This is a genomic window from Streptomyces sp. NPDC006687, from assembly GCF_040636215.1.
GTDB lineage: Bacteria > Actinomycetota > Actinomycetes > Streptomycetales > Streptomycetaceae > Streptomyces.
In genome coordinates, this window is record NZ_JBEYJJ010000016.1 from 1 (window position 1) to 57,671 (window position 57,671).

44 protein-coding genes and 1 other RNA gene (1 of these 45 running past the window's edge) are annotated in these 57,671 nt (G+C 73.6%); 24 read left to right on the forward strand and 21 right to left on the reverse strand.

Going from position 1 to position 57,671, the window contains the following annotated elements; translation table 11 throughout:
* Nucleotides 1-118: 118 nt before the first annotated feature.
* The 6 genes from ABZ716_RS19870 to ABZ716_RS19895 all read right to left on the reverse strand — a co-directional run bounded on the left by ABZ716_RS19870 (nt 119) and on the right by ABZ716_RS19895 (nt 6,460).
* Entirely contained in the window at nt 119-544 is a 426-nt protein-coding gene (locus ABZ716_RS19870; RefSeq protein WP_358960472.1) for a Uma2 family endonuclease, read from the reverse strand.
* Nucleotides 545-584: 40 nt separating this feature from the next.
* A complete protein-coding gene (locus tag ABZ716_RS19875) occupies nt 585-1,895 on the reverse strand; it encodes a DUF58 domain-containing protein (RefSeq protein WP_358960474.1) in 1,311 nt (436 codons plus the stop codon).
* On the reverse strand, nt 1,895-2,857 hold the full coding sequence (locus tag ABZ716_RS19880) for a MoxR family ATPase (RefSeq protein WP_358960477.1): 963 nt from the start codon (nt 2,855-2,857) through the stop codon (nt 1,895-1,897). Before ABZ716_RS19880 ends, ABZ716_RS19875 begins: the two co-directional genes overlap by 1 nt.
* Nucleotides 2,854-4,167 (reverse strand): DUF4350 domain-containing protein, encoded by a 1,314-nt coding sequence (locus tag ABZ716_RS19885; RefSeq protein ID WP_358960479.1) that lies wholly within the window; start codon nt 4,165-4,167, stop codon nt 2,854-2,856. Before ABZ716_RS19885 ends, ABZ716_RS19880 begins: the two co-directional genes overlap by 4 nt.
* A 311-nt stretch (nt 4,168-4,478) precedes the next feature.
* Nucleotides 4,479-5,141, reverse strand: a complete 663-nt coding sequence (locus tag ABZ716_RS19890; RefSeq protein WP_358960481.1) for a DUF4129 domain-containing protein — start codon at nt 5,139-5,141, stop codon at nt 4,479-4,481.
* An 8-nt stretch (nt 5,142-5,149) separates the two neighbouring features.
* Nucleotides 5,150-6,460, reverse strand: coding sequence for a hypothetical protein (locus ABZ716_RS19895; RefSeq protein ID WP_358960483.1), 1,311 nt, complete (start codon nt 6,458-6,460; stop codon nt 5,150-5,152).
* 240 nt (nt 6,461-6,700) lie between these two features.
* On the opposite strand from ABZ716_RS19895, the gene mtrA reads away from it, so the two are divergent.
* From mtrA to ABZ716_RS19925, 6 genes are all read left to right on the forward strand, one after another.
* The gene (gene mtrA / locus ABZ716_RS19900) at nt 6,701-7,390 is read left to right on the forward strand and encodes a two-component system response regulator MtrA (RefSeq protein WP_358960486.1); all 690 of its coding nucleotides are present in this window, start codon (nt 6,701-6,703) and stop codon (nt 7,388-7,390) included.
* 43 nt (nt 7,391-7,433) lie between these two features.
* Nucleotides 7,434-9,362: an MtrAB system histidine kinase MtrB gene (gene mtrB, locus ABZ716_RS19905; protein ID WP_358810236.1), complete on the forward strand. Its 1,929-nt coding sequence runs from the start codon at nt 7,434-7,436 to the stop codon at nt 9,360-9,362.
* Nucleotides 9,349-11,247 carry an LpqB family beta-propeller domain-containing protein gene (locus ABZ716_RS19910; protein WP_358810203.1) on the forward strand — a complete coding sequence of 633 codons (1,899 nt, stop codon included), beginning with the start codon at nt 9,349-9,351 and terminating at the stop codon, nt 11,245-11,247. The genes mtrB and ABZ716_RS19910 overlap by 14 nt, the downstream gene beginning before the upstream one ends.
* Before the next feature lie 119 nt (nt 11,248-11,366).
* Complete coding sequence (locus ABZ716_RS19915; RefSeq protein ID WP_358960488.1) at nt 11,367-12,059, forward strand: phosphoribosyltransferase family protein; 693 nt, start codon at nt 11,367-11,369, stop codon at nt 12,057-12,059.
* A gap of 397 nt (nt 12,060-12,456) precedes the next feature.
* Nucleotides 12,457-13,155, forward strand: a complete 699-nt coding sequence (gene raiA / locus ABZ716_RS19920; RefSeq protein ID WP_358810201.1) for a ribosome-associated translation inhibitor RaiA — start codon at nt 12,457-12,459, stop codon at nt 13,153-13,155.
* A 185-nt stretch (nt 13,156-13,340) separates the two neighbouring features.
* Nucleotides 13,341-14,090: a response regulator transcription factor gene (locus ABZ716_RS19925; protein ID WP_351887006.1), complete on the forward strand. Its 750-nt coding sequence runs from the start codon at nt 13,341-13,343 to the stop codon at nt 14,088-14,090.
* Nucleotides 14,091-14,099: 9 nt separating this feature from the next.
* Here ABZ716_RS19925 and ABZ716_RS19930 read toward each other — a convergent pair whose 3' ends face one another.
* Together ABZ716_RS19930 and ABZ716_RS19935 are read right to left on the reverse strand one after the other, a co-directional pair.
* Nucleotides 14,100-15,266: a crosslink repair DNA glycosylase YcaQ family protein gene (locus ABZ716_RS19930; protein ID WP_358960490.1), complete on the reverse strand. Its 1,167-nt coding sequence runs from the start codon at nt 15,264-15,266 to the stop codon at nt 14,100-14,102.
* Nucleotides 15,267-15,275: 9 nt separating this feature from the next.
* Nucleotides 15,276-15,863: a GNAT family N-acetyltransferase gene (locus ABZ716_RS19935; protein ID WP_358960494.1), complete on the reverse strand. Its 588-nt coding sequence runs from the start codon at nt 15,861-15,863 to the stop codon at nt 15,276-15,278.
* 226 nt (nt 15,864-16,089) lie between these two features.
* Between ABZ716_RS19935 and secA the strand changes: the two genes are divergently transcribed.
* The 5 genes from secA (at nt 16,090) to ABZ716_RS19960 (ending at nt 26,756) form a co-directional block, all read left to right on the forward strand.
* Complete coding sequence (gene secA / locus ABZ716_RS19940) at nt 16,090-18,888, forward strand: preprotein translocase subunit SecA (RefSeq protein WP_351887015.1); 2,799 nt, start codon at nt 16,090-16,092, stop codon at nt 18,886-18,888.
* A 949-nt stretch (nt 18,889-19,837) separates the two neighbouring features.
* Nucleotides 19,838-20,173, forward strand: coding sequence for an Rv3235 family protein (locus tag ABZ716_RS19945; protein WP_358960497.1), 336 nt, complete (start codon nt 19,838-19,840; stop codon nt 20,171-20,173).
* Nucleotides 20,174-20,205: 32 nt separating this feature from the next.
* Nucleotides 20,206-20,706, forward strand: a complete 501-nt coding sequence (locus ABZ716_RS19950; protein WP_358960499.1) for a hypothetical protein — start codon at nt 20,206-20,208, stop codon at nt 20,704-20,706.
* Complete coding sequence (locus ABZ716_RS19955; protein WP_358810194.1) at nt 20,703-21,389, forward strand: HAD family hydrolase; 687 nt, start codon at nt 20,703-20,705, stop codon at nt 21,387-21,389. Before ABZ716_RS19950 ends, ABZ716_RS19955 begins: the two co-directional genes overlap by 4 nt.
* Before the next feature lie 384 nt (nt 21,390-21,773).
* The gene (locus tag ABZ716_RS19960; RefSeq protein WP_358960501.1) at nt 21,774-26,756 is read left to right on the forward strand and encodes an NAD-glutamate dehydrogenase; all 4,983 of its coding nucleotides are present in this window, start codon (nt 21,774-21,776) and stop codon (nt 26,754-26,756) included.
* Nucleotides 26,757-26,835: 79 nt separating this feature from the next.
* Here the strand turns inward: ABZ716_RS19960 and ABZ716_RS19965 are convergent, their stop codons facing one another.
* The gene (locus ABZ716_RS19965) at nt 26,836-27,645 is read right to left on the reverse strand and encodes an ABC transporter ATP-binding protein (RefSeq protein WP_358810192.1); all 810 of its coding nucleotides are present in this window, start codon (nt 27,643-27,645) and stop codon (nt 26,836-26,838) included.
* A complete protein-coding gene (locus ABZ716_RS19970; protein WP_358810191.1) occupies nt 27,638-28,543 on the reverse strand; it encodes an ABC transporter permease in 906 nt (301 codons plus the stop codon). Before ABZ716_RS19970 ends, ABZ716_RS19965 begins: the two co-directional genes overlap by 8 nt.
* 196 nt (nt 28,544-28,739) lie before the next feature.
* Between ABZ716_RS19970 and ABZ716_RS19975 the strand changes: the two genes are divergently transcribed.
* The 3 genes from ABZ716_RS19975 to ABZ716_RS19985 all read left to right on the forward strand — a co-directional run bounded on the left by ABZ716_RS19975 (nt 28,740) and on the right by ABZ716_RS19985 (nt 31,742).
* On the forward strand, nt 28,740-29,372 hold the full coding sequence (locus ABZ716_RS19975) for a TetR/AcrR family transcriptional regulator (RefSeq protein WP_358810190.1): 633 nt from the start codon (nt 28,740-28,742) through the stop codon (nt 29,370-29,372).
* 113 nt (nt 29,373-29,485) lie between these two features.
* Nucleotides 29,486-30,694: an FAD-dependent oxidoreductase gene (locus ABZ716_RS19980; protein WP_358960503.1), complete on the forward strand. Its 1,209-nt coding sequence runs from the start codon at nt 29,486-29,488 to the stop codon at nt 30,692-30,694.
* Nucleotides 30,695-30,803: 109 nt separating this feature from the next.
* Nucleotides 30,804-31,742, forward strand: coding sequence for an RNA polymerase sigma-70 factor (locus ABZ716_RS19985; RefSeq protein ID WP_358960506.1), 939 nt, complete (start codon nt 30,804-30,806; stop codon nt 31,740-31,742).
* Between the two features lie 10 nt (nt 31,743-31,752).
* Here the strand turns inward: ABZ716_RS19985 and ABZ716_RS19990 are convergent, their stop codons facing one another.
* The 5 genes from ABZ716_RS19990 to ABZ716_RS20010 all read right to left on the reverse strand — a co-directional run bounded on the left by ABZ716_RS19990 (nt 31,753) and on the right by ABZ716_RS20010 (nt 41,011).
* Nucleotides 31,753-34,047, reverse strand: coding sequence for a bifunctional glycosyltransferase family 2 protein/CDP-glycerol:glycerophosphate glycerophosphotransferase (locus tag ABZ716_RS19990; protein ID WP_358960509.1), 2,295 nt, complete (start codon nt 34,045-34,047; stop codon nt 31,753-31,755).
* Between the two features lie 105 nt (nt 34,048-34,152).
* Entirely contained in the window at nt 34,153-35,010 is an 858-nt protein-coding gene (locus tag ABZ716_RS19995) for a carbohydrate ABC transporter permease (protein ID WP_358960511.1), read from the reverse strand.
* A complete protein-coding gene (locus ABZ716_RS20000; protein WP_358960610.1) occupies nt 35,007-36,305 on the reverse strand; it encodes a sugar ABC transporter permease in 1,299 nt (432 codons plus the stop codon). The genes ABZ716_RS19995 and ABZ716_RS20000 overlap by 4 nt, the downstream gene beginning before the upstream one ends.
* Nucleotides 36,306-36,331: 26 nt before the next feature.
* Nucleotides 36,332-37,657 (reverse strand): ABC transporter substrate-binding protein, encoded by a 1,326-nt coding sequence (locus ABZ716_RS20005; RefSeq protein ID WP_358960613.1) that lies wholly within the window; start codon nt 37,655-37,657, stop codon nt 36,332-36,334.
* 246 nt (nt 37,658-37,903) lie between these two features.
* Entirely contained in the window at nt 37,904-41,011 is a 3,108-nt protein-coding gene (locus tag ABZ716_RS20010; RefSeq protein ID WP_358960513.1) for an FHA domain-containing protein, read from the reverse strand.
* 468 nt (nt 41,012-41,479) lie between these two features.
* Here ABZ716_RS20010 and ABZ716_RS20015 point away from each other — a divergent pair, with 468 nt between their 5' ends.
* Together ABZ716_RS20015 and ABZ716_RS20020 are read left to right on the forward strand one after the other, a co-directional pair.
* The gene (locus ABZ716_RS20015; protein WP_358960515.1) at nt 41,480-43,234 is read left to right on the forward strand and encodes a serine/threonine-protein kinase; all 1,755 of its coding nucleotides are present in this window, start codon (nt 41,480-41,482) and stop codon (nt 43,232-43,234) included.
* Between the two features lie 201 nt (nt 43,235-43,435).
* On the forward strand, nt 43,436-44,710 hold the full coding sequence (locus ABZ716_RS20020; protein WP_358960518.1) for a serine/threonine-protein kinase: 1,275 nt from the start codon (nt 43,436-43,438) through the stop codon (nt 44,708-44,710).
* On the opposite strand, the gene ABZ716_RS20025 is transcribed toward ABZ716_RS20020, so the two are convergent.
* Complete coding sequence (locus ABZ716_RS20025; protein WP_358810182.1) at nt 44,707-45,765, reverse strand: 2-oxoglutarate and iron-dependent oxygenase domain-containing protein; 1,059 nt, start codon at nt 45,763-45,765, stop codon at nt 44,707-44,709. The two genes, ABZ716_RS20020 and ABZ716_RS20025, sit on opposite strands and share 4 nt — an antisense overlap.
* 320 nt (nt 45,766-46,085) lie before the next feature.
* On the opposite strand from ABZ716_RS20025, the gene prfB reads away from it, so the two are divergent.
* Nucleotides 46,086-47,198, forward strand: a complete 1,113-nt coding sequence (gene prfB, locus ABZ716_RS20030) for a peptide chain release factor 2 (protein ID WP_351887062.1) — start codon at nt 46,086-46,088, stop codon at nt 47,196-47,198.
* A gap of 97 nt (nt 47,199-47,295) precedes the next feature.
* Here prfB and ABZ716_RS20035 read toward each other — a convergent pair whose 3' ends face one another.
* On the reverse strand, nt 47,296-47,484 hold the full coding sequence (locus tag ABZ716_RS20035) for a hypothetical protein (protein ID WP_344155544.1): 189 nt from the start codon (nt 47,482-47,484) through the stop codon (nt 47,296-47,298).
* Between the two features lie 228 nt (nt 47,485-47,712).
* Between ABZ716_RS20035 and ftsE the strand changes: the two genes are divergently transcribed.
* The 5 genes from ftsE to ssrA all read left to right on the forward strand — a co-directional run bounded on the left by ftsE (nt 47,713) and on the right by ssrA (nt 51,636).
* The gene (ftsE, locus tag ABZ716_RS20040) at nt 47,713-48,402 is read left to right on the forward strand and encodes a cell division ATP-binding protein FtsE (protein ID WP_351887067.1); all 690 of its coding nucleotides are present in this window, start codon (nt 47,713-47,715) and stop codon (nt 48,400-48,402) included.
* 18 nt (nt 48,403-48,420) lie between these two features.
* Nucleotides 48,421-49,407: a permease-like cell division protein FtsX gene (ftsX, locus tag ABZ716_RS20045; protein ID WP_358810181.1), complete on the forward strand. Its 987-nt coding sequence runs from the start codon at nt 48,421-48,423 to the stop codon at nt 49,405-49,407.
* A gap of 67 nt (nt 49,408-49,474) precedes the next feature.
* A complete protein-coding gene (locus ABZ716_RS20050; RefSeq protein ID WP_358960521.1) occupies nt 49,475-50,644 on the forward strand; it encodes a S41 family peptidase in 1,170 nt (389 codons plus the stop codon).
* 18 nt (nt 50,645-50,662) lie between these two features.
* Nucleotides 50,663-51,148: an SsrA-binding protein SmpB gene (gene smpB, locus ABZ716_RS20055; protein WP_358810179.1), complete on the forward strand. Its 486-nt coding sequence runs from the start codon at nt 50,663-50,665 to the stop codon at nt 51,146-51,148.
* 99 nt (nt 51,149-51,247) lie between these two features.
* Nucleotides 51,248-51,636: a transfer-messenger RNA gene (ssrA, locus tag ABZ716_RS20060) on the forward strand.
* 63 nt (nt 51,637-51,699) lie between these two features.
* On the opposite strand, the gene ABZ716_RS20065 is transcribed toward ssrA, so the two are convergent.
* Together ABZ716_RS20065 and ABZ716_RS20070 are read right to left on the reverse strand one after the other, a co-directional pair.
* Complete coding sequence (locus ABZ716_RS20065) at nt 51,700-52,914, reverse strand: glycosyltransferase (RefSeq protein ID WP_358960524.1); 1,215 nt, start codon at nt 52,912-52,914, stop codon at nt 51,700-51,702.
* Nucleotides 52,911-53,711 carry a MerR family transcriptional regulator gene (locus ABZ716_RS20070; RefSeq protein WP_358810177.1) on the reverse strand — a complete coding sequence of 267 codons (801 nt, stop codon included), beginning with the start codon at nt 53,709-53,711 and terminating at the stop codon, nt 52,911-52,913. Before ABZ716_RS20070 ends, ABZ716_RS20065 begins: the two co-directional genes overlap by 4 nt.
* A 97-nt stretch (nt 53,712-53,808) precedes the next feature.
* Between ABZ716_RS20070 and ABZ716_RS20075 the strand changes: the two genes are divergently transcribed.
* A complete protein-coding gene (locus ABZ716_RS20075; RefSeq protein ID WP_358960526.1) occupies nt 53,809-54,345 on the forward strand; it encodes a GNAT family protein in 537 nt (178 codons plus the stop codon).
* 61 nt (nt 54,346-54,406) lie between these two features.
* On the opposite strand, the gene ABZ716_RS20080 is transcribed toward ABZ716_RS20075, so the two are convergent.
* Together ABZ716_RS20080 and ABZ716_RS20085 are read right to left on the reverse strand one after the other, a co-directional pair.
* Nucleotides 54,407-55,939 (reverse strand): SH3 domain-containing protein, encoded by a 1,533-nt coding sequence (locus tag ABZ716_RS20080; RefSeq protein WP_358960528.1) that lies wholly within the window; start codon nt 55,937-55,939, stop codon nt 54,407-54,409.
* Between the two features lie 120 nt (nt 55,940-56,059).
* The gene (locus ABZ716_RS20085) at nt 56,060-57,364 is read right to left on the reverse strand and encodes an MFS transporter (protein ID WP_358960530.1); all 1,305 of its coding nucleotides are present in this window, start codon (nt 57,362-57,364) and stop codon (nt 56,060-56,062) included.
* An 84-nt stretch (nt 57,365-57,448) separates the two neighbouring features.
* Here ABZ716_RS20085 and ABZ716_RS20090 point away from each other — a divergent pair, with 84 nt between their 5' ends.
* A protein-coding gene (locus tag ABZ716_RS20090) for a LysR family transcriptional regulator (protein WP_358960533.1) crosses the window boundary here: on the forward strand, nt 57,449-57,671 show its beginning. The gene runs 746 nt beyond the window's last position; the window shows 223 of its 969 coding nt (coding positions 1-223); the start codon lies at nt 57,449-57,451; the stop codon falls past the right edge of the window.

The following is a 57,671-nucleotide window of genomic DNA, read 5'->3' on the forward strand; positions in this document are numbered from 1 at the left end:
GGTACTGCAGGGGGGACCCTGTGGGAGAGTAGGACGCCGCCGAACAATCATTGTGGGAAAGCCCCGCACCTTCTGGTGCGGGGCTTTTCTGCGTTTACGGGCCGGCCCGCCCTGCCGCTCACCAGTCGGCGGGATAGCTCTGCAGGCTGCTCGTATGGAGCTTGTCGCGGATGTCGTTCAGGGAATTCGTACGGGAGACGACCTCCACCACCATCAGGACGTCGCGGGAGTTGACGACCTTCGCGGTGTCGTCGGTGTCCTCCTCCGCGATGACCATGAGGTCGGGGACCTTCGTCAGTCCGGTCACCGGGTCGCCCATGTTCGTGTCGTTGAGGGCCATCACCTCGGGTGTCTGTGCCTCGATCTGACGGCGCAGCCGGACGACGTTCAGCCCGTGGGGGGCTGTGGGGCTCATCATCGTGAGGAAGATCTGACCGTCGGTGGTCTGCACCTTCCACCGGTCCTCCTGGTGCTCCGCCAGCTCCGCGAGCTGCTCCGCGAAGTCGTGCAGGCGGCGCATCTGCTCGGGTGTGAGGTCCGCCATGGTGTCCTCCTGGTGGGTGCCGGAACCACCGTATCGAGGGTCAGAGGCGGCCGGTGGCCTTGAGGGTGAGGTAGGTGTCCGCCAGGGCCGGGGGGAGGGTCTCCGGGGTGGCGTCCACTACGTGGACGCCGTGGCGGGTGAGTTGGTCCGCCGTGCGGCGGCGTTGGGACTGGGTCTGGGTTGCGGCGGCGGCCTCGTAGACGGCGTCGGCCGTGCCCCGGGAGGCGGCCATCGACGCGATGCGGGGGTCGGCGACCGAGGCCAGGATGACCGTGTGGCGCTGGGTGAGGCGGGGGAGGAGGGGGAGCAGGCCCTCTTCCACGGGGGCCGCGTCCAGGCTCGTCAGGAGGACCACCAGGGACCGGCGCGGGGCGCTGCGGAGGATGGTGGAGACCAGGGAGCGGGAGTCCGTCTCGATCAGTTCGGGTTCCAGGCCGGCCATGGCGTTGACGAAGGACGGGAGGACGTCCGCCGCTGCGCGGCCCTGGACCAGGGCGCGGGTGCGGCGGTCGTGGGCCAGGAGGTCGACGCGGTCGCCGGCGCGGGTGGCGAGGGCGGCGAGGAGGAGGGCCGCGTCCAGGGCGGAGTCCAGGCGGGGGGCGTCGCCGACGCGGCCGGCCGAGGTGCGGCCGGTGTCGAGGCAGATCAGGATGTGCCGGTCGCGTTCGGGGCGCCAGGTGCGGACGGCGACCTTGCGCTGGCGGGCGGTGGCGCGCCAGTCGATGGAGCGGGTGTCGTCGCCGGGGACGTAGTCGCGGAGGCTGTCGAACTCGGTGCCTTCGCCGCGGGTCAGGACGCTGGTGCGGCCGTCGAGTTCCCGTAGGCGGGCCAGGCGGGACGGGAGGTGCTTGCGGCTGGTGAACGGCGGGAGGACGCGGACCGTCCAGGGGACGGTGTGCGAGCCCTGGCGGGCGAGGAGGCCGAGGGGCCCGTACGAGCGGATCGTGACGCGGGCCGCGCGGCGGTCGCCGCGCCGGGTGGGGCGCAGGCGGGTGGTGAGGCGGCGGCGTTCGCCGGCGGGGACGGTGACCTCGTGGCGGGAGGCGGCGGTTTCGGTGCCGGGGGTCCAGCTGCTGGGGGGCCAGGCGTCGCGGACGCGGGCGCGTAGGCGCCGGGTGCCGGGGTTGGTGAGGGTCAGGTGCACGTCGGCGGTCTCGCCGAGGCGGACCGTGGTGTCGCCGGAGCGGGCCAGGCGCAGGGTGCGGACGGGCGCCGCGAGGGCGTAGTCGACGGCGCAGGCCAGGCCGAGGGTGCCGTTGACGGCGAGGAGGCCGGTCCAGCTCGGTTCGAGGAGGCCGACGGGGAGGCTGCCGAGGGCCGCCAGGAGGGCGGCGCGTCCGGTGAGGGCCATCAGCGGGGGACGGGGACGTGGGTGAGGATCGCGGAGATGACGGAGTCGGCGGTGACGCCCTCCATCTCGGCTTCCGGGCGGAGCTGGACCCGGTGGCGCAGGGTGGGCAGGGCGAGGGCCTTGACGTCGTCGGGGGTGACGTAGTCGCGGCCGGTGAGCCAGGCCCAGGCGCGGGAGGTGGCCAGCAGGGCGGTGGCGCCGCGCGGGGAGACGCCGAGGGTGAGGGAGGGCGATTCGCGGGTGGCGCGGCAGAGGTCGACGACGTAGCCGGTGATCTCGGGGGAGACGGCGACGTGCGTGATGGCCTCGCGGGCGGCTTCGAGTTCCTTCGCGCCGGCGACGGGGCGGATGCCGGCGGCGTGCAGGTCGCGGGGGTCGAAGCCGGAGGCGTGCCGGGCCAGGACGCCGATCTCCTCCTCGCGGGAGGGGAGGGGCACGTTGAGCTTGAGGAGGAAGCGGTCCAGCTGGGCTTCGGGGAGCGGGTACGTGCCCTCGTACTCGACGGGGTTCATGGTCGCGGCGACGAGGAAGGGCTCGGGGAGCTTGCGGGGGGTCCCGTCGACGGTGACCTGGCGCTCCTCCATGGCCTCCAGGAGGGAGGACTGGGTCTTGGGGGGCGTGCGGTTGATCTCGTCGGCGAGGAGGAGGTTGGTGAAGACGGGGCCGTCCTGGAAGGAGAACTCGGCGGTGCGGGCGTCGTAGACGAGGGAGCCCGTCACATCGCTGGGCATCAGGTCGGGGGTGAACTGGACGCGCTTGGTGTCGAGTTCGAGGGAGGCGGCGAGGGCGCGGACGAGGAGGGTCTTGGCGACGCCGGGGACGCCTTCGAGGAGGACGTGGCCGCGGCACAGGAGTGCGACGACGAGACCGGTGACGGCGGGGTCCTGGCCGACCACGGCCTTGGCGATCTCGGTGCGGAGCGCTTCCAGGGAGGAGCGGGCGCTGTCCGTGGTGGCCGTCATGAGGTGCGGACCTCTCTTTCGAGGGCGTCGAGGTGGTCGGCGAGCGCGACGAGTGCCGCGTCGTCGGCGGGAAGGGGGCCGAAGAGGAGGGTGGCGGCGTCGCGTCCGGTGCCGGGGGGTCGCGGCAGGCGGGCGGAGACGGCGGGGGTCAGGGCTGCCGGGTCGTGGGCCTGGGAGGGCGGTACGCCGACCAGCGCGGCGAGGCGTTCGCGGGCGGCGGCGCGCAGCACGGTGGCGGCGCGGTCGCGGGCGGCGGCCTTGCGGTAGAGGCGGGCGCGGCCCTCGGTGGTCTCGGAGGCGCGGATGACGACGGGCAGGTCCTCGGTGACGAGCGGGCCGAGGCGGCGGGCGCGCCAGAGGGCGGCGGCCGCGGCGGCGGCGAACAGCTGGAGCAGGGCCCAGTACCAGCCGGACGGGACGAGGTCGAGGAGGCTCTTGTGCGCGGCCGGGCCGTCGGCGGGCATGTCGGCGAGCGTGGGCAGGTACCAGACCAGCTGGGGGCGGGAGCCGAGGAGTTGGAGGGCGAGGGAGGCGTTGCCCTCCTCGGCGAGGTGCCGGTTGAGGAGGATGCGTTCGGAGCCGAGGAGGACGGTGTCGCCGCCCCGGGTGGTGCTGGGCAGGACGAGGACGGTGGGGTGGCCGTCGCTGGGGTAGCAGGCGGCGGCGCCGGGGAGGGCGGTGGTGTAGCGGAGGCCGTCGCCGGTGCCGGCGCGTCCGGCGGTGGTGGCGGTGGGCAGGGGGCAGCCGGGGTCGAGGTCGCGCTGGTGGGCGAAGCCGGTGGTGTGGGCGGCGGGGGCCAGGGCGGCGAGGGCCGGGGCGGTGGGGGCGAGGAGGACGGTGCGGCCGCCGGAGAGGTCGATGGCGGAGCGGATGGCGCGGCCTTGGGGTGCGCCGAGGAGGTCGGGGTCGGTGACGAGGAGGGTGGTGCGGGGGCCGGCCGCGGCGGCGGCTTCGTCGGCGTTGGTGACGACGCGGGTGGTGACGCCGCGTTCCTTGAGGAGCTGGGCGAGGGCGCGGCTGCCGTCGCGGTCGGCGGAACGGGGGTCGAGGCGGCCGTGCTGGTCGCCGGCCCGGAGCCCGGCGAGGACGACGGCGGCTGCGAGGAGCACGGCGAGGGCGAGCAGCAGCCCCCGGGCCCGCCGCCAGACCTGGGCGGGCGTGAGCGCGGCGGAGCTCCCGCTCCGGGGGGCGCGGCGGGGCCGGCGTGGCGCGCCGTCGGGCGCGGGGGCGGCGGGGCTGCCGGGGGCCGGGTGGGCGGGGGCGTCCGGAACCGGGGAGCCGGCCGGGCCGGAGGTGGCGGGCAGGCCCATGCCGGGGTCCGGGGCTGGTGTTGGGGTGGCCGGGACGGAGGCCGGGCCGTGCGGGGCCGCGCCGGGGCCTGGTGCCGGGGTGCCCAGGGCGGCTGCGGGGGGCGTGATTCTCCCGGGGGTGGTGCCGGCCGGGGCGGGTGGGGTGCTTGCGGGCCTGCCGGGCGTCGGGCCGGCAGGGCTGGGGGCGGGGGCGTCCGAGGAGTCGGCCGGGCCGGGGGTGGCGGCGGGCCGGTCCGTGCCGGGGTCCGGGGTTGGTGTCGGCAGGGCCGGGGACGGGGAGTCGGTCGGGTCGTCCGGGGGCGGGGCGGGGGTCATGGGGTGGGGTCCGGGAGGGTGGGCCGGGTGTGGGGGAGGGTGAGGTCCAGGGCGCGCAGGCGGGCGTAGGTGTCCGGGTCGGCGGTGCGGCCGCCGTAGGTGACGTCGTCGAAGGCGCGGGCGGCGGCGCGCAGCTCGTCGGCGTGGCCGGGCAGGGAGCGGGCGGCTTCGGCGGCGGCCTCGTCGGCGGTGCGGCCGGGGCGGGGGTCGAGGAGGGTGCGTTCCTCCAGGGAGCGGACGAGGGCCCGCATCCGTTCGCGGACGGCGTCGTTCCAGCGGCCGGCGGCGGCGTGGGCGTCGGCGGCCGCGCGGTGGTCGGCGGCGCTGCGCGGGCCCTCGTCGAAGAGGGTGGCCGTGCTGCGGGCGGTGCGGCGGGGGGTGCCCAGGCGCCACCACAGGGCGGCGACGGCCAGGACGACGACCAGGAGAATGGCGAGCAGCCCGACCGCGCCTCCCGGGGTGGCCCCGGAGGCACGGTCGAAGAACTCGCCCAGCCACTCCCAGAAGCGGTCCAGGGCGCGCTGGAGCAGCCCCGGCTCGTCCTGGTGGTACACCGGCTTGGCCAGCTCGTGTTCGGCCGCCTCGCGGGCGGCCTGGCGTCCGGTGGTCAGCGGTGGTGTGTCGCCGCCGGCGATGGTGATGAGTCCCCCCGTGCTCATGCGGTGCGTCAGCCTCCGGTGGGGCCGGTGGTGGTGTCGTAGCCCTCGACGCCGGCGGCGCGGGCGAGTTCCAGGTCGAGGGCCTCGCGGCGGATGCGCTGGTCGATGTAGAGGAGCGTGGTGACGCCCGTCTGCATCGGGAGGGTGAGGGTGGCGGCGATGACGGAGCCGATGCCGGAGATGATCAGGAAGGACCAGCTCATGGTGGCGGAGCCGTCGAGGAAGCCGTCGAGGCTGCCGCCGACGAGCAGGGCCGCGAAGGCGAACGGCATGACGATGATCATCGAGAGGATGAACCGCATCACCCAGGTCAGCAGGCTGATGCCGCAGATCCGCCACCAGGCCCCCTTGACCAGCTTGGCGGAGCGCCTGAGGGCGGCGGCCGGCGTGCCGCGTTCCAGCATCAGCGCGGGCGGCGCCAGCGAGAAGGTCACGTAGAACCAGGCCAGGAGCACGAGCCCGACGGGTACGCCGAGGGCGGCGAGTGCCGGGCTGCCGAGGAGGATGCCGGGCAGGGCCGGAACGAGGCCGGCGGCGAGCGCGCCCAGCAGGAGCAGCCCGGTGAGGCCGAGCATGCGCCCGGCCAGGGGGCGTACGGCCCGGAGGGTGCTGCCGAGGGTGGAGCCCTGGCCGAGGACGGCGCGGCTGACGGCGGGGGCCAGCAGGGCGGTGACCAGGATCAGCCCGAGGATCTCCAGGTAGTACTGGAAGCCGTAGAGGAGCCCGGCGTCGCCCAGGGTGCGGACGGCCTCCTCGGGGGTGGCGGGCCGGGTGGACGGGCTGGTGAGCGTGTCCATGGTGAGGCGCTGGACGGCCAGCAGCGCGATCTCGGACAGGGCGGCGACGACGAGGCTGACGGAGAGCACGGAGCGCCAGTGGCCGCGCAGGGTGCCGACGGCGCCGTCCAGTATCTCGCCCAGGCCCAGCGGGCGCAGGGGGATCACGCCGGGCTTGGCGGCGGGCGGCGGTCCGCCCCAGCCGCCGCCGGGGTTGCCATAGGCGTACGGGGGGCTGGGCTGGACGGGGTACGCGCCCCAGCCGGTGCCCGGCTGCGGCTGCGGCTGTGCGGGCGGGGTCTGGCCGGCGGCGGGACTGCTTGCCCCCCAGACTCCGTCCGGGGAAGCCCCCGGGCCGGGCGGGGGCTGGGCGGCGGACCACTTGGAGGCGGGGCCCTCGGCGGGCGGCTGCTGACCGGCGCCAGGGCCCTGCGCGGGCCGCTGAGCGGCGTCGGAGCCCTCCGCGGGCGGCTGGTGAGCGGCGTCGGGGCGCGGGCCGTCGGAGGGGGATCCGGGCGCGGCCCAGCCCGGAGAGTCGTTCATCGTCGCTCCTTCACGTGCACCTGCCGAGGCGGGCGCGCTGGTCGGCTGTCATCGTGCCATGGCGGAGCCGGGGAATGACCGGCCGTCCCCCCTGCGCCCGCGGTGCGCTCGTCGTCCCTTCGATTGTCACGCGGATCCGAGGCAGACTGTGGGTCCTGAACTCCACGCAGGTCCGAGGGGCGATTTCCAGCCCTTTTGGCTGTGGGACAGCTCACCGCCAGGTAACGATTAGCTAATGGGATGATGTCAACCATGAAGGGACGCGTCCTTGTCGTCGACGACGACACCGCGCTGGCCGAGATGCTCGGCATTGTGCTGCGTGGAGAAGGTTTTGAGCCGTCGTTCGTAGCGGACGGTGACAAGGCACTGGCTGCCTTCCGGGAGGCCAAGCCGGACCTCGTGCTGCTCGACCTCATGCTGCCCGGACGGGACGGCATAGAGGTGTGCAGGCTGAGCCGGGCCGAATCGGGCGTGCCTATTGTCATGCTCACCGCCAAGAGCGACACGGTCGACGTGGTGGTGGGCCTGGAGTCCGGCGCCGACGACTACATCGTCAAGCCGTTCAAGCCGAAGGAGCTGGTCGCCCGTATCCGGGCCCGCCTGCGCCGCTCGGAGGAGCCCGCGCCCGAGCAGCTGGCCATCGGTGACCTGGTCATCGACGTGGCCGGGCACTCGGTCAAGCGCGACGGCACCTCCATCGCCCTGACCCCCCTGGAGTTCGACCTGCTGGTCGCCCTCGCGCGCAAGCCGTGGCAGGTCTTCACCCGCGAGGTGCTGCTGGAGCAGGTCTGGGGCTACCGGCACGCGGCGGACACCCGCCTGGTGAACGTGCATGTGCAGCGGCTGCGCTCCAAGGTCGAGAAGGACCCGGAGCGCCCCGAGATCGTCGTGACGGTGCGCGGTGTCGGCTACAAGGCCGGACCCAGCTGAGGTGCCGCCCGGCAAGACCCGGAGCGGCTCCCGCCGGGGAGCCCTGCGGGGCGGCCGGCAGCTCCGTCAGCTGGCCGACGCGGCACCCGGCGGCCCCCTGCTGCGGCTGTGCGTACGCCTCGTACGCCGGCCGCTGCTCCCCGCTGTCCGGATATGGCGGCGCAACATCCAGCTCCGGGTGGTCGCCGCGACCCTCCTGATGTCGCTGGCCGTGGTCCTCGCGCTGGGCTTCGTCGTCATCGCCCAGGTCAGCAAGGGTCTCCTCGACGCCAAGGAGGAGGCCGCGCAGAGCCAGGCCGCCGGCGGGTTCGCCGTCGCGCAGGAGAAGGCCAACACCCCCTCCGCCTCGGACGGGGCCGACGCCGCCGACAACAAGGTCGGCCGTGACGCCAGCACCTGGATGAACTCGCTGGTCAAGCAGCTCGCCAGCGGCGGCCAGACCGCCTTCGAGGTGGCCGCGCTCGGCGCCGGCACCGGCGAGCAGGCCCCGACCAGCCAGGGCGTCAAGGGCGCCCGCGCCTCCGGCAACGTCGACCCGACCGCGAGCGTCCCGCTGGCGCTGCGCAAGGCCGTCAACCACAACACCGGCACCTTCAAGACCTTCTCGCAGATCCGCTACACCGCCGGGACCGGAAAGGCGCCCGAGCCCGCGCTGGTCGTCGGCAAGCGGCTCACCGACATCAACGGCGACCCGTACGACCTGTACTACCTCTTCCCGCTCACCCAGGAGGAGGAGTCCCTCAACCTGGTCAAGAGCACCATCGCCACCGCCGGGCTGTTCGTCGTCGTCCTGCTCAGCGCCATCGCCTGGCTCGTCGTGCGCCAGATCGTCACCCCCGTCCGGATGGCCGCCGGGATCGCCGAACGGCTCTCCGCCGGCCGGCTCCAGGAACGGATGAAGGTCACCGGCGAGGACGACATCGCGCGCCTGGGCGAGGCGTTCAACAAGATGGCCCAGAACCTCCAGAACAAGATCCAGCAGCTGGAGGAGCTGTCCCGGATGCAGCGGCGGTTCGTCTCGGACGTCTCGCACGAGCTGCGCACCCCGCTGACGACCGTCCGGATGGCCGCCGACGTCATCCACGACGCCCGCGTCGACTTCGACCCGGTGACGGCGCGCTCCGCCGAGCTCCTCGCCGGGCAGCTCGACCGGTTCGAGTCGCTCCTGGCCGACCTGCTGGAGATCAGCCGCTTCGACGCGGGAGCCGCCGACCTCCAGGCCGAGCCCATCGACCTGCGGGACGTCGTACGCCGCGTGATCGACGGCGCCGAACCGCTCGCCGAGCACAAGGGGACCCGGATCCGCGTCCTCGGCGACACCCAGCCCGTCATCGCCGAGGCCGACGCCCGGCGCGTCGAGCGGGTGCTGCGCAACCTCGTCGTCAACGCCGTCGAGCACGGCGAGGGCCGCGACGTGGTGATCCGGCTCGCCTCGGCGGGCGGGGCCGTCGCCGTCGCCGTCCGCGACTACGGCGTCGGGCTCAAGCCCGGCGAGGCCACCCGCGTCTTCAACCGCTTCTGGCGGGCCGACCCCGCGCGGGCCCGGACCACCGGCGGCACGGGCCTGGGCCTGTCCATCGCCGTCGAGGACGCCCGGCTGCACGGCGGCTGGCTCCAGGCGTGGGGCGAGCCCGGCGGCGGCTCCCAGTTCCGCCTCACCCTGCCCCGTACCGCCGACGAGCCGCTGCGCGGATCGCCGATCCCGCTGGAGCCCGAGGACTCCCGGGGCAACCGGGCCCGGGCCGTCGCCGAGGCCGCCGGACGCGAGGGCGCCGCCGGCGGGTCCGGCACGCGCCCCGACGGGCGGGCCGAGCGGGCCGACCGCGACCCGATACCGCCCCGGCCGGCGGTCACCACCGCCCTGCCGGTGCCCGCCGACCCCACGGCACTGCCGGGCAACGGCGCCCGCGTCGTGGCCCGGCCCGCAGAACAGGGCCCAGCACAGGAGGAGGGACCCGGTGGAGGACGCTGAGCACCGCGGGCGGCAGGCACGGCGGGTACGGCGGGTTCCGCTTCCGTTCCCGCCTGCGCTTCCGTACCCGCTCGGGCTCCCGTCGAGGGGCGCCCGCTCGCTGCTGGCGTTGGGGGCCGCCGGGCTGCTCCTCGCCGGCTGCGCCTCCATGCCCGACCGCGGCGAGGTCCGCCGGGTGGAGGCGTCCCAGGGCGTCGACTCCCAGGTCCGGGTCTTCGGCGTGCCCCCGGCCGACAAGGCCAGCCCGGCCGAGATCGTCGACGGCTTCCTGGAGGCCATGACCAGCGACGACCCCCAGCTGGCCACCGCCCGCAAGTACCTCACCGAGGACGCCGCCGCGAACTGGAAGCCGTCCTCGGCCGTCACCGTGCTCTCCGCCGGCCTCGACCGCGTACCCGTGCAGGGCGAGAAGGACCCCGAGGGGCCCCGCTGGAAGGTCACCGGCAAGAAACTCGCCACCGTCGACGAACGCAGCGCCTACCAGCCGGAGACCGGCGGCAGCCGCTACGAGGAGTACCTCCAGCTGGTCCAGGTCAACAAGCAGTGGCGGATCGCCACCCCGCCCAGCAGCCTCGTCCTCAGTGAGTCCGACTTCCAGCGCATCTACAAGCCCGTCAACAAGTACTACTTCGCGGGCAGCACCCTCGTCGCCGACCCGGTGTACGTGCGCCAGCGCAGCGATCCCGACACGCGGATGGACCCGACCACCCTCACCGTGCAGTCCCTGCTGGCGGGCCCCTCCAAGTGGCTCGGACCCGTCGCCTCCACCGCGTTCCCCACCGGCACCGAACTGCGCCGGGGCACCAAGTCCCTGGCGTACGACGGCCAGAACACCCTGCGCGTCCCGCTCAACGACGCCGGGCAGAACGTCGCGCAGCCGCAGTGCCAGAAGATGGCCACCCAACTGCTGTACACCGTCCGCGACCTGACGGCCTCCCGGCTGGACCGCGTCGAACTGCTGCACTCGGACGGCAAGTCCACCCTGTGCTGGGTGACCGCCTCGAACGCGGCCAGCATCGCCAACCGGCCGGTGCCGCCGCAGCACCAGTACTACGTGGACAAGGACGGCCGGCTCGTACGGATGGTCCTCAACGCGGGGGCCGACGAGCAGCAGCAGGAGAAGCCCGAGCCGGCGCCCGGCCCGCTGGCCACCGCCGCCGGGTTCAAGGTGGGCTCGGCCGCCGTCACGTACGACGAGAAGCGGGCCGCGGTCGTCTCCGAGGACGGGCACGGGCTGTACGTGGTCACGCTGACCACCGCCGGACCCATGCCGCAGCCGCTGCTGACGAGCCGGACCGGCAAGCTCACCGCGCCCAGCTGGGACGCCCAGGGCGACCTGTGGATCGCCGACCAGGACCCCCAGGCCCAGGGGCTGTGGCGGGTGCCCGGCGGGACCGGCACCCCGCAGAAGGTGGACGTCGCCGGGCTGGACGGGGCCCGGATCAGCGGGCTGAAGGCATCCGCGGACGGGGTGCGCATCGCGCTGCTCACCGAGCGGGACGGCGGCCGCAAGAACCTGTACATCGGGCGGATCGAGCGGCCCGAGGGCAAGGGGGACACCTCGAAGGTGTCGGTGCGCGAGCTGCGCCCGGCCGCTCCGCAGATGACCGAGGTGACGGCGATGAGCTGGGCGCCGCGCGGCCGGCTGCTGGTGGTGGGCCGTGAGAGCGGCGGCGTCGACCAGGCCCGCTACCTGCAGGCCGACGGGTCGATGGTCGCGGCGAGCCTGCCGGGGGCGACCGGGCTGAGCGCGATCGCCGCCTCCGAGGACGAGTCGAAGCCGGTGGTGGCCTCCTCCACCGAGGACGGCATCGTGTGGCTGCCGCCGGGGGCGCAGTGGCGCACGGCGGCGGCGGGCGGCCGGGCGCCGGTGTACCCGGGCTGATCGCCGGCCGGGGTTGCGGTGGCGTGGCTCCGGGGCGGGGGTCCGGTGGCTGCCCTGGCCGGCTCCGGCGGTTTTCCACAGGGGTCGCGCCCTGCCCGGGCAGCGGGCAGGGTGGACGGGTGCGGGGATGGTGGCGGGAGCTGGCCGGGCTGGTCCTGCCCGCCGACTGCGCGGGCTGCGGGGCCGCGCGCTTGCTGCTGTGCGGGGCCTGCCGGGGGGCCCTGGGCGGTGCGGGCGCCGGGCCGGTACGTCCGGCGGCGGGCGGTGCGGGCGGGGCGCTGCCGCCGCTGTACGCGGCGGCCCGGTACGAGGGGCCGGTGCGGGCGGTCGTCCTGGCCCACAAGGAGCGCGGGGCGCTGCCGCTGGCCGGTCCGCTCGGTGTGGCCCTCGCCGCGGCGGTGTCGGCCTCGCGTACGGCGGGGGAGCTGGCGCTGGTCCCCGTACCGTCCGCGCGGCGGACGCTGCGGGCGCGCGGGCACGATCCCGCGCTGAGGCTCGCCCTGGCCGCGTCCCGGCGGCTGCGCGCGGCCGGTGCGCCCGCGCGGGTGGCGCCCGTCCTGCGGCTGCGGCGGCAGGTGGCCGACCAGGCCGGGCTGGGGGCCAGGGAGCGGTGGGAGAACCTGGCCGGGGCCCTGGAGGTACGCCCTGGCGGGATGCGGCTGGCGGCCGGGGCGAGGATCGTGGTGGTGGACGACGTGGTCACCACCGGGGCCACCCTCGCGGAGGCGTCACGGGCGCTGCGCGCGGCGGGGCTGCGGGCGCGGGCGGCGGCCGTGGTGGCGGCCGCGTCCGGTTCGTTCGTCCGGTCCTGATCCTGGAGCGCCGGTGGACAACTCGTACAGAGCGGGAATCCGGGGGATAGATGTGGAACCCCTGGGGAATGCGCATCGTTGCAGGCAGTAAGAGGGATCACCACCTGGATGGAGGTAGTTTCCGGTAGCGGGTGCCGACAACCGGCCAGGAGAGATATGTTCGGTTGTGAGGAACTGGCGATCCTTGGGCCCCGGGTATCGGAGCGCCGGCCGCCCGTTTGGAATCTTCGTGCAGAGGGTGTCTCTCTACTCCCAAATCGGTGGGGTTTGGATCTTGCCGATGGGGGAGGAGGAGGTGAAAGTCGCCAAGTCCGAGGCTCCGGTGTTCACCGGAGCCTGGTGCGAAAGGGAGACGCTTCACCGCTGAAGGTGGAGGTCTCCGGGAACGGAGTTCTGCGTGGACATCGTCGTCAAGGGCCGCAAGACCGAGGTGCCCGAGCGGTTCCGCAAGCACGTGGCCGAGAAGCTGAATCCGGAGCGGATCCAGAAGCTCGACGCCAAGGTGATCAGCTTGGACGTCGAGGTGTCCAAGGAGCACAACCCGCGCCAGGCCGACCGTTCCGACCGCGTGGAGATCACCCTGCATTCGCGGGGCCCGGTGATCCGGGCCGAGGCCGCCGCCGCCGACCCCTACGCGGCGCTCGACCTGGCTCAGGACAAGCTGGAGGCCCGGCTGCGCAAGCAGCACGACAAGCGGTTCACCCGCCGCGGCAGCGGACGGCTTTCGGCGGCGGAGGTCGCCGACAGCGTGCCGGGTGTCGCGACGCTCAACGGCAACGGACAGCCGGTCGGTGAGGAGACCGAGGGCGGAATTCCGACCACGCGGATCGGATCCCTCGAAGTGCAGGGCGAAGGCCCGCTGGTCGTCCGCGAGAAGACCCACCCGGCCCGGCCCATGTCGCTCGACCAGGCGCTGTACGAAATGGAACTGGTCGGACACGACTTCTATCTGTTCGTCGACTCCGAGACCAAGATGCCGAGCGTCGTCTACCGGCGTCACGCCTACGACTACGGCGTCATCCACGTCGACCCCGACGGGGCGTCGAGCTCTGAGGAGGCGGCCATCGGCGGTGCCGGCGGCGCGCTCGGAGGCTGATCATCGATCCGTTGCCCCTGCGGAAGCCGAGGCTTCCGCAGGGGCACCTGTATGACTCGTATGAGCCAAAGGGATTCCGCCAGACCCGCGCCGGACGGTGCGGGCATGGAATCATGGCGGGCAGTCAACCGGCGGCCGCCCCCGCCGGGTTGGCCCAGAGCTCGGTACATGCAGGGGGAGGAACGATGGCGGACAGCTTCGGGCCGGTGCGCGGTGACGACGGAGCCGACTGCCGCGCGGCGCTGGCGGACGCGGCGGACCCGGCTGCGGCCGGTGAGCCCATCCGGGTGCTCGTGGTCGACGACCACGCCCTCTTCCGGCGCGGGCTGGAGATCGTCCTCGCCCAGGAGGAGGACATCCAGGTCGTCGGTGAGGCCGGGGACGGGGCGGAGGCCGTGGACAAGGCCGCCGACCTGCTTCCGGACATCGTGCTGATGGATGTGCGGATGCCGCGGCGCGGCGGGATCGAGGCGTGCACCTCGATCAAGGAGGTCGCCCCCTCCGCGAAGATCATCATGCTGACGATCAGCGACGAGGAGGCCGACCTCTACGACGCGATCAAGGCGGGTGCGACGGGCTACCTGCTGAAGGAGATCTCCACGGACGAGGTCGCCACCGCGATCCGTGCCGTCGCGGACGGGCAGTCGCAGATCAGCCCGTCGATGGCGTCGAAGCTGCTGACCGAGTTCAAGTCGATGATCCAGCGCACCGACGAGCGCCGGCTGGTGCCGGCGCCCCGGCTGACCGACCGGGAACTGGAGGTCCTCAAGCTGGTGGCGACCGGGATGAACAACCGGGACATCGCCAAGCAGCTGTTCATCTCCGAGAACACCGTGAAGAACCACGTCCGCAACATCCTGGAGAAGCTCCAGCTGCACTCGCGGATGGAAGCCGTGGTGTACGCGATGCGCGAGAAGATCCTGGAGATCCGCTGACCGCTCCGGTCAGGGGCGCCGGGCGCCGATCTCCGCCGTGACCGCCGCGGCCTCCCGCTCGTCCCGCGCGTGGTCCACTCGAACGTCCTCGCAGCCCACCCACCGGGCCGCCTCCCACAGGGCTTCGGCCATCGCGCCGGCCGCCTTCGGGGTGGTCAGGGACAGCTGCCGGGCCACGAGCGTGCGGCCCTCCCGGCCCGGGTCGACCCGGCCTTGGAGCCGGCCGCCGGCCAGCAGCGGCATCGCGAAGTAGCCGTGGATCCGCTTCGGCTTGGGGACGTACGCTTCCAGCCGGTGCGTGAAGCCGAAAATCCGCTCGGTGCGGGGGCGGTCCCAGACGAGCGAGTCGAACGGGGACAGCAGGGTGGTGCGGTGCCGCCCGCGCGGCTCGGACGCCAGCGCGTCGGGGTGCGCCCAGGCCGGCTTGCCCCAGCCCTCCACCACCACCGGGACCAGCCCAGAGTCGGCGATCACCGCGTCGAACTGCTCGCCCTTGAGGCGGTGGTAGTCGGCGATGTCCGCGCGTGTGCCCACCCCCAGGGACTGTCCGGCCAGCGCCACCAGGCGGCGCAGGCACTCGCGGTCGTCGAGGTCGTCGTGGAGCAGGGCGTCGGGGACGGCCCGCTCGGCGAGGTCGTAGACCCGCTTCCAGCCGCGCCGCTCGGTGCAGACCACCTCACCGATGTCCAGCAGCCACTCCACCGCGATCTTGGTCTCGGACCACTCGAACCACTCGCCGCCGTTCTTGGCCCCGCCCAGCTCGGAGGAGGTCAGCGGACCGTCGGTGCGCAGGCGGTCCAGGACGGCCCGCGTCGAGCGCTCCTTGTCCTGCAGGACGTGCCAGCGGTGGCCGCGGGCCCGGCGGGCGCGGCGGCGGAAGGCGAAGTGCGGCCACTCCTCGATAGGCAGGATGCAGGCGGCGTGCGACCAGTACTCGAAGGCGTGGCTGCCGGACCAGTACGCCCGCTCCACGGCCTCTCGGCCGACGGCGCCGAGCCGAGCGTAGGGGATCAGCTCGTGCGAGCGGGCCAGGACCGAGATGGTGTCCAGCTGGACGGCGCCGAGGTGCCGCAGCACCCCGCGCACCCCCGCCTTGCGGTCGGGTGCCCCGAGGAATCCCTGGGCGCGCAGCGCGATCCGGCGGGCTTCATCGGCGGAGAGCAAGATGACGGACATGTCGCGAGCCTAGGAGGTCGCACTGACAGCGGGCAGGTACGCCTTCGGGGAGGGCAGGCCGAGGTCGGTGGGGAGGAGGCCGGCGACCCAGCAGTCGTGCAGGGTGCCGCGCAGGTCGAGGGCGGCGCGCAGGACGCCCTCGACGCGGAATCCGGCCTTCTCGGCGACGCGGCGCGAGGGGGCGTTGCCGACGGCGGCCCGCCACTCCAGCCGGCCGGCGCCGACGTCGGTGAACATCCAGCGGGCCACCCGGCCGACGGCCTCGGTCATGTAGCCGCGGCCGCGGTGCTCCGCGGCGGTCCAGTAGCCGATCTCGTACGCCTGCGGGCCGCGCACGTGCACGCCGACCGAGGCGACCAGCGGGCCCCCGCCCTCCGGCCCGAGCCGCACCGCGAAGGTGTACTCGCGGTCCTCGCGCCAGCCGGCGGGGCTGATCTCCTCCACCCAGCTCCGGGCGTGCGCCCGCTCGTACGGGGAGGGGACGACGGTCCAGCGCTGGACGGCGGGGTCCTGGCAGCCGGCGTACACCTCCTCCGCGTCGGCGGGGGCGAAGGGCCGCAGGGACAGCCGGGCGGTCGACAGGGTGACGGGTTCCATGGACGGATTGTGGCCGCGCCGGGTAACCCGGGCGAGGGGTTTTCGCCCGCACCGGCACCCAACGGGTCCCCCGTACGTTCTCATTCCGGGCGCCCGTGCCCTGCGGACACGGCGGACCTCCCGACGCGACCACGTCCTCGCTTACGATGGCCGTTGCGGTGGGGCCCACCTGCCGTGCCCGGCTACGTAAAGTGCCCAGGCCCGACCGGCAAGGAGACCAGCCTCAGTGTCCGTCCTCACCAAGCTCATGCGTGCAGGCGAAGGCAAGATCCTGCGCAAACTGCACCGCATCGCGGACCAGGTCAACTCCATCGAAGAGGACTTCGTCAACCTCTCCGACGCCGAGTTGCGGGCCCTCACGGACGAGTACAAGCAGCGCTACCAGGACGGCGAGAGCCTCGACGACCTGCTGCCCGAGGCGTTCGCGACCGTGCGCGAGGCCGCCAAGCGCGTCCTGGGCCAGCGGCACTACGACGTCCAGATCATGGGCGGCGCCGCGCTGCACCTCGGGTACGTCGCCGAGATGAAGACCGGTGAGGGCAAGACCCTCGTCGGCACGCTGCCCGCCTACCTGAACGCCCTGTCGGGCCTGGGCGTCCACCTGATCACGGTCAACGACTACCTCGCCGAGCGCGACTCCGAGATGATGGGGCGCGTCCACAAGTTCCTCGGCCTGAGCGTCGGCTGCATCCTGGCGAACATGTCGCCGGCGCAGCGCCGCGAGCAGTACGACTGCGACATCACCTACGGCACGAACAACGAGTTCGGCTTCGACTACCTGCGCGACAACATGGCCTGGTCGAAGGACGAGCTGGTCCAGCGCGGCCACAACTTCGCCGTGGTCGACGAGGTCGACTCCATCCTCGTCGACGAGGCCCGCACCCCGCTGATCATCTCCGGCCCGGCCGACCAGGCCACGAAGTGGTACGCGGACTTCGCCAAGCTCGTCACCCGCCTGACCAAGGGCGAGGCCGGCCAGCCGCTCAAGGGCATCGAGGAGACCGGCGACTACGAGGTCGACGAGAAGAAGCGCACCGTCGGCATCCACGAGTCCGGCGTCGCCAAGGTCGAGGACTGGCTCGGCATCGAGAACCTCTACGAGTCGGTGAACACCCCGCTCGTCGGCTACCTGAACAACGCCATCAAGGCGAAGGAACTGTTCAAGAAGGACAAGGACTACGTCGTCATCGACGGCGAGGTCATGATCGTCGACGAGCACACCGGCCGTATCCTCGCCGGCCGCCGCTACAACGAGGGCATGCACCAGGCGATCGAGGCGAAGGAGGGGGTGGACATCAAGGACGAGAATCAGACCCTCGCCACGATCACCCTCCAGAACTTCTTCCGCCTCTACACCAAGCTGTCCGGTATGACCGGTACGGCCATGACCGAGGCCGCCGAGTTCCACCAGATCTACAAGCTCGGCGTCGTCCCGATCCCGACGAACCGCCCGATGCAGCGCAAGGACCAGCCCGACCTCATCTACCGCACCGAGGTCGCCAAGTTCGCCGCCGTCGTCGACGACATCGCGGAGAAGCACGAGAAGGGCCAGCCGATCCTCGTCGGCACGACCTCGGTCGAGAAGTCCGAGTACCTCTCGCAGCAGCTGTCCAAGCGGGGCATCCCGCACGAGGTGCTCAACGCCAAGCAGCACGAGCGCGAGGCCGCCATCGTCGCCCAGGCCGGCCGCCGCGGCGCCGTCACCGTCGCCACGAACATGGCCGGCCGCGGTACCGACATCAAGCTCGGCGGCAACCCCGACGACCTCGCCGAGGCGGAGCTGCGCCAGCGCGGCCTCGACCCCGAGGAGCACATCGAGGAGTGGGCGCAGGCCCTGCCCGAGGCCCTCTCCCGGGCCGAGGCGGCGGTGAAGGCGGAGTTCGAGGAGGTCAAGGAGCTCGGCGGGCTGTACGTGCTGGGCACCGAGCGGCACGAGTCGCGCCGTATCGACAACCAGCTGCGCGGCCGCTCCGGCCGCCAGGGCGACCCGGGCGAGTCCCGGTTCTACCTGTCGCTGGGCGACGACCTGATGCGCCTGTTCAAGGCGCAGATGGTCGAGCGCGTCATGGCCATGGCCAATGTGCCGGACGACGTCCCGATCGAGAACAAGATGGTGACGCGGGCCATCGCGTCGGCCCAGTCGCAGGTCGAGACCCAGAACTTCGAGACGCGTAAGAACGTCCTGAAGTACGACGAGGTCCTCAACAGCCAGCGCGAGGTCATCTACGGCGAGCGCCGCCGGGTCCTGGAGGGCGAGGACCTGCACGAGCAGGTGCGCTTCTTCATGGACGACACCATCGACGCCTACATCGCCGCCGAGACCGTCGAGGGCTTCGCCGAGGAGTGGGACCTGGACCGGCTGTGGGGCGCCTTCAAGCAGCTCTACCCGATCAAGGTGACGGTGGAGGAGCTGGAGGAGGCCGCCGGCGACCGCGCGGGCATCACCGCCGAGTTCATCGCCGAGTCGGTCAAGGACGACATCCACGAGCAGTACCAGGCGCGCGAGGAGGCCCTCGGGTCCGACGTCATGCGCGAGCTGGAGCGGCGCGTGGTCCTGTCGGTCCTCGACCGCAAGTGGCGCGAGCACCTCTACGAGATGGACTACCTCCAGGAGGGCATCGGCCTGCGCGCGATGGCCCAGAAGGATCCGCTGGTCGAGTACCAGCGCGAGGGCTTCGACATGTTCAACGCCATGATGGAGGGCATCAAGGAGGAGTCCGTCGGCTACCTGTTCAACCTGGAGGTCCAGGTCGAGCAGCAGGTCGAGGAGCTCCCGGTGCAGGCCGCGGCGGCGCCGACGCTGACGAAGGAGCCGGTGCCGTCGGCACGCCCGGAGATCCGCGCCAAGGGCCTGGACGCCCCGCAGCGCCCGGACCGCCTGCACTTCTCCGCCCCGACGGTGGACGGCGAGGGCGGCGTGGTCGAGGGCGACTTCGAGGACGCCAACGGCAGCGACGGCCTGACCCGCGCAGAGCGCCGCAAGGCCCAGAAGGCCGCGGGCGGCGGCCGCCGCCGCAAGAAGTAACCCGCGCCACTGGGCGCAGCCTGACCGGGGCCGGACACCGAGGGGTGTCCGGCCCCGGGGTGTTTGGGGGGTGTACGGGGTGTGTGTCGTGCGGGCCCACTATCACCCCCGCGAGGGGCCGGGGGCGGGCCGGTGACTGCCCACCCGCCTGCCGGCCGGGGGGCCCGCCGGGCGGAACGGGTCAGCCGTATCGACGGCTCGGGCTTCGTTCCTCTGTCCCCCTGCGCCGGGTTCGTGTGTACGGAGCGTGGGGCCGGGAGGGTGAGGGGGTGTCCCCTTTCGGGCTGGGGTGGGGGGTGGGGTGGGCGTCTACCTCGGGCCTGTGGGGGGCGTTGGGGGCGCCTGCCGGTGGGCGGGGGGCACTCGGATAGGTGAACCCTTGGCGGGGGTGCCGGGGTGAGGCGGGGCGGTTGCGGAGCGTGTTCGGGGGTCGTAGAAAACCCGGGTCGGGAGTCGAGTTACCGCCTGGTACCGCCGGGCTCGGGCTGATCGGGGAATCGCCATGGACACCACCACGCGCGGCATCGTAGGCGGCGGGGGCAGCAGCGGTAGGCCGCCCGGCGGGGCCAGCCGGAGCCGTCCCGCCGGCCGCCGGGACCAGCGCCGCCCCGGCGGCGGGGCGGGGCCGTCCGGAGCCGGAGCGGGAACCCGGTCCGGCCCGGCCGGGGCCGGCCCCCGCCCGGCCGGGCCCGCCACCGCGCAGGCCGCTCGGAGCGGTCCCGGCGCCGCCCAGCCGGCCGCCCGCACCCGCCCGGTCGGCCCCGCTGCCGCGCAGGCGGCCCGGAGCCGGCCCGGCGGCCCCGGCGCCGCCCAGTCGGCCGCCCGCACTCGTCCGCCCGGTCCCGGCGCCGTTCAGTCGGCCGCCCGCACCCGGCCGGTCGGCCCCGGCGGCGCGCAAGCCGTCCGGAGCCGGCGCGGGGGGCCTCATGTGCATCCCCTCGGGCCTCACGTGTGGTTTGCCGAGCGGATTCTGGCCGTGGTGAGTGGGCAGCGGCCCGTGCATTCGTTGCTGGGGCTGACCGTCGGGGAGGCGTATGACCAGCTGGCCGAGCTCGCGCCCGTCGGGCCCTTGCGGGAGCGGCTGCGGCCCGTGCTGCGGCACTGCGGGCGGTTCCATCCCGGGCCGGGGGTCATCGAGGCGTTCGCGCGGGTGGTGACGGGGGAGCGGGTTTCGGCGATGGCGTTCCGGCTCGAACAGGGGGCCGATCTGCGCTGGCGGTGTGCGGCCGTGGAGATTCAGGGCCAACGCCCCTGGGGGAGTTCGCGGGCCGCGGTCGTATCCTGAGGGGGTTTTCCGACTACCGAAAGCAGCCGGCCATGCGCGTGTACGTCCCCCTGACACTCCCCGGGCTCGCCGAGGCGCACAAGGCGGGCGAGCTGGGGCCCGCCCCGCTCCGCGCCTACGCCGTGACCCCCGGGCTGCGCGAGTGGTACGTCTCCGACGACATCGAGGAGCTGGAGTACGCCGCCCTGAGCCGCGCCGCCGCGGCCTCGCTGCGGATGCTGGCCGAGGACCCCGCGGCCCCCCGCAAGCGGGTCGTCGTCGCCGTCGACGTCGAGGACAAGGCCGCCGTCGCCTCCCCCGGGCTGGACGAGGCCACCCTCGGGCAGGTGACGCTCGCCGCCCCCGTGCGGCTGACCGTGGCCGCGGCCGTGCACGTGGACGCCCCGGACGCCGAGCAGGACGTGACCGCCGCGGCCGGTGCGCTGGAGGCCGCCGACGGCGGGGACGACGACGCGCAGTTCCTCGTCGACGGGGCCGAGGACAACGAGCTGCTGTGGTTCGGGGTGCAGGAGATCCCGGGGCTGCTGGGATGACGGCTCACATCCGGGTGCGTACCGGTACGGCCCACATCGTGTGGGACTGGAACGGGACCCTGCTGCACGACATCGACGCCGTCATGACCGCCACCAACGCCTCCTTCGCCGAGCTCGGCTTCCCGCCGATCACCCTGGAGCGGTACCGCGACCTGTACGTGGTCCCCGTGCCGAAGTTCTACGAGCGGCTGATGGGCCGGGTGCCCACCCAGGAGGAGTGGGTCGTCATGGACGAGGCGTTCCACCGCCACTACTGGGCGGCCGCCGCCGGCTCCGGCCTGGCCGAGGGGGCGCGGGAGCTGCTGCGGGGCTGGCAGGCGGACGGGTTCACCCAGTCCCTGCTGTCCCTCGCGCCCCACGAGAAGCTGGTGCCCCTGGTCCGGGAGCACGGCATCGACGTGCACTTCCTGCGGGTCGACGGCCGCACCGGGCCCTCGCACACCTCCAAGGCGGGGCACCTCGTACGCCATATGGCGGCCATGGAGGCAGCCGGTGTGACCGCCGCGCGTACGGTCCTGGTCGGAGACGCCGTGGACGACGCGCTGGCCGCCGCAGCCGTGGGCGCCCGCGCCGTCCTGTACACCGGCGGCTCGCACAGCCGGGCCAGTCTGGAGACCGCGGGCGTGCCCGTCGTGGACACGCTGGCCGAGGCCGTCGCCACCGCCCGCGAACTGGCCGGATAGGCACGGACCGGCACGGAGAGTCGCCCCCGCACGCCGCGGCGGTCACGTCCCTGGCCAGAGTGTCCAGGTTTTGCCCCGGGTTTTGTACAGATGCAGTGAATGACGACCTGGGGGGAGGGCGAGATAGCCTAGTACCCGTGATCAGCGCGATAGTCCTCGGGGGCACTGACGCCCCCGGCCCGCGCCCGGCGCACGTCCGTGCCCGGGCTTTCGCTGATCCCCGCCGCCGGGACCTGTCGATCACGGTCGAAGCCCTCCCGGGCGGCTCTTCCGACGACATGGCGTCGAAACCGAATCCGGACGGACAACCCGCCTCATCGCGGCGCTTTGTCATTCCTTCCTTCACCTACGTCACGCAATGGCGCGCGACAGGAGCCAGAGGACATGCAGACCAAGCTGGACGAAGCAAAGGCCGAGCTGCTCGCGCGGGCGGCACGGGTAGCTGAGAACAGCCCGGCCGGGGGGCTACTTCCGACTGGGTCCGAGCAAGGGGAGCACCCCGGACAGGGCGCGACGCTCGCCTACCTCCAGCGCTACTACCTGCACACGGCACCCGAGGACCTGGCGGACCGCGACCCGGTCGACGTGTACGGGGCGGCGCTCTCCCACTACCGCCTCGCCGAGAACCGCCCGCAGGGCACGGCGAACGTGCGCGTGCACACCCCCACGGTCGAGGAGAACGGCTGGACCTCCAGCCACTCGGTCGTCGAGGTCGTCACCGACGACATGCCGTTCCTGGTGGACTCGGTCACCAACGAGCTGTCCCGCCAGGGCCGCGGCATCCATGTCGTGATCCACCCGCAGGTCGTCGTGCGCCGTGACGTCACCGGCAAGCTGATCGAGATCCTCGGTCCCGACTGCGACGCCCACGGTCCCAGGACCGCGCGCCCCCACGACTCCCTCGTCGAGTCCTGGATCCACGTCGAGATCGACCGCGAGACCGACAAGGCCGACCTCAAGCAGATCACCGGTGACCTGCTGCGCGTCCTGTCCGACGTCCGCGAGTCCGTCGAGGACTGGGAGAAGATGCGCGACGCCGCGCTGCGCATCGCCGACGAGCTGCCGGGCGAGCCGAGCCCGCCGGACCTGCGCGAGTACGAGCAGGAGGAGGCCCGCGAGCTGCTGCGCTGGCTGGCCGACGACCACTTCACCTTCATCGGCTTCCGCGAGTACAACCTGGTCGACGGCGACGCCCTCGCGGCCGTCCCCGGCACCGGCCTCGGCATCCTGCGCTCCGACCCGGTCCACCACGGCCAGGAGGACGCGCACCCGGTCTCGCCGTCCTTCAACCGGCTGCCCGCCGACGCCCGCGCCAAGGCCCGCGAGCACGAGCTGCTGGTGCTGACGAAGGCCAACAGCCGCGCGACCGTCCACCGCCCGTCCTACCTCGACTACGTCGGCGTGAAGAAGTTCGACGCCGAGGGCAACGTCGTCGGCGAGCGCCGTTTCCTCGGCCTGTTCTCCTCCGCCGCGTACACCGAGTCCGTGCGCCGCGTCCCGGTGATCCGCCGCAAGGTCGCCGAGGTGCTGGAGGGCGCCGGCTTCTCCCCGTCCAGCCACGACGGCCGCGACCTGCTCCAGATCCTGGAGACCTACCCGCGCGACGAGCTGTTCCAGACCCCGGTCGACAAGCTGCGCGAGATCGCCACGTCCGTCCTGTACCTCCAGGAGCGCCGCCGGCTGCGGCTCTACCTGCGCCAGGACGAGTACGGCCGCTACTACTCCGCGCTGGTCTACCTGCCGCGCGACCGGTTCACCACCGGGGTCCGGCTGCGCCTGATGGACATCCTGAAGGAGGAGCTCGGCGGCACCAGCGTCGACTTCACCGCCTGGAACACCGAGTCGGTCCTCTCCCGCATCCACTTCGTCGTCCGCGTCCCGCAGGGCACCCAGCTGCCCGCGCTGACCGACGCCGACGTCGAGCGCGTCGAGACCCGCCTGGTGGAGGCCGCCCGCTCCTGGGCCGACGGCTTCGCCGAGGCGCTGACCGCCGAGCTGGGCGAGGAGCGCGCCGCCGAGCTGCTGCGCAAGTACAGCGGCTCCTTCCCCGAGGGCTACAAGGCCGACCACACGCCGCGCATGGCCGTGTCCGACCTGTGCCACCTGGAGCGGCTGTCCGCCAGCGACCGCGAGTTCGCGCTCTCCCTGTACGAGCCCGTCGGCGCGGGCCCGGGCGAGCGCCGCTTCAAGATCTACCGCGAGGGCGAGCAGATCTCCCTGTCCGCCGTCCTGCCGGTCCTCCAGCGCCTGGGCGTCGAGGTCACCGACGAGCGCCCGTACGAGCTGCGCCGCAGCGACCGGGTGAGCGCCTGGATCTACGACTTCGGCCTGCGGATGCCGCTGTCCACCGCGGGCGGCGACCACGCCGCCGCCTCCCACTACCTCGGCGACGACGCCCGCGAGCGGTTCCAGGAAGCCTTCGCGGCCGTGTGGACCGGTCAGGCCGAGAACGACAACTTCAACACCCTCGTCCTGGGCGCCGGCCTCACCTGGCGGCAGGCCGTCGTCCTGCGCGCGTACGCCAAGTACATGCGCCAGGCCGGCTCCACCTTCAGCCAGGACTACATGGAGGACACCCTCCGCAACAACGTCCACACCACCCGGCTGCTGATCTCCCTCTTCGAGGCGCGGATGTCGCCGGGCCGCCAGGCCGCCGGTACCGAGCTCGTCGACGCCATGCTGGAGGAGCTGGACGGGGCCCTGGACCAGGTCGCCTCGCTCGACGAGGACCGCATCCTGCGGGCGTTCCTGACGCTGATCAAGGCCACCCTGCGCACGAACTTCTTCCAGCTCACCGACGCGGGCGAGCAGCACGCGTACGTGTCGATGAAGTTCGACCCCCAGGCCATCCCGGACCTGCCGGCCCCGCGCCCGGCGTTCGAGATCTGGGTGTACTCCCCGCGCGTCGAGGGCGTGCACCTGCGCTTCGGCAAGGTCGCGCGCGGCGGTCTGCGCTGGTCGGACCGGCGTGAGGACTTCCGTACGGAGATCCTCGGCCTGGTCAAGGCGCAGATGGTCAAGAACACCGTCATCGTGCCGGTCGGTGCCAAGGGCGGGTTCGTCGCCAAGAACCTGCCGGACCCGTCGGTGGACCGGGACGCGTGGCTGGCCGAGGGCATCGCCTCGTACAAGATCTTCATCTCGGCGCTGCTGGACATCACGGACAACCTGGTCGCGGGCGAGGTCGTCCCGCCCAAGGACGTGGTGCGTCACGACGGGGACGACACCTACCTCGTCGTCGCCGCCGACAAGGGCACCGCGACCTTCTCCGACATCGCCAACGGTGTCGCCGAGTCGTACGGGTTCTGGCTGGGCGACGCCTTCGCGTCGGGCGGCTCGGCCGGCTACGACCACAAGGGCATGGGCATCACCGCCCGCGGTGCCTGGGAGTCGGTCAAGCGGCACTTCCGCGAGCTGGGCCACGACACGCAGACCGAGGACTTCACGGTCGTCGGCGTCGGCGACATGTCCGGTGACGTGTTCGGCAACGGCATGCTGCTCTCCGAGCACATCCGCCTGGTCGCCGCCTTCGACCACCGGCACATCTTCATCGACCCGACCCCGGACGCGGCCGTCTCCTACGCCGAGCGCCGGCGCCTGTTCGAGCTGCCGCGCTCCTCGTGGGCGGACTACGACACCGAGCTGCTCTCGGCGGGCGGCGGCATCCACCCGCGTACGGCGAAGTCCATCCCGGTCAACGCTCACGTCCGCGAGGCCCTCGGGATCGAGGCGGGCGTCACCAAGATGACCCCGGCCGACCTGATGCAGGCGATCCTCAAGGCCCCGGTGGACCTGCTGTGGAACGGCGGCATCGGTACGTACGTCAAGGCGACGTCCGAGACCCACACCGACGTCGGCGACAAGGCCAACGACGCCATCCGCGTCAACGGCTCCGACGTCCGCGCCAAGGTCATCGGCGAGGGCGGCAACCTGGGTCTGACCCAGCTGGGCCGTATCGAGTTCGCCCGCAGCGGTGCCGGCGGCGAGGGCGGCAAGATCAACACCGACGCCATCGACAACAGCGCCGGCGTGGACACCTCCGACCACGAGGTGAACATCAAGATCCTGCTGAACTCGCTGGTCGCCGAGGGCGACATGACCGTCAAGCAGCGCAACAAGCTGCTCGCCGAGATGACGGACGAGGTCGGCCACCTGGTCCTGCGCAACAACTACGCGCAGAACGTGGCCCTGGCCAACGGCTCCGCCCAGGCGTCGAGCCTGCTGCACGCGCAGCAGCGCTTCATGCGCCGGCTGGGCCGGGACGGGCTGCTGGACCGCCAGCTGGAGTTCCTGCCCAACGACCGCCAGATCCGCGAGCTGCTGAACACCGGGCGCGGCCTGACGCAGCCCGAGCTGGCCGTCCTGTTCGCCTACACCAAGATCACGGTGGCGGACGAGCTCATCCACACCGAGCTGCCCGACGACCCCTACCTGCGCCGTCTGCTGCACGCCTACTTCCCGGCCCCGCTGCGCGAGAAGTTCGGCGAGCAGATCGACGCGCACGCCCTGCGCCGGGAGATCATCACCACCCTGCTGGTCAACGACACCGTCAACACCGGTGGTTCGACCTTCCTGCACCGGCTGCGGGAGGAGACCGGGGCCTCCACGGCGGAGATCGTCCGGGCGCAGCTGTCGGCCCGTGAGATCTTCGGCCTGGCCGAGGTGTGGGACGCGGTCGAGGCGCTGGACAACAAGGTCGCGGCCGACGTCCAGACCCGGGTGCGGCTGCACTCGCGGCGCCTGGTGGAGCGCGGTACGCGCTGGCTGCTGAACAACCGCCCGCAGCCGCTGCAGATCACCGAGACCGTCGAGCTGTTCGGCGCGCGGGTGGCGCAGGTCTGGGCGGAGCTGCCGAAGCTGGTGCGCGGCGCGGACCTGGAGTGGTACCAGTCGGTGATGGACGAGCTGACGGGCGAGGGCGTCCCGGCGGAGCTCGCGGCGAAGGTGGCCGGGTTCTCCTCGGCGTTCCCGACGCTGGACATCGTCGCCACCTCCGACCGGACGGGCGTGGACCCGCTGGCCGTCGCCGAGGTGTACTACGACCTCGCGGACCGGCTGGACATCACGCAGCTGATGGACCGGATCATCGAGCTGCCGCGTGAGGACCGCTGGCAGTCGATGGCCCGTGCGTCGATCCGTGAGGACCTGTTCGCGGCGCACGCGGCGCTGACCGCCGACGTGCTGTCGGTGGGCGACGCGGACGCCACTCCCGAGGAGCGCTACAAGGCGTGGGAGCAGAAGAACGCGGCGCTGCTGAGCCGGGCGCGGACGACCCTGGACGAGATCCGGGGCTCGGACGACTTCGACCTGGCGAACCTGTCGGTGGCGATGCGCACGATGCGCTCGCTGCTGCGGGTGCACGCGTAGCGGCGTCGCCGGAGACGGCAACGGGCCGGGCCCCGAACCCCTCGGGGGGTTCCGGGCCCGGCCCGTTCGTCCGGCTCCTCTAGCCGCGGGTGAACGCCTCGTAGGCGTCGCAGACCTCCTGGGACGGGCCGTCCATGCGGATGACGCCCGACTCCAGCCAGATCGCCCGGTCGCAGGTCTCGCGGACGGTGCCGATGGAGTGGCTGACGAGGAAGACGGTGCCGGCCCGGGCGCGGAGCTCCTCGATACGGGCCTGGCTGCGGCGCTGGAAGGCGGCGTCACCGGTGGCGAGGGCCTCGTCGATCATCAGGACGTCGTGGTCCTTGGCGGCGGCGATGGAGAACCGCAGCCGGGCGCCCATGCCCGAGGAGTACGTCCGCATGGGCAGGGAGATGAAGTCGCCCTTCTCGTTGATGCCGGAGAAGTCGACGATGTCCTGGTAGCGCTCGCGGACCTGCTGGCGGGTCATGCCCATCGCCAGCCCGCCGAGGACCACGTTGCGTTCGCCGGTGAGGTCGTTCATCAGGGCGGCGTTCACTCCGAGGAGGGACGGCTGGCCGTGCGAGTAGACGGCGCCCCGGGCCACCGGCTGGAGGCCGGCGATGGCCTTGAGGAGGGTGGACTTGCCCGAGCCGTTGGTGCCGATCAGGCCGATGGCCTCGCCCTTGTGGGCGGTGAAGCTGACGCCCCGGACGGCGTGCACCTCGCGGACGCCGGGGGCGGGCTTGCGGGAGAAGATGCGGCTGAGGGCGGCGGTGGCGCCGCCCTTGCGGGTGCCGGTGCCGTGCACCTTGTAGATGACGTGGACCTCGTCGGCGATGACGGTCGGGACGCGGGCGCCGGCCGCGGTGGCGCCGTCGGCGGGGGTGCGGGTCAGGGTCTCAGCCACGGCCGTACTCCTCCTCTGCCTTCCAGAAGTAGACGAAGCCGCCGATGCCGGCGAGCAGGGCCCAGCCGATGGCGATCGGCCAGACGTGGTGGGGCAGCTGCGAAGCCTTGAAGCTGTCGATCAGGGCGAAGCGCATCAGGTCGATGTAGACGGCCGCCGGGTTGAGCTTGAGCAGGAGCATCACCCAGTGCGGCAGGTGGTCCGACCGCAGCATGGAGTCGATGGACCACATCACGCCCGAGGAGTACATCCAGGTGCGGAGCACGAACGGCATCAGCTGGCTGACGTCCGGGTTCTTGCTGCCGATGCGGGCCATGACCATCGCGCAGCCCGCGCAGAAGACGGCCATCAGGAAGAGGGCCGGGGCGGCGAGCAGCCAGGCCGGGGAGGGCATCTGGCCGAAGGCCAGCAGCAGGACGACCAGGGCGCCCATGGTGACGAGCAGCTGCTGGAACAGCTGGACCACCGAGGACAGGGGCAGGCTGGCGCGGGGGAAGTGCAGCGCGCGGACCAGGCCGAGGTTGCTGTGGACGGCGCGGGTGCCGGTGTTGATGGAGCTGCCGATGAAGTCCCAGACGAAGACGCCGGTGATCAGGAACGGCAGGTAGTCGGGTACGCCGTGGCTGGCCTGCATCACCAGGCCGAAGATGAAGTAGTAGACGGCCGCGTTGAGCAGCGGGGTCATCAGGTGCCAGACCTGGCCGAGCTTGGCCGTGCTGTACGTGGCGTGCATACGGGCGGTGGCGTACGCGAGCACGAAGTGGCGGCGGTCCCACAGCTGCGCGAGGTAGCTCGGCAGGGAGGGGCGGGCGCCGCTGAGGGTCAGGCCGTGGGCTGCCGCCAGCTCCGCGGGGGTGGTGGGGGCCGCGTGGGGTGGCGCGGTGGTCGCTGGGGTCACGGGCTTCGCTTTCGCCGGGGTCGGGGCGTCGCCGGCCGGGGGGCGCCCCGAGGGGGCTCCCGGACGGGTCCGGGAGGGAGCCGGGCGACGGGACGGGTCCGTATCGTCGCTACGGGGAGAGTAGGGCGGGAGTCGACGGAACGCAACCGTATCGTCGTGACGGGCTGGTGGCGGCGTGCGCCGCTATGCTCTGGGCATGACCACCGAGCCTGCCGCCGCCCCCCACCCCGCCCCAGCCGCCGCCCGCCGCGCCCCCGCCGGGGCGGCCGTCCTGCGCGAGGACGTGACGGAGGCGATCCGCGGCGCGGTGCTGGAGGAGCTGGCGGAGGCGGGCTTCGCCCGGATGTCCATCGAGGGCATCGCCCGGCGGGCCGGCGTCGGCAAGACGGCGGTGTACCGGCGCTGGAAGTCCAAGCTGCACCTGGTGCTCGACATCATCGGAGCCTTCGCGGCGGACGGCCTGCCCGTCCCCGCCACCGGCTCCCTCTACGGGGACGTACGGGCCCTGCTGGAGGTCATGACGCACGTCCTGCGCCACCCGGTGGCCTCGGCGGTCATCCCCGACCTGCTGGTGGAGGGCGCGCGGAACCCGGAGATCGCGCAGGCGGTACGGGGCGCCCTGCTGGACGGCCAGCGCCGCCTCGCCGAGGGCATCGTCGCCGAGGCCGTCGCCCGCGGCGAGCTGGAGCACTCGGCCTCCCCGGAACGAGCCCTGGACCTGGCGGTCGGCCCCCTGTACTGGCGGCAGGTCGTGGTGGGCGACACCGTCCCGGCCGCCTACCTGGACGGGCTCGCCCGCTCGGTGGTGGCGGGGCTGAAGACCGGCTGAGGCGGCCCGGCCCCAGGGCGGCCGGCCACGGGTGTGATCCGGCCCACACCGTGTCACACGGCGGGGGGCTGCGGTGTCCTGTGGTCGAACCCCCTGGAGCCGGAGGAGACACCGTGAGCGCGAAGAGCACCGACGTCCTCGTCATCGGCGGCGGATACGCCGGCGTCATGGCCGCCAACCGCCTGACGCTGCGCGAGGACGTCAGCGTGACGCTGGTCAACCCGCGGCCGGACTTCGTCCACCGCATCCGCCTGCACCAGCTGGTGGGCGGCACCGATCCGGCCCTCGTCGACTACCGCGAGGTGCTGGCCGGCGGGGTCCGGCTGGTGGTCGACGCCGTGACCCGGATCGACGTCGCCGGGCGGCGCGTGGAGCTGGCCGGCGGCGGTACGGCCGGCTACGACCACCTGGTCTACGCGGTCGGCAGCGGCAGCGCCGACGCCGGCGTGCCGGGAGCGGCCGAACACGCCTACCCGCTGGCCACCTTCGAGGAGGCGAGCCGGCTGCGGCCCGTCCTCGAAGCCGCGCCCGCCGACGCCCCCGTGACGGTGGTCGGCGCCGGGCCCACCGGCATCGAGACCGCCGCCGAACTCGCCGGAGAGGGGCGGGCCGTGACCCTCGTCTGCGGCGGCGTGCTCGGCCCGTACCTGCACCCCCGGGCGCGCCGCTCGGTGGCCCGGCGGCTCGCGGCCCTCGGGGTGCGCGTCCTCGACGGTCCCGGCACCCGGGTGACGGCCGTGACCGCCGGCTCCGTCCGGCTGGCGGACGGCCGCGAGCAGGCCGGCCGGATCACCGTCTGGACCGCCGGCTTCGCCGTCCCCGACCTCGCCGCCCGCAGCGGCCTGACCACCGACGCCCTGGGCCGCCTGATCACCGACGAGACCCTGACCAGCGTGGACGACGACCGTATCGTCGCCGCGGGGGACTCGGCCGCGCCCTCGGACCTGCCACTGCGCATGAGCTGCCAGGCGGCCATCCCCCTGGGCGCGCGGGCCGCGGACACGGTGCTGAGCCGGATCGGCGGCGAACGCCCCGAGAACCTCAGCCAGCTGCTAGCCGGCCAGTGCCTCAGCCTGGGGCGCCACGACGGCCTCTTCCAGTTCTCCCGCATGTCCGACGTCGCCGGACCCCTCCACATCGACGGCCGCACCGGTGCGAAGCTCAAGGAGTTCGTCTGCCAGGGCATCCTCAAGCACCTGTCCGGCGAGGCGCGCCGCCCCGGCGGGTTCAGGCTGCACCGCGTCCCGGGACGCACCCGCCAGAAGCTGCTGGCCGCCGCCCGGGCCGCCGAGACGCGGGCCTCCGCCCAGCCGGTCGCGTGAGCACGGATTCCACCAACGGGGCCCCCGGTCGCACCCCCGGCGAGATGATCTTGCCGGGAGCCGCGCGTCCGAAGACCCCCGCCGGCCGCAGAAGGAGGGACACTCCGAGATGACCACCCGCGACACGGGCACCGACACCACCGGCGTCACCGAAACCACCGACGCCACCGACCCGGCGACCGCCGTCTTCGTCGCCCACCGCAACCTGCTCTTCACCGTCGCCTACGAGATGCTCGGCTCGGCCGCCGACGCCGAGGACGTGCTCCAGGAGACCTGGATGCGGTGGGTCGGCGTCGACCTCGGCCAGGTCCGCGAGCAGCGCGCCTACCTGGTCCGCATCACCACCCGCCAGGCCCTCAACCGGCTGCGCAGCCTCCAGCGCCGCAAGGAGGCGTACGTCGGCGCCTGGCTGCCCGAGCCGCTGCTCACCTCGCCCGACGTGGCCGAGGACGTCGAGCTCGCCGAGAGCGTGTCCATGGCGATGATGCTGGTCCTCGAAACCCTCGCCCCCGTCGAACGCGCCGTCTTCGTCCTGCGCGAGGTCTTCGGCTACGACTACGAGGAGATCGCCGCCGCCGTCGACAAGACCCCCGCCGCCGTACGCCAGATCGCCCACCGCGCCCGCAAGCACGTCGACGCCCGCCGCCCCCGCCAGAGCGTCGCCCCGGACGCGGCCTCCGCCGCGCTGAAGTCCTTCCTGCGCGCCGTCGAGACCGGGGACCCGCAGACCCTCCTCGACGTGCTCGCCCCCGACGTCGTCCTGATCGGTGACGGCGGCGGCATCAAGCAGGCCGCGCTGCGCCCGATCGGCGGCGCCGGGAAGGTGGCCCGCTTCCTGCTCGGCGGCCTCGGCAAGAACAAGCTCCCGCTGACCCTCACCCCCACCGTGGTCAACGGCAGCCCGGCCCTCGTCGCCCACCTCGACGGCGAACTCGACGGGATCATGGCGACGCGGATCGAGGACGGCCGTATCACCGGCCTCTACTACGTCCGCAACCCCCACAAGCTCACCCGGGTCGCCGCCGAGACCCCGCTCACCCTGCGCTGACCCCCGCCGCTCATGGCCACAGCCCCGCCGTAAGCGGCGTCCGGTCGGCGGCCGCTGCGGAGGAGGGGGCCGCGGGCGCCGGGTGGCGGTCCTCCAGCGGGACGACGGCCGGCAGCGGGGTCCGCTGGCCCAGGAACACCCGGCGCACCACCCGTTCGGCCGCGTGGCCGTCGTCGTACGAGCAGAACCGCGCGCGGAACGCGGCCCGCAGCTGGGCCGAGCGGGAGCCCCGCCAGTGGCCGGTGCAGAAGATGTCCACCAGCTCGTCCTCGGTGCGGGCGACCGCCCCGGGCGGGCAGGTCCGCAGGTCGAAGTAGGTGCCGCGGGCGGCCTCGTACGCCTCCCAGTCATCGGCGTGGATGACGATCGGCCGGTCCAGGCAGGCGTAGTCGAACATCAGGGACGAGTAGTCGGTGACGAGGGCGTCCGAGGCCAGGCAGAGCTCCTCCACCGAGGGGTGGGCGGAGACGTCCAGCAGCCTCGGGTGCGGATCCCGCCGGTGCTCGGTGCCCGCGTACGTGAGGTGGGAGCGGGCCAGGATCGTGAAGCGCGGGCCCAGGTCGCGCAGGACCCGCTCGAAGTCGAGGTGCTCGGGCCGGCTGCGCCGGTAGTCGCGGTGGGTGGGGGCGTACAGGATCGCGGTGGTGCCGGGGGCGATGCCCAGGCGTTCGCGCAGGGCGAGGACCTCGGCCCGGGTGGCCCGGTGGAAGGGGTCGTTGCGCGGGTAGCCGTATTCGAGGGTGGTGTAGGAGGCGGGCAGGGCCCGTTCCCAGACCAGGGTGGAGTGCCGGTTCGAGGAGAGCAGGAAGTCCCACTGGTCGGCGCCGCGCAGCAGGCCCTCGAAATCCGTGGTGGGGGTGGCGGCCGGGCGGTCCCGGAGGTCGAGGCCGACCCGTTTGAGGGGGGTGCCGTGCTGGGTCTGGAGCAGGACCTGGCCGGGCCGCTTGACCAGCCCCCGGTCGAAGTTGACGTTCGAGGTGAGGTACGTGGCCCGGGCCAGGGCCGTCCAGTACGCGGCGGAGCCCGGCGCCAGCGGCCTCGTCCCGGGCGGCAGGGTCGCGGCGTGGCGGGGTTCGCAGATCCATGCCGTGCGCATGCGCGGGGCCAGCTCGCGCAGCTTGGCCTCGATGGCCGCCGGGTTGCAGGCGTAGCCGCCGTGCCAGTACGCGGAGAAGACCGCGAGCTCCGGCCGCAGGGGCAGCAGCCGCTGGATCCTGTAGTGCAGGCGCAGCACGCTCTCGCGCAGTCCCCGCCACAGCGCCGAGCCCGCCCCGGCCGTGGCCAGGGCCGCCGCGCGGGCGGCGGACGCCAGCCGGTAGGTGCGCCGGACGCCCAGCCGCATCAGGGTGTGCCGCAGCCGGTCGGTGCGGGTCGGCGACAGCGGGAGGGCGCCCGTGTCCGCGGGGCCGCCGTGGCGGCGCAACAGGGCGGAGGCCCGGGCGAAGAACTCGGCCCGGGCGGTGCGCGGGAGGCGGCGGGGGTCGGCGTACAGGGCGCACAGGTGTCCGGCCATCCGCCGGTGCAGCGCGGGCCGCCAGCGTTCCGGTTCGGGGCGGCCGGCGAGCCAGCCGAAGACCCGCTCGTACTGGTCGAGTACGTCGAGGTGGCGGCGGCCGGGGGTGGTCAGGGCCGCGCCGGTGCGCCGCTGCCGGTGGTGGACGCAGACCCGGTCGAGGACGGCCACGGACTCGGCGGCCAGCAGCGCCGGACAGCTCCAGGCGGTGCCCTCGTAGAGACCGGGCGGGAACTCCAGGCCCTCGCGCTCGACGTACTCACGGCGGTACGCCTTGTTCCACACCACCATCGGCAAGCCCAGCAGCGCCGGGCGGTCGGCGAGCCGGAAACTGGCCGGACCCTCCTCGGAGAGGGGGTGCGCGGGGCGGCCCCGGACCAGCTCGCCGGTCCACGAGACGCGGGCGTGGCCGTGGACGAGGACGTCGGGGGAGCCGGTGGCCTTGAGCCGGTCGGTGAGGGCCTGGAGGGCGCCCGGGGTGAGGGTGTCGTCGCCGTCGAGGAAGAGGAGGTAGTCGCCGGTGGCCCGGGCCAGTCCCGCGTTGCGGGCCGGGCCCGGGCCCAGGTTGTGCGGCAGGTGCACGGCGGTGACCCGGGGGTCGCGGGCCGCGTGCTCGTCGATGATCGCGCCGCAGCCGTCCGGGGAGGCGTCGTCGACCGCGATCAGCTCCAGGTCCGGGTACGACTGGGACAGGACCGATTCCAGACTCTCCTGGAGGTACGCCTGAACCTTGTACGCGGGCACGATGACGCTGAACCGGGGCACGGCACATCCAGGGGTCGGCGCGGGCATATGGCCGGGCAACGCGGCCGCGGCGTCCGGGTTACGGACCGTGCGGCATTCGGGCTACCCGGCGTCAACGCAGCACGTCAACGCCATGATCACCGGGCTTTCCGGCTACTTGACCGCCCCCGCCATCACCCCCGTGACGAACTGCCGCTGGAAGGCGAAGAAGACGACGAGCGGCACGACCATCGACAGGAAGGCGCCGGGCGCCAGGACGTCGATGTTGTTCCCGAACTGCCGCACCTGCTGCTGGAGCGCCACCGTCACCGGCGGGTGCGCCGAGTCGGCGAAGACCAGCGCCACCAGCATGTCGTTCCACACCCACAGGAACTGGAAGATGCCGAGCGAGGCGATCGCCGGACCGCCCAGCGGCAGCACCACCCGGGAGAACAGCCGCAGTTCGCCGGCCCCGTCCAGCCGCGCCGCCTCCAGCAGCTCGCGCGGGATCTCCGCGAAGAAGTTGCGCAGCAGGAACACCGCGAAGGGCAGCCCGAAGGCGGTGTGGAACAGCACCACCCCGGCCGTCGTCCCGAACAGCCCGAGGGTGCCGAACAGTTCGGAGACGGGGATCAGCGCCACCTGCACGGGTACCACCAGCAGCCCGACGACGACCAGGAACAGCCAGTCCCGGCCGGGGAACTCCAGCCAGGCGAAGGCGTATCCGGCGAGTGCGCCGAGGGTGAGGACGAGCACGGTCGCCGGAACGGCGATCGCGACCGTGCTCAGCAGGGAGCCGGTGATCGTGTTGTCGGCCAGCAGGTGCGCGTAGTTGGACGCGGTCAGCCGGGACGGCGCGGTCAGCGCCCGCCACCAGCCGCCCCGGTTCAGCTCCTCCGGGGACAGCAGGGAGGAGACCAGCAGGCCCAGGGTGGGCACCAGCCAGAACAGGGCGGCGAGGACCAGGAAGACACGCAGCAGCACCCCGCCCGCCAGGCGCCTGAGCGTGTTCAGCGGGTTCAGTGCGGTCACCGGGACGCCTCCTTCCGCATCCGGCGGATATTCAGCAGCATCACCGGCACCACCAGCACCAGCAGCAGCACCGCGATGGCGCTGCCCAGCCCCTGGTCGGCGTCCGTACCGAAAGCCGTCCGGTACAGCTGGAGCGCGAGCACGTTCGCGTCGTCCTGCACGGCGCCCGGCGCGATCACGAAGACCAGGTCGAAGACCTTCATGACGTTGATGACCAGCGTCACCAGGACCACCACCAGCACCGGCGCCAGCAGCGGCACCGTGATCCGCCGGAACACCTGCCACTCACCCGCCCCGTCCACCCGGGCCGCCTCCAGCAGCTCCCTGGGCAGGGCCGCCAGCCCCGCCCCGATCAGCACCATCGCGAACCCGGCCCACATCCACACGTACGCCCCGATCACCGCCGGGGTCACCAGGACCGGCCCCAGCCACTCCACCCCCGCGTACGGTGCCCGGAAGTTCGACGCCGGCAGCCGCAGCCGGGCCCCGTCAGCGGCGGCCGGCAGCGTGAAGGTGCCGTCCGCGCCGGCCGTGGCCGAAGCCACCACCCGCCCGTCGCGCACCGCCTCGATCCGCATCCCCGCCAGGCCCGTCTCCGCCGGGTCGACCACGTTCACCGCGCCGCCCCCGCCCCGGGTGAAGTCCTGCCAGACCGTGCCGGTGACCTTCCCCGGCACCGCCCGCGCCGACGCCGCCGTACGGGCCCCCTCGGGCAGCGCCTCCGGCGCCACCCCGACCAGCGGCAGCAGCGCCGGCACCCCGGCCCGTACGGGGGCACGCGTGAGGAACGCGCCGTCCCCGGCGGGCTCCAGCGGGGAGTCCCGGCCCGGGCGGGCCTTGGGGAACGCCGAGGAGGGGGCGAAGGTGTCGTGCACCCCGACCAGCACCGCGTTGGCGACGCCCCGGTGCGGATCGTGGTCGTACACCAGCCGGAAGATGATGCCCGCCGCCAGCATCGAGATCGCCATCGGCATGAACACCAGCAGCCGGAACGCCGTCCCCCAGCGGACCCGTTCGGTCAGCACCGCGAAGACCAGACCGAGGGCCGTCGCCACCGCCGGGGCCACCAGCACCCACACCGCCGTGTTGCGCAGGGCCGTGACGATCGCCGGATCGCGCACGACCGCCTCGTAGTTGGCGGCGCCGACGAAGGTGTCCCCGGAACGGTCGAAGAGGCTGCGGTAGAGCGAGAAGCCGATCGGCTGGACGACCAGCGCCCCCAGCAGCACCAGCGCCGGCAGCAGGAACGCCGCCGCGACCAGCCGCCGGCGCGTGGCGGCCCGGCGGCCCGGCATCCGCCGGGCCGCCCGCGTCGAGACCGTCACTGCCCCTGGGCTCCGTACGCCTTGGCCGCGTCCGCCTCCAGCCTCGCCTGGACGCCCGCCACGTCCGACGGGTTCGCCAGGAAGTCCTGGAACGCCTTCCACTCGCCCGTGCCCGGCGTCCCGCCGAACGCCGCCGGAGCCTGGTCCGACATGTCGAAGCGGAAGTCGTCACCCGCCGCGATCAGCGCCTTCGCGATGCCCCGCTGGATGTCGTTCGGGTACGCCGCGAAGTCCACCGCCTTGTTCGGGGAGACGAAACCGCCCTCCCCGGCCTGGATCCGCGCCGCGTCCGCCGACGCCAGGAACGTCAGCAGCGCCTGCGCCCCCTTCGACGGCTTCAGCGCCACCGCCACGTCACCGCCCGAGACCACCGGCGCCTTCGCCCCGACCGAGGGGAAGGGGAAGACGAGCGCGTCCTCGCCGACCTTCGCCTCCGTCTGCCCGATGTTCACCGCGACGAAGTCGCCCTCGAAGACCATCGCCGACGCCGGCCGGTCGCCCCCGGTGAAGGTCTGCGTCACCGACTTCGGGAACTCCGTCGCCAGCGCCCCGGTCGGGCCGCCCGCCAGGAAGTCCTTGCGGCCGAACAGCTCGGCCAGGGTGGTCAGCGCCTGCTTGACGCTGTCGTCCGTCCACTTGATCTGGTGCTTCGCCAGCTGGTCGTACTTCTCCGGGCCCGCCTGCGAGAGGTAGACGTTCTCGAACCAGTCCGTCAGCGTCCAGCCGTCCGCGCCCGCCACCGAGAACGCCGGGGTGCCGGAGGCCGAGAGGGTGTCCGCCGCGGCCAGCAGTTCCTTCCAGGTCTTCGGCGGCTTCACGCCCGCCGCCTCGAACGCCTTCGCGTTGTACCAGACCAGCGACTTGTTGGCCGCCTTGTAGTAGACCCCGTACTGGGTGCCGTCGACCGCCCCCAGCTGCCGCCAGCCCGGCGAGTAGTTCGCGTCCAGCTGCGCCCGGGCCTCCGGGCCCGCCGGCTGCGCCCACTTGTTGCGCACCGCCGCGACCAGCGCCCCGACCTGCGGGAGCAGCGCCACGTCCGGGGGCTGTCCGCCCGCGATCTTCGTGCCGAGGAAGGTGACGATGGGGTCCTGGGCGGGGACGAAGGTGACGCTCGCGCCCGTCCGCTTCTCGAACTCCTTCAGCACCTTGGTGAAGTTCGCCTGCTCGGGGCCCGTCCAGACCGCCGAGACCTCCAGCTTCTCGCCGGGCAGCTTCGGTAAGGCGACGGTAGGGGTCTGCCCCTGGGCGGTGGAGGGGGTGCTGCCGGCGGTGGTGCCTCCGCCGCCGCAGGCGGTGAGCGCGAGGGCGCCGGCCGCCGCCAGGGCCGCCCAGACGCGGGCCCGGGCTCTCGTACGGGCTCTCCTGCGGCTTCTGTCGTGGCTTGTCGTCCGGCCGCCGGTCGTGTCGCCGTGCGTCCGGGTTCTCTCGTGGCCCGATCCGTGCTGTTCCTGACGTCCGCGCAAGGTGTCGCCCCCCGATGCCGAGTGACCGTGGTGTGCTCCGTGCCCCCAGGTCTACGCCGCGCCGCGCACCCCCGCAATACCGCCTCGCGGGGGAGCGGCGTGGTCTCAGGGGGCCGCGGGGAACAGCACCGGTATGGCCGAGACCAGGTGGGAGGCCCGGTCGAGGGCGCTGGCCAGCAGGGCGAGGTCGGTCGGACCGTTGCCCAGCTCCCGTACCGGGCGGCGGGCGGGCGGATCGCCCATCCGCTCCCACTCCACCGGAACCACGGTCGGCCTCAGGGTCGCGGTGCGCGGGATCCGGCCCGTGATCCGGCCCGCCTGGAACGGGACGGCCCGCCCGTCGGCGTACAGCAGTCGGCCCCGGCCGGGTCCCGGCCGGTCCGGGGCGTCCAGCTCCACCCGCAGCGCCGAGCGCCGGGCCGGCTCCGTCTCGGCGGTGCGCTCCGGGCGGGCGGTGGCGGTGATCAGGTGCACCCCGAGGCGGGCGCCCTCACGGGCCACGCCCTCCAGGATCCGTACGAGGGAACCCGCGGCGGGCCGGCCCGGGCTGCCCAGGGCCGGGGCGACCAGAGCGTCGAAGTCGTCCACCAGCAGCACCAGCCGGGGCAGCGGGCTCGGGCCGGAGGCCGGGTCGGTGCGGGGAGCGGAGGGGCGCAGCCGGAGGGTGCCGGTGCGCTGCGGGTCGAGGTCGCCGCGGTGCTCGCCCGGGCCGGGGTCGCGGGGGGAGACCATGTGGCCGGACAGGCCGCGCCGCCCGTGCCATTCGTCGAAGGGGACCCCGTCCAGCAGTTCGTGGCGGCGGCCCAGCTCGGTGGCGAGGGCCTGCGCGAACTCCCGCATCCGCAGCGGGTCCGAGGCCACGAGGTGGGCCGACACGTGCGGGAGTTCCGTAGAGGGCAGCAGGCCCTCGCCGCGTTCGCCGCCCGCGCCGTCGAGGAGGAGCAGGCCCAGGTGGTCGGGGCGGGACCCGGCCGCCAGGGAGGCGGCCAGGGAGCGCAGCAGCTCCGTGCGGCCGCTGCCGGCCGGGCCCTCGATCAGCAGGTGCGGGCCCTCGTGGACCAGCTCGGCGCCGACCGGCCCGCGCCGGCCCGCCCCGAGGACCACGTCCGCCAGGCCGCCGACGGCCCGGCCCTGGTCGGCGGCGGACGCCCAGCGGGCCATCAGGGAGGCCGGGGTGGCCCGGGCCAGCCCGAGCTCGTCGAGGAGGCGGGCGGAGGCGGGCAGGCTGGCGGCCTGGCGGTGGCCGGCCCGGCCCTCCGCGGGGGGCGCGTCCGCGCGCAGCGGGGCCAGGGCGCGGGCGAACCGCTCCGCCCAGGCGGCGGAGACCCCGTCGGCCACGGCGGTGGCACCGGGCGCAACGGGGCGGCCGTCGCTGACCGCGAAGGTCCGGACGGCGGTGGCGACGTCCCCGCTGAGCAGGGCGACGGCGGCGCAGTCCCGGAAGGCGGGGGTGCCGGCGCAGGCGGTCTCGTAGGTCTGCGCCACCGGGGAGGCGGGGGTGGCGGCCGGGGCCTCGGCGAGCGCGAGGACGTGGATACCGGCGGCGGGGCCGTGGGAGGCGAGCCGGCGGGTGAGGTCGCGCAGGGGGGCGGTGCCGGGGTCGCCGTCCACGACGAGGAGGGTGCGGGGGCCGTCGTACGCGTCGGCCGCGCGGCGTACGGCGGCCGGGTCGGCGCCGGCCCAGCCGCTGCCGAGCGGGCCGTCTTCCAGCCGCCGGGTCAGCTCGCCGGTGCGGGCGGCCGCCTGGTCGCGGTCGTACGCCAGCAGCAGCCGGCAGTCCTGGCCGTGCGCGGGGCGCACGTGGGGCAGCCAGCCGAGCCAGGCCCAGTCGCGGCGGCGCTCCTGGAGGGGCCGGGCGCGGTCGGCGGACAGCAGCACGATCTCCAGCCGGGCGGGCGCGTGCAGGGCGGCGAGCTGTGCGACGACCGACCGGGCGAGCCCCGCCAGCCGGGGGCGCGGGCCGGCCAGCCCGAGCGACCCGCTCTCGCGCAGCGCGACCCGGCTGCCCGCGCCGAGCCCCACCTCCAGGAACCCGGGGTGCGCGGGCCCGCGCGACCACAGCCGCCCGGTGGGCCCGAGCGCGGCGAGCAGCAGCGCGGCGGGGTCGTCCCCGTGCGGGGGCACGACCCCCTCGGCCCCCGCCACCCCGCCGCCGTCGACGCCGGGGCCGTCCTCCCCGCGCACCCACTTCCGCGCCCAGGCCCCGATCCCGCCCAGCCGCCGCCGGGGGGCGTCGGCGGCCGGGTCGGGGCCGGGGGAGTGGTGCGCCGGGGGCGCGTAGGGGGCCTGGGCGGCGTGCGCCGCGCCGGGCGCCGGGGGTGCGCCGGGCAGGTCGGCGTGGGGCCCGCCGGGTGCGCTCTCGTGGTACGCCCCGCCGGGGGCGTGGGGTGCGCCGGGGGCGCCGGCGTGCGCCCCCGTTGCGCCGGGGTACGCCGGTGCGGCGGGGCCCGGGTGGGCTTCCCCGGCGGCATCCGGGGCCCAGGCCGCGCCGGCGTCCGGGTCACCCGCGCCCGGCCCCGTACCGCCGCCCCCGGAGGTGTCCGCGTCGGGGCCGGCCGGCCGGGGCGGGAGGGTGAGGCTGCCCTCGTGGTCCGGGGTCGTGGGGAGGCGGGGGGAGCCGCCCGAGGTCAGGCGGAGGGTGGATTCGCCGATGCGGAGCAGGGCGCCCGGCGGCAGGGGCACCGACCGGGGGCCGATCTCCGTGCCGTCCACCGTCGTGCCGTTCGTCGAGCCGAGGTCGGCCACCGCCACGCGGCCGTCCGGCATCACGGTCACCGAGCAGTGCAGCCGCGACACGTCCGGGTCGTCCAGCGGGACGTCGGCGTCCGCCGAGCGCCCGATCCGCACCGACCCGGGGTGCAGCAGGTGCACCCCGCCCGCGTCGGGGCCGGCCACCACGCGCAGCTGCGGGGCGCCGAGCCCGTCGTCGCCGAGGGCGTCCGCGTCCGGCGCCGGCACGTGCAGGGTCAGCACCGCCCCGTCCACCAGCGGCGGCTCGCCCAGCACCGTGCGCTGGAGGTCGAGCCGGCGCGGCCCCGCGTACAGCACGACGGTGCCGCCGGTGTCCGGGCCGCCGACGGTCGCGGCGAGGCCGGAGGCCACGGCGGCCAGCGGGGTCCCGGCGGGCGCGGTGACGAGTACGTCACAGCCGGCGGGCGCGGAGGCGGCCTGGTGGCCGCCGCGCGACCCGAGGACGGTCAGCCGGATCTGCATCGCCGTCAGCGGTCCCTTCTGCGCGGAGCGCAGTGCACGGTGCGGGCGCCCGGCGGGGGGAGCGGCAGGCCATGACTGCCCGGTCAACCCCCCGCCCGGCACGGACGCTTCGTCCGTTCAGGTCAGCCGGAAGGCAGGGCTCCCGTCCCGGCCGTTCCGTACGGGTGCATCCTCGCACCTGTCGCCCGCGACACGCCCGGCACCCGACCAGGAATGATCTTGATCGGCGGTGCCCGCCCGCCCGCACCGCACGGATCCGGCCACCGGCCCCTACGGGCGACGTGCCCGTTCCGGGGAAAAGCGCCCCTGGCATACGCCGTAAAACTCACCCTTCGTACATATGTGCGGCAACCAACCTCCCTCGACCCGCGTCCTCCACGGAGACACCCCCTAGAGTTGGGCCGGAAACCCACTCGGCGGAACCAGCCGGAATCACGACAGCAGAACGACAGCAGGGGAGCGCGCGACGTGCGGCCAGTCGGCAGCAAGTACCTGCTCGAGGAGCCGCTCGGGCGCGGCGCCACGGGCACCGTCTGGCGTGCCCGCCAGAGGGAGACCGCCGGCGCCGAGGCGGCCGTCGCCGGCCAGCCCGGCGAGACGGTGGCCATCAAGGTCCTCAAGGAGGAGCTGGCCCAGGACGCCGACATCGTCATGCGCTTCCTGCGCGAACGGTCCGTCCTGCTGCGCCTGACGCACCCCAACATCGTCCGCACCCGCGACCTCGTGGTCGAGGGCGACCTCCTCGCCCTCGTCATGGACCTGATCGACGGCCCCGACCTGCACAAGTACCTCCGGCAGAACGGCCCCTTCAGCCCCGTCGCCGCGGCCCTGCTGACCGCCCAGATCGCGGACGCCCTCGCCGCCAGCCACGCCGACGGCGTCGTCCACCGCGACCTCAAGCCGGCCAACGTCCTGGTCGACGAGAGCGACGGGCAGATGAAGCCGATGCTCACCGACTTCGGCATCGCCCGCCTCGCCGACTCCCCGGGTCTGACCCGCACCCACGAGTTCGTCGGCACCCCCGCCTACGTCGCCCCCGAGTCCGCCGAGGGCCGCCCGCAGACCTCCGCCGTGGACATCTACGGCGCCGGCATCCTGCTGTACGAGCTCCTCACCGGCCGCCCGCCCTTCGCCGGCGGCACCGCGCTCGAAGTGCTCCACCGCCACCTCAGCGAGGACCCGCAGCGGCCCTCGTCCGTGCCGGAGGCGCTGTGGATCGTCATCGAGCGCTGCCTGCGCAAGGAGCCCGACGAGCGCCCCAGCGCCGAGAGCCTGGCCCGCGGCCTGCGCGTGGTCGCGGCCGGCATCCGCGTGCACTCCTCGCCCGACGAGGTCGAGGCCGCGCTCGGCGTCGGCGCGCTGCTCGCCCCCGACCCCTCGCCCGCGCCGGTCCCGGCCGCCGCCCCGCAGTACCCCGGCAGCGGCGCGCCGACCCAGGTGACCCCCGTGGGGAACCAGGGTGACTACGACCCGAACGCCATGACCAGCGTGCTGCCCCCGGTCGACGGGGCGGACGCCACCACCGTGCTGCCGCCCGTCGCCGCCGGGCAGGGCGCCCCCGACCCGACCTCCGTGATGCCCCCGGTGCAGCGGCCGGACGCCCCGCACCCGTGGCAGTCGCAGATGCGGGCCGCGCGCGACCGCAACGAGCAGACGCAGATGCAGTACCTCGACCCGAGCGAGGACCCCCTGCGCCGCCGCCCGCAGCGCCAGGCCCCGCCGCCTCCGCAGCACCAGCCGCAGCAGCCGCAGTACCGCCCGGCTCCGCCGCCGCAGCAGTACCAGCAGCCCCAGCAGTACCAGCAGCCGCAGTACGCTCCGCCGCCGCAGCCTCAGCAGTACCAGCAGCCGCAGGCGTACCAGCCCCCGCCGCCCCCGCAGCAGCAGGCCCCGTACCGCCGGCCGCAGCCGCAGCCGCAGCCGCCGGTTCAGCAGCCGCCCCGGCAGCAGCCCCCGCGGGAGCCCCGTCCGCCGCGCGAGCCGCGCCGGCGCAGCGCCAACCCGGTCCGCATCCCGGGCCTGGGCTGCCTCAAGGGCTGCTTCGTCCTGATCCTGCTGCTGTTCGTCGGCGGCTGGCTGGTGTGGGAACTGACCCCGCTCCAGGAATGGGTCGGCACCGGCAAGGGCTGGTGGGACCAGGTGTGGAGCTGGGGCCGTGACGCCGTGGACTTCGTCGGCTCGATCGGCGACAAGGCGAACAGCGTGAGCTCCGGCGGCTCCTGACGCCCCGGAGGACGCCTGAGGCGTGCGAAGCCGGCGGTGACGGAGGCCGTTTTGGCCTCCCGTACCGCCGACTTCGTGGATTTGTCGACATCCAGGACGTGATTTCGCCCGCAGAAGTGAAGGTCACCGCGATCCGGAGCGCCGTGCCCCCCTTCGGCCGCGTAGCTTTGGGACGTTACGCCAGCCGCTGAGGGAGCAGTCGTGGCACGGAAGATCGGCAGCCGGTACACAGCGCACCAGATCCTGGGGCGCGGCAGCGCGGGCACGGTGTGGCTGGGCGAGGGGCCGGACGGTCCCGTCGCCGTCAAGCTGCTGCGCGAGGACCTCGCCTCCGACCAGGAGCTGGTCGGACGCTTCGTCCAGGAGCGCAGCGCGCTGCTCGGCCTGGAGCACCCGCACATCGTCACCGTCCGCGATCTGGTCGTCGACGGCAACGACCTCGCCCTCGTCATGGACCTCGTCCGCGGTACGGACCTGCGCACCCGCCTCGACCGGGAGCGGCGGCTGGCCCCCGAGGCGGCGGTGGCCATCGTCGCGGACGTCGCGGACGCGCTCGCCGCGGCGCACGCGGCGGGCGTCGTCCACCGCGACGTGAAGCCGGAGAACGTCCTGCTCGACATGCAGGGCCCCCTCGGGCCGGGCGGCGCGCACCCCGCGCTGCTGACCGACTTCGGCGTCGCCAAGCTCATCGACCACCCGCGCCGGGCCCCCGCGGCCGTCGGGGCGCGGCCCCCGGCGCCCGTGACGCGGATCATCGGGACGCCGGACTACCTGGCGCCGGAGATAGTGGAGGGCCTGCCCCCGCGGGCGGCCGTCGACATATACGCCCTGGCCACCGTCCTGTACGAGCTGCTGGCCGGCTTCACCCCCTTCGGCGGGGGCCACCCGGGCGCGGTGCTGCGCCGGCACGTCACGGAGACCGTGGTCCCGCTCCCGGGGATCCCGGAGGAGCTGTGGCAGCTCGTCGTCCAGTGCCTGGCGAAGGCGCCCGCGTCCCGGCTGCGGGCCTCGGAGCTGTCGGTCCGGCTGCGGGAGCTGCTGCCGCTGCTGGCGGGGATGCCGCCGCTGGACGTGGACGAGCCGGACGACGCGGAGGCGCCGGAGCACGAGGCCCCGGACGCCCCCGAGGAGCCGGCCGGGGCCGATCCGGTGCGCCGGCGGGGCGTGGTGCCGCTGGTCCCGGGGTCCGCGACGGACTCCAGCCGGGACACCCACACCTCCATGCGGGTCCCGTCGCCGGACGAGCTCGCGGGCGGGGCGCTGGGCACCGCCCGCGTGCCGCGCCCCGCCGGGGGACACCGGCCGGGCTCCGCCCGGCACCGGGCGGAGGCGGTGCGCAAGCGGCGGCTGGTCCTCTCGGCGTCGGCCCTGGCGCTGGCCGCGGCGGTGGGGGTGGGCAGCTGGCTCGCCGCCTCCGACGACGACCCGGCCCGCCGCCCCGCCGACCCCGCCCACTCCGCCCCGCCCCGCCCCTAGGCCGGCAGCCCCTGGACCAGGGACGGGTGCCAGCGGCGGGCCACCGCCGGGTGGGCGCGGACCCAGCCCTTGAGCTCGTTGCGCCCGTACTCGGCGTGCAGCGGGTTCGACGCGTCGTGCGCGACGCCGGGCGCGGACCGCAGGTACTCCCCGGGCACGGTCTCGATCACCGCGTCCAGCCTCGGGTTGTAGAAGAACGGCACCGAGAACCGCTCCACCGCCCCCGGCGGGCTCACCACCCGGTGGTCGGTGGCCACCAGGTACCCCTCCGTGGCGATCTCCAGCAGCTCCCCCAGGTTCACCACGAACGCCCCGGGCAGCGGCGGGATGTCCACGAAGCCGCCGTCCCGGACGACCTGGAGCCCGCCCACCCCGTCCTGGAGCAGCAGCGTCAGGAAGCCGTAGTCCTTGTGCGCGCCGACCCCCTGGTCCGTGCCCGTCGGGGCGGAGCCGGGGTAGCGGATCAGCTTCGTGTGCAGGTGGGGCCGGTCCGCGAAGGCCGCGTCGAAGAAGTCCGGCGGCGCCCCGATCGCCGCCAGCAGCTCCCGCAGCAGCCGGTGCGCCACCCCGGCCAGCCGCTCCTGCCACCCCAGCACCGCTTCCCGCAGCTCCGGCAGGGCTTGCGGCCACTGGTTCGGGCCCTCCAGCCACAGGTACGCCGGGTCGTCCGGGCCCACCCGGAGCGCCGGCCGCTCGGCGCCCACGTCCAGCTGGTCCCGCCAGTCGGTGGCCCCGCCGGTCAGCTCGTGCCCGATCCGGGTGTAGCCGCGGAAGTGCGGGGAGTTCAGGTTGCTCACGGCCAGCCGGTCGGCCTCCGGGAGCGCGAAGAAGGCGCGGGTCAGCTCCAGGATGCGGGCGGTCTCGGCCTCCGTTATCCCGTGTCCGGTCAGGTACAGGAACCCGGTGTCGCGGGCGGCGGCGTGCAGCTGCTTGAGGAACTCGTCCCGCTCCCCGGGGTCGTCGGCCCGGGAGAGGTCGATCACCGCGAGGGAGGGCGAGGAGGACGAGGAGGGCGAAGAAGGAGAGGAAGGAGAGGAGGGGTGCGCGGACGGCATGACGGCTCCGTTTCGGATGTCACGGGGTCCTGTGCCCCAGCGGTGGCGGGGCGGCGGGCAGCGTGGAACGGGCCGGCCGGCAGGGATGGCGCCGGACGGACGTGACCGCGTACAGGACCGAAGTCGGATCGGGATTGATCAGGCTTGTGCGAGGTCCGGCGGCAGACAGCTCGTGGTGGTCACACGCATGTGGTCCACATGGCGGCGCTTCACGAGGAGAACGGTCATACGGTGAGCGTACGCCCGTTCGCACCCTCCTCCGAAGGCGCGGATCCGGCCTGGCCGGAGATGGCCGTCCGAGGACCGGCTACGCTGGACCCGTGGCAGTCGTCGATGTTTCCGAAGAGCTGAAGTCCCTCTCCTCGACCATGGGGTCGATCGAGGCCGTCCTGGACCTCGACAAGCTGAGGGCAGAAATCGCCGTGCTCGAGGAGCAGGCCGCCGCGCCGTCCCTGTGGGACGACCCGGAAGCCGCCCAGAAGATCACGAGCAAGCTTTCGCACCTCCAGGCCGAGGTCCGCAAGACCGAGACGCTGCGCGGCCGCATCGACGACCTCGCGGTGCTCTTCGAGCTCGCGCAGGAGATGGAGGACGCGGACACCCTCGCCGAGGCGGAAGCCGAGCTGGTGTCCGTCCGCAAGGCGCTGGACGAGATGGAGGTCCGGACCCTGCTCTCCGGCGAGTACGCCGAGCGCGAGGCCCTGGTCAACATCCGCGCCGAGGCCGGCGGCGTCGACGCCTCCGACTTCGCCGAGCGCCTCCAGCGCATGTACCTGCGCTGGGCCGAGCGCCACGGCTACCCGACGGAGATCTACGAGACCTCCTACGCGGAAGAGGCCGGCATCAAGTCGACCACCTTCGTGGTCAAGGCGCCGTACGCCTACGGCACCCTCTCCGTCGAGCAGGGCACCCACCGCCTGGTGCGCATCTCGCCCTTCGACAACCAGGGCCGCCGCCAGACCTCCTTCGCGGGCGTCGAGGTCCTGCCGGTCGTCGAGACCAGCGACCACGTCGAGATCGACGAGTCCGAGCTGCGCGTGGACGTGTACCGCGCCTCCGGCCCCGGCGGCCAGGGCGTCAACACCACCGACTCGGCCGTGCGCATCACGCACCTGCCGACCGGCATCGTCGTCTCCTGCCAGAACGAGCGCTCCCAGATCCAGAACAAGGCCAGCGCGATGAACGTGCTCCAGGCCAAGCTGCTGGAGCGGCGCCGCCAGGAGGAGAAGGACAAGATGGACGCCCTCAAGGACGGCGGAAGCTCCTGGGGCAACCAGATGCGCTCCTACGTCCTGCACCCGTACCAGATGGTCAAGGACCTGCGCACCGAGTTCGAGGTCGGCAACCCGCAGGCCGTCCTCGACGGTGAGATCGACGGCTTCCTGGAGGCCGGTATCCGCTGGCGCAAGCAGCAGGAGCAGCAGACCGCGTAAGCGGTGAGCGGCACGCACGCCCGCACGCACAGGAAAGGCCCGGACACCGACGGTGTCCGGGCCTTCCTCTTGGCCTGTGATCGGGGCGCGGCGCGGACTACGCGGTCCGGGCCACCAGTGCGAGCGCGGCCACCAGCACCACCATGAGCGCGATGAGCGCCATCGGATTCAGCCCTGCGAAGGGGCCCTCCTGCTGGAGGCGCTCCCGGTTCGCCCGGCACACCGGGCAGCGGCCCTGGCTGACGGGCGCGGCGCAGTTCGCGCACACGAGCCGGTCATATGTCATGCGCTCCTCCTCTCGTCCCCTCATGACGCTTAACGGCAAGGGGACCGAGTCCGTTCCCCCTACCACTGTGCCAGCTCCGCCGGCATTCGGCGCGTCCCGTCCGGACAAGAGCGGTCCGGCTCCCCCAGGAGCCGGGGATAAAACGGGCAACTCCGGATGCCGGGTCCCTACCTCGCGCCCGTTCGCGTATGGTCACGCACACCTACTCCCGGCGACCGTGGTGCACCCGTGATCCGATTCGACAACGTCTCCAAGTCCTACCCGAAGCAGTCCCGGCCCGCACTCAGAGATGTCTCCCTCGACATCGCCAAGGGCGAGTTCGTCTTCCTGGTCGGCTCCTCCGGCTCCGGCAAGTCCACCTTCCTGCGGCTGGTCCTGCGCGAGGAACGGGCGAGCCACGGGCAGGTGCACGTGCTGGGCAAGGACCTCGCGAAGCTCTCCAACTGGAAGGTCCCGCACATGCGGCGCCAGCTGGGGACCGTCTTCCAGGACTTCCGGCTGCTGCCCAACAAGACGGTGGCCGAGAACGTCGCCTTCGCCCAGGAGGTCATCGGCAAACCCCGCGGCGAGATCCGCAAGGCCGTCCCGCAGGTCCTGGAGCTGGTCGGCCTCGGCGGCAAGGAGGGCCGGATGCCGGGCGAACTGTCCGGCGGTGAGCAGCAGCGCGTGGCCATCGCCCGCGCCTTCGTCAACCGTCCCGCCCTGCTGATCGCCGACGAGCCGACGGGCAACCTCGACCCGCAGACCTCCGTCGGGATCATGAAGCTGCTGGACCGGATCAACCGGACCGGTACCACCGTCATCATGGCCACGCACGACCAGCAGATCGTGGACCAGATGCGCAAGCGCGTCATCGAACTCGAACAGGGCCGACTCGTGCGCGACCAGTCGCGCGGCGTCTACGGCTACCAGCACTGAAAGGGCTCTGAAGACGCCATGCGCGCCCAGTTCGTCATGTCGGAGATCGGCGTCGGCCTCCGCCGCAATCTCACCATGACCTTCGCGGTCATCATCTCCGTGGCCCTGTCGCTGGCCCTCTTCGGGGGCTCCCTGCTCATGCGGGACCAGGTCAGCGCCATGAAGGGGTACTGGTACGACAAGGTCAACGTCACCGTCTACCTCTGCACCAAGAACGACGCCCTCGACGCGGCCGCCGGCAGCGCCCCGGCGGCGGCGGGGGCGGCCGCCGCCCCCGCCGCGCCCGCCGCCGGCAACGGCAAGCCCTGCTCCAAGGGGGCCGTCACCCCCGAGCAGAAGCAGGGCATCGAGCGCGAGCTCAAGAAGATGGACCTCGTCCAGACCGTCATGTACGAGTCCTCGGACGAGGCGTACAAGCACTACAAGGAGCGCTTCGGGCACACCGCCCTTGCCTCCGTCGTCACCCCCGACCAGATGCCCGACTCCTTCCGCGTCAAGCTGAAGAACCCGGAGAAGTACGAGGTCATCACCTCCGCCTTCGCCGGCCGTGACGGGGTGCAGTCGGTGGCCGACCAGTCCACCGAGCTCGACAACCTCTTCGCCCTGCTGGGCACCCTCAACTGGGCCGCCCTCGGCATCATGATGATCATGCTGATCGTGGCGCTGCTGCTGATCGTCAACACGGTGCGCGTCTCGGCGTTCAGCCGTCGGCGGGAGACCGGCATCATGCGGCTGGTCGGTGCCTCCGGCTTCTACATCCAGGTGCCGTTCATCATGGAGGCGGCCGTCGCCGGCCTCATCGGCGCCGGCTTCGCCTGCGGCATGCTCGGCGCCGGCCAGTACTTCGTGATCGACCACGGCATCGGGCTGCGCGACAAGCTCCAGCTGATCAACTTCATCGGCTGGGACGCGGTCCTCGGCAAGCTCCCGCTGGTCCTGGTCATCGGCCTGCTGATGCCCTCCCTGGCGGCGTTCGTCGCGCTGCGCAAGTACCTGAAGGTATGACGAGCGCCTCCTGCCGTACGCGGTCAACGCCGCCTGCGGCAGCGGGCCTTGTCCTAGACTCGGAACCATGCCGGGTATGCCCGCTCTCTGTCTCCGGCCCCGCGACCTGCGTCGCGGGGCCTTCCTGACGCTGCTGTTCGCCCTGTCCGTGAGCACCGCGGCCGTCACCGGCTGGGGGTGCGTGGAGGCGGACGGCGCCGCCCCCGCCGCCCTAGCGGAAGCGGGGCCGCCCCCCGCCGCCACCGCCGACCGGGAGGCCGTCGCCCGCGCCGCCGCCGAAGCCGTCGCCGAGGGGAAGTCCGGCAAGAAGGCCGCCCAGGAGGTGGTCAGCCGCAGCGGCGACCGCTGGGGCACCGTCTACGACCGGGGCGAGTACGCCGCCTTCGCCGAGGACCTCGACGGCCGCTGGACCGGAGTCGGCCTGTGGACCCGCCGCCGCCCCGACGGCCGGATCGAGGTCGACCGCGTCCAGCCCGACAGCCCCGCCGCCCGGGCCGGGCTGCGCGCCGGGGACCGGCTGCTGAGCGTCGACGGCCGCGCGGTCAGCGGCCTGCCCGTCGCCGACGTGGTCGCCCTGCTGCGCGGCGAGGCCGGAACCCCGGTCGTCCTCGGCCTCAGCCGGGAGGGGGCCGCCCTCACCGAGACCGTCCGCCGCGCGCAGCTGCGCGCCGACCCGGTGACCGTACGCCGCCTCGCGGACGGCACCACCGTGATCAAGGTGGCCTCCTTCACCCGGGGTTCGGGGGAGCGCGTCAGGGAAGCCGTACGGCAGGCCTTGCCCGGCGCCGGGGTCATGCTGGACCTGCGCGGCAACCCGGGCGGACTGGTCACCGAGGCGGTCACGGCGGCCTCCGCCTTCCTGGACGGGGGCCTCGTGGCGACGTACGACGTCCACGGCTCCGAGCGCGCCCTGTACGCCGCCCCCGGCGGGGACACCGGCCGCCCCCTGGTGGCCCTGGTGGACGGCGGCACGATGAGCGCGGCCGAACTGCTCACCGGCGCCCTCCAGGACCGCGGCCGGGCGGTGACGGTCGGCACCCGCACCTTCGGCAAGGGCTCCGTGCAGATGCCGACCCCGCTCCCGGGCGGCGCGGTGGCGGAGCTGACGGTGGGCACGTACCGCACGCCGGCGGGCCGCAGCATCGACGGCGGGGGCATCACCCCGGACCTGGCCGGCGGCGACGCGGCCGAGGAGCGGGCCCGGACGGTATTGGGTGGCCTCGGGGTGGGGTCGTAGTGCGAAAATGACCGCACTATGGCTAAGGAAAAAGGGCGCAAGCTGATCGCCCAGAACAAGAAGGCGCGGCACGACTACGCGATCATCGACACCTACGAGTGCGGCATCGTGCTCACCGGTACCGAGGTCAAGTCGCTGCGCCAGGGCCGGGCCTCGCTGGTGGACGGCTTCGTGTCGGTGGAGAGCCGCGAGGTGTGGATGTACAACGTCCACGTGCCGGAGTACAGCCAGGGCACCTGGACCAACCACAGCGCCCGCCGCAAGCGCAAGCTCCTCATGCACCGCGAGGAGATCGACAAGCTCCAGCGCAAGGCGGACGAGTCGGGCCACACCATCGTGCCGCTGACCCTGTACTTCAAGGACGGCCGGGCGAAGGTCGAGATCGCGCTGGCGAAGGGCAAGAAGGAGTACGACAAGCGCCAGACCCTCCGCGAGAAGCAGGACACCCGCGAGACCCAGCGCACGATCTCGGCGATCCGCCGCAAGCAGCGGGGCACGGTGTAATCACCTGGCACGCGGAGGTCCACTTCGCGTACCATGGGTGTCAGCACCACCCCAGCGGGTGGGCGCTGTTTGAGCAGTACCTAACTGAACAGTGAACATGGGGATGATCGGTTTCGACAGCGGATGTCGATGCAGGGGAAGCGAGCCGAGGAAGCGGCAATGATCTCGCTAACCATATGTCGCAAAAAATAATCGCCAACTCCAAGAGCGATAACTCCCGCTTCACCCTCGCTGCCTAATAACAGTGAGCTGAAGCCTCTGTGAGGAGCGTCAGCCCGGAAGTGGTCCCGGTCCGGATCCTGGCGTCAACAAGGGATCTAAACCTCTAGCCCCGGTCACGGGGGTTGGAGGGAAACCAAACAGTGACTGAGCCCGTCGGAGACTTGTCCGTGTGATCTCCGGGGCCGAGAAAAGCGCAGCGGACTGCGCTCGGAGAAGCCCTGTTTCTGCACCGTTGGACGCGGGTTCGATTCCCGCCATCTCCACTCATCCCATGTGGGCGAAGGCCCCGCACACCACGTGTGCGGGGCCTTCGGCTTTGCGGAAGGGTGTCATCCGTCGGTCAGCCGCTGGACGGCCTTGAGGGCCTGACCGGCTCCGTCCTCGGCCGCCAGATGGTGCGCCGCCTGCGCCGCGGCCCGGCGGTACGCCTGCCGCTCCACCACGTGGCGCAGTGAGCCGGCGAGCCGTTCGGCGCTGAGGGACCGGAAGGGGATCGGGTCCGTGGCGGCGCCGATGGCGGCGAGCCGCCGCGCCCAGAACGGCTGGTCGGCGGTCACCGGGACGGTGACCGCGGGCACTCCCGCGCGCAACGCGGCGGCCGAGGTGCCGGCCCCGCCGTGGTGCACCACCGCCGCCAGGCGGGGAAACAGCACGGCGTGCGGTACGTCCCCGACGGTGAGCACGTCGTCCCCGTCGGCGGCGAGCCCGGCACTGCCGGCCTGGAGGATGCCGCGCAGCCCGGCGCGGCGCAGGGCCCCCACAGCGATCTCGCTCAGCCGTTCCCCCTCGCCGGACGCCATGCTCCCGAAGCCGATGAGGACGGGCGGGGGGCCGGCGCGCAGGAAGTCCTCCAGATCGGCGGGCAGCCCTTCGGCCGGATCGTGAGGGGGCCACCAGTTGCCCACGACCTCCAGGCCGGGGCGCCAGTCGGAGGGGCGGGGCACCAGGGCCGAGCTGAAGCCGTACAGGATGGGCCAACGCGCCTGTTCCTGTCGTCGGCGCATCGCGTAAGGCGAGGCCGGGGGCAGCTGGAGGCGCCGGCGCAGCTTCGCGACGGCCTGTTCGTAGAGGCGGTCGGCCATCCGCAGGGCGAAGCGTCCGGTCGCCCGGTTGGCGAGACGGCCCAGGGAGCGCGAGCCCGTGACGGCGGGCGGGAAGTCGCCGGTCGGTGCGGTGGGCTGGAGGTACACGCCGAGGCTCGGTGTGCCGGTGGCCTCGGTGAGGTGCCAGCCGAGCGGAGCCGTGGTGGCCGTCAGCAGGAGCAGGTCCGTGCCGTCGTCCATCACATCGGCGAAGCCCTGGCCGAGTTCGGTGACGAACCCGGCGGCGGCGCGCATGAGTTCCCGTTTGCCGGTGACGCCGCCACGCACCCGTGCGTCGGCGGGGAGCCTGCGGAATTCCAGCCCCGCCTCGCGTACGAGGGGGGCGAAGGTGTCCGTGGTGGCGAAGGCGACGTCGTATCCCGCCCGGCGCAGTCCGGCGCCCAGACCCGCGTAGGGCGCGACGTCCCCGCGCGATCCGGCCGTGGCGATCAGGATCCTCATCGGTCCTCCTTGCTGTCGGTGCGGCCGCCCGCGTGGCGGGCCGCGTTGGCGTGGACCGCCTTGCGTGTATAGGCGGCCAGGCCCGGGCGCTGCTGCGACGGCGGTATGACCAGGGCGAACGCGCGGGGGTCGGCGACGAAGTCGTCAGCGATGCGCCGGTGCATGTCGGGAGGGCAGGAGGTGAACCAGCGTGAGACGTGCAGGCGGTGCTCCTCGGCGAGGTCCATGGCCCGCTCGCCGTCGCTGGGCTCCCCCTCGTCGAAGGCCGCGAGCAGCTCCGCGCGCCAGGCGGCGGCCTCGCCCATCAGCCGGCGCCAGTCCTCTTTGGTGTGAGCGGCCGCGCGCGCCATCGCCTCGCGCTGTCCCTCGGAGTGCGCCCACTTCAGTTCCGCCTCGGTGGCGTAGCTCAGGTCGAAGGTGATCTCACCGAAGACCTCGAAGCGTTCCTGGGGCGTCAGGGGCACCCCGGTCTTCTGGACCTCGATCGCCCGCTGCGCCACCTCGGCCAGCCGCTGCAGCCTGGCGATCTCCTCGCTCAGCTGCCGCTGCCGGTCCCGGAGCCGCTCCAAGGCGTTCACCTGCGGATCCTCGAAGAGCGCGGCGATCTCGTCGAGGGGGAAGCCGAGCTCACGGAAGAAGAGGATCTGCTGGAGACGGACCAGGTCGGCCTCACCGTAGAGCCGGTATCCGGCGTGGCTGCGGTCACTGGGCGAGAGCAGCCCCGCCTTGTCGTAGTGATGGAGCGTCCGCACCGTCACCCCGGCGAACGCCGCGACCTGCCCCACGGAGTAGCTCATCCACCTGCCCTTTCGTCGGGACACAGCTTCGGGCCTGACGTAAGGGGAGGGTCAACTCGCCCTCGCTTAGGGTGGTGTGATGTTCGAAGGAAACCTGGTGAGACTGAGGGCGCTGCGCGCCGAGGACGCCGAGCACCACCTGCGGTGGCGCAACGACCCCGAGGTGGTGCGCCTGGCCGCGGCCGGTGATCCCTGCTTCGGCCCGGTCACGGCGGAGGCGATCGGGCTCGGGTTCGAGCGGATGCTGCGGCTGGTGCCGAGGGAGTCGGCCGTGTTCACCGTCGAGGACCTGGCGAGCGGGGCGGTCATCGGCATGGCCGACTACCGCGACCTCGACCCCTACCTTGGCGTGGCCACCCTGGGCGTGACCATCGGCGAGCGGGAGTACTGGGGCCGCGGCCACGGCAGCGAGGCCACCCGGCTGCTGGTGGACCACCTGTTCGGCGCGTACGGGCTGCACCGGCTGGAGCTGGACACCTGGAGCGGCAACGAGCGCGCCGTACGGGCCTTCTCCAGGCTCGGCTTCCAGGAGGAGGGCCGCCGCAGGGAGGCCGCCCTGGTGGCGGGCCGGCGCTACGACCGCGTGCTGTTCGGCCTGCTGCGCGAGGAGTGGGCGAAGCCGCGTCCCGTGTGAGGGGGGAGCACGGGCGAAGGCCCCGCGGCCGGCTGGGCCGCGGGGCCTTCGTCGTGGTGGATCAGGAGCAGTACGGGACCTTGTTGAGGTTCAGCGCGTAGCGGGCGGGGATCCAGCCGCGGCCGTCGGCGAGCTTGTACCAGATCGCGTTGTCGTCGACCTGCTCGCCGTTGACCTTGCACTGGAGCGCCACGACCGTGTTGGGCGCCAGCTTGCCGGTGCTGGTGTAGCCCGTGCCGGGGCCGGAGCGGATGCCGAGGCCGTGGCCGTGGCGGGAGGTGACGACACGGGCCTTCGGGCCGCCCTTGTCGTGGTCGCCCTTGCCGTGGTGGTCCTTGCCCCCGTGGTCCTTGCCGCCGTGGTGGCTGCCGCACTTGCAGTCGCCGGGCTTGCCCTGGTCGCCCTTGTCGCCCTTCGGGCCGCGCGGTCCCTGGGGGCCCTGCGGGCCGGCCGGGCCGCGGTCGCCCTGCGTACCCTGGCCGCCCTGCGGGCCGCGCGGCCCGCGCGGGCCTTCGGGGCCCTGGGGGCCGGCCGGGCCGCGGTCGCCGGTGTCGCCCTTGTCGCCCTTCGGGCCCTGCGGGCCGCCGGACGGGCCGGTGTCGCCCTTCGGGCCGCGCTCGCCCTGCGGACCGCGCGGGCCTTCCGGGCCCCGCGGGCCGGCGGGGCCGGTGTCGCCCTTGGGGCCCTGGTCGCCCTGGTCGCCGTGCGGGCCCTCGGGACCCTGGGGGCCGGCCGGGCCGCGGTCGCCCTGGGGGCCCTGCGGGCCGGTGTCGCCGGGGCGGCCCTGGGGGCCCCGGTCGCCGGTGTCACCGCGGTCGCCCTTCGGGCCCCGGTCGCCGGTGTCGCCCTTGTCGCCCTTGTCACCCTTCGGGCCCTGCGGCCCGCCCGACGGACCCGCGGGGCCCTGCGGGCCGGTGTCGCCGCGGTCGCCCTTCGGGCCGCGCTCGCCCGTGTCACCGCGGTCGCCCTTGGGACCCCGGTCGCCGGTGTCGCCCTTGTCCCCCTTGTCACCCTTGGGTCCCTGGGGGCCGGGCCTGCCGTGGTGGCCCGGCCTGCCCTCGTGGCCGTCGTGGCCGTCGTGTCCGGGCGGGCCGTCGTCGCCCTTCGGGCCCCGTACCGGGGTGGCGACGGCGAACAGCGCGGGCGCCTCCCGGCCGTCGGACCATTCGCCGCCGTCCAGCGTCGTCCCCTCCGGGGCGTTCGCGTCCACCCGGAGGGAAACCGCCAGCCTCGTCTGCGTGTTCGCCGGGAAGGCGAAACCGGCGCGGGTGCCGGCGTTGCAGGTCAGCAGGCGCGCGTCCTGGGAGCGGCTGCACGAGCCGCCCGCCCGCTGGCCGTTCCAGTAGAACCGGGCCTCCGGGAAGGTGGTCCGCTCCGGGGCGGTGATGCGGAAGGTGCCGCTGTGCGCCGGGTCCGCCCCGTTGAGGGCCGAGATGACGACGCGGCCCGTCTTCCCGGGAGCGATGGACGGGACGTAGGGCTGGGAGAAGCGCAGATGCGAGGAGTCCGCCAGGGCGGGTGCGGCCGGAATCAGGCAGGACGCGGTGACGGCCGCCACGATCAGGGCCGAGGAGACGGAGCGCGAAGCAGACAAGGGGAGTTCCTCCGCGAAGGGAAGGGTTTGGGGGAAAGCCTCCCTAGTTATGGCGGATTGCGGCCTGGAAGGGTGCGACCCCCGTACGTGTCGTCACCCGGCAACCGGATGAAATCCCGATCAACGGCCCGGTCGTGAAGTCGCGGATCCTATAAGCAGTGCGGTCAGTGCGGCGGCCGCCGGCAGGGCGTACGCCGTTCCCGTCCCCAGGCGGTCGACGGCCAGGCCCGCGGTGGCGGAGCCGGCCGCGATACCGGCCAGGATCGCGGTGACGGACAGCGTCATCCCCTCGTTGAGACGGCCCTCGGGGATGCGGGACTGGACCAGGCCCATCGCGGTGACCATCACCGGCGCCGTGGACATCCCGGCCAGCAGCAGGGCCAGGGCCAGCGGTACGAGGGACCCGGTGGCGGCCGCCGCCCAGGGCAGGGCCATCGCCCCGGCCAGCGCCGCCAGGCAGGTCCGCAGACTCCTCGCACGCCCAGCCCCGTACAGCAGCCCGGCCACGCAGGAGCCCGCCGCCTGGAGCGCGAGGACCGGGCCGGAGGCGGCGCCCAGCCCCAGGGCGGAGAGGTGGGCGACGGAGGTGACCTCCATCGAGCCGAAGACCAGGCCGGTGGCCGTGAACAGCCCGAGGAGCGGCAGCAGGGCGCGCAGCGGCGACCGGCCCCCTCCGGCCTTCGGCGCCCCGCCGGGCGGCGGTTCGGTGGCCCGGTGGGCGGTGAAGACCAGCATGCCGGTCAGCAGCAGCGCCGCCCCGGTGAGGGTGCCGGCCTCCGGGAAGAGGGCCGTGCACAGGAGGGCGGCCAGGACCGGGCCGAGCATGAAACACAGCTCGTCGGCGGCCTGCTCGAAGGACATCGCGGTGTGGTGCGCGGGCCGGGGCAGCAGATGCGTCCAGCGCGCCCGGGACATCCCGCCGATGTTGGGCGTGGTGGCGGTGGCCGCGTAGGAGGCGAACAGGGTCCAGGAAGGAGCCTGCGTACGGACGCACAGCACGAGGCAGAGCGAGCCGAGGACCGCGATCACCGTGGCCGGTACGGCGATACGGGCCTGCCCGTAGCGGTCGACGAGGCGGGCCGTCCAGGGCCCGACGAGGGCGGTGGCGGCCATCCCGGTGGCGGTGACCGCCCCGGCGAGGGCGTACGAGCCGCGCTGCCCGGCGATCATCATGACCGCGCTGATCCCGAACATGCCCATGGGGAGGCGGGCCAGCAGGTTCCCGGCGGTGAACCCGCGCGCCCCGGGGACGGCGAACAGCCGGGCGTACGGACCGAGGGCCCGGGCGGCGGCGGAACGCCGGGCGGGGGCCGCCGCTTCGGTCCGGGGGCGGTGCCGGGCGGGGGCGGGGGCGTCGGTGGGGGGCGGGGAGGCCAGGACCAGGGTGGTGCCCGTCACGGCCATGAGCGGGGTGTCATGCGGCATGCCCCGAGCCTGCGGCCCGGCCCCGGCGGCGGTCCAACACCTGTTCCGGGGCCATTCACGCCGTCCCGTTGTTAATCTTTCCGGGTGACCTCCCCCGACGTGGACCCCCGGCTGCTGCGCGGCTTCCTCGCCGTCGCCGAGGAACTGCACTTCACCCGCGCCGCCGCCCGGCTCTACGTGGCCCAGCAGGCCCTCAGCCGCGACGTCCGGCGCCTCGAACAGGTCCTCGGCGCGACCCTGTTCACCCGTACCACCCGGGCCGTCGAGCTCACCGCCGACGGCCACCGCCTGCTGCCCCACGCCCGCG

Excerpts from the sequence above, each read along its gene's own strand:
- ABZ716_RS19975 (WP_358810190.1), top strand. The coding sequence starts at position 28,740 with ATGACCACCGAGCCTGCCGCCGCCCCCCACCCCGCCCCAGCCGCCGCC.
- ABZ716_RS19930 (WP_358960490.1), bottom strand. The coding sequence starts at position 15,266 with ATGTCCGTCATCTTGCTCTCCGCCGATGAAGCCCGCCGGATCGCGCTG.
- ABZ716_RS20050 (WP_358960521.1), top strand. The coding sequence starts at position 49,475 with ATGCCGGGTATGCCCGCTCTCTGTCTCCGGCCCCGCGACCTGCGTCGC.
- ABZ716_RS20065 (WP_358960524.1), bottom strand. The coding sequence starts at position 52,914 with ATGAGGATCCTGATCGCCACGGCCGGATCGCGCGGGGACGTCGCGCCC.
- ABZ716_RS19990 (WP_358960509.1), bottom strand. The coding sequence starts at position 34,047 with ATGCCCGCGCCGACCCCTGGATGTGCCGTGCCCCGGTTCAGCGTCATC.
- ABZ716_RS19875 (WP_358960474.1), bottom strand. The coding sequence starts at position 1,895 with ATGGCCCTCACCGGACGCGCCGCCCTCCTGGCGGCCCTCGGCAGCCTC.
- ABZ716_RS20000 (WP_358960610.1), bottom strand. The coding sequence starts at position 36,305 with ATGCCGGGCCGCCGGGCCGCCACGCGCCGGCGGCTGGTCGCGGCGGCG.
- ABZ716_RS20035 (WP_344155544.1), bottom strand. The coding sequence starts at position 47,484 with ATGACATATGACCGGCTCGTGTGCGCGAACTGCGCCGCGCCCGTCAGC.
- ABZ716_RS19985 (WP_358960506.1), top strand. The coding sequence starts at position 30,804 with ATGACCACCCGCGACACGGGCACCGACACCACCGGCGTCACCGAAACC.
- ABZ716_RS19960 (WP_358960501.1), top strand. The coding sequence starts at position 21,774 with ATGCAGACCAAGCTGGACGAAGCAAAGGCCGAGCTGCTCGCGCGGGCG.
- ABZ716_RS19950 (WP_358960499.1), top strand. The coding sequence starts at position 20,206 with ATGCGCGTGTACGTCCCCCTGACACTCCCCGGGCTCGCCGAGGCGCAC.
- ABZ716_RS19885 (WP_358960479.1), bottom strand. The coding sequence starts at position 4,167 with ATGGGCCTGCCCGCCACCTCCGGCCCGGCCGGCTCCCCGGTTCCGGAC.
- ABZ716_RS19925 (WP_351887006.1), top strand. The coding sequence starts at position 13,341 with ATGGCGGACAGCTTCGGGCCGGTGCGCGGTGACGACGGAGCCGACTGC.
- ABZ716_RS19935 (WP_358960494.1), bottom strand. The coding sequence starts at position 15,863 with ATGGAACCCGTCACCCTGTCGACCGCCCGGCTGTCCCTGCGGCCCTTC.
- ABZ716_RS19870 (WP_358960472.1), bottom strand. The coding sequence starts at position 544 with ATGGCGGACCTCACACCCGAGCAGATGCGCCGCCTGCACGACTTCGCG.
- ABZ716_RS19955 (WP_358810194.1), top strand. The coding sequence starts at position 20,703 with ATGACGGCTCACATCCGGGTGCGTACCGGTACGGCCCACATCGTGTGG.
- ABZ716_RS20010 (WP_358960513.1), bottom strand. The coding sequence starts at position 41,011 with ATGCAGATCCGGCTGACCGTCCTCGGGTCGCGCGGCGGCCACCAGGCC.
- ABZ716_RS19895 (WP_358960483.1), bottom strand. The coding sequence starts at position 6,460 with ATGAACGACTCTCCGGGCTGGGCCGCGCCCGGATCCCCCTCCGACGGC.
- ABZ716_RS19880 (WP_358960477.1), bottom strand. The coding sequence starts at position 2,857 with ATGACGGCCACCACGGACAGCGCCCGCTCCTCCCTGGAAGCGCTCCGC.
- ABZ716_RS20025 (WP_358810182.1), bottom strand. The coding sequence starts at position 45,765 with ATGCCGTCCGCGCACCCCTCCTCTCCTTCCTCTCCTTCTTCGCCCTCC.
- ftsX (WP_358810181.1), top strand. The coding sequence starts at position 48,421 with ATGCGCGCCCAGTTCGTCATGTCGGAGATCGGCGTCGGCCTCCGCCGC.
- mtrA (WP_358960486.1), top strand. The coding sequence starts at position 6,701 with ATGATGTCAACCATGAAGGGACGCGTCCTTGTCGTCGACGACGACACC.
- ABZ716_RS19890 (WP_358960481.1), bottom strand. The coding sequence starts at position 5,141 with ATGAGCACGGGGGGACTCATCACCATCGCCGGCGGCGACACACCACCG.
- ABZ716_RS20085 (WP_358960530.1), bottom strand. The coding sequence starts at position 57,364 with ATGCCGCATGACACCCCGCTCATGGCCGTGACGGGCACCACCCTGGTC.
- smpB (WP_358810179.1), top strand. The coding sequence starts at position 50,663 with ATGGCTAAGGAAAAAGGGCGCAAGCTGATCGCCCAGAACAAGAAGGCG.
- ABZ716_RS20070 (WP_358810177.1), bottom strand. The coding sequence starts at position 53,711 with ATGAGCTACTCCGTGGGGCAGGTCGCGGCGTTCGCCGGGGTGACGGTG.